At 66.4% G+C, this 51,413-nt stretch carries 44 protein-coding genes (1 of these 44 only partly in view); 21 read left to right on the top strand and 23 right to left on the bottom strand.

Annotated features, from left to right (window positions below):
* Window positions 1–361 precede the first annotated feature (361 nt).
* Genes KEG38_RS38530 through KEG38_RS38515 form a run of 4 tightly spaced genes read right to left on the bottom strand, consistent with a single transcriptional unit; the run spans window position 362 to window position 3,063 of the window.
* Window positions 362–1,813: a pyridoxal phosphate-dependent decarboxylase family protein gene (locus KEG38_RS38530; RefSeq protein WP_272425432.1), complete on the bottom strand. Its 1,452-nt coding sequence runs from the start codon at window positions 1,811–1,813 to the stop codon at window positions 362–364.
* 44 nt (window positions 1,814–1,857) lie between these two features.
* Window positions 1,858–2,142 (bottom strand): hypothetical protein, encoded by a 285-nt coding sequence (locus KEG38_RS38525; RefSeq protein WP_272425431.1) that lies wholly within the window; start codon window positions 2,140–2,142, stop codon window positions 1,858–1,860.
* Window positions 2,143–2,182: 40 nt separating this feature from the next.
* Entirely contained in the window at window positions 2,183–2,590 is a 408-nt protein-coding gene (locus KEG38_RS38520) for a VOC family protein (protein ID WP_272425430.1), read from the bottom strand.
* A complete protein-coding gene (locus KEG38_RS38515; protein WP_272425429.1) occupies window positions 2,587–3,063 on the bottom strand; it encodes a helix-turn-helix domain-containing protein in 477 nt (158 codons plus the stop codon). Before KEG38_RS38515 ends, KEG38_RS38520 begins: the two co-directional genes overlap by 4 nt.
* A 319-nt stretch (window positions 3,064–3,382) precedes the next feature.
* Here KEG38_RS38515 and KEG38_RS38510 point away from each other — a divergent pair, with 319 nt between their 5' ends.
* Window positions 3,383–3,730, top strand: coding sequence for a hypothetical protein (locus KEG38_RS38510; protein WP_272425428.1), 348 nt, complete (start codon window positions 3,383–3,385; stop codon window positions 3,728–3,730).
* 12 nt (window positions 3,731–3,742) lie between these two features.
* On the opposite strand, the gene KEG38_RS38505 is transcribed toward KEG38_RS38510, so the two are convergent.
* Window positions 3,743–4,966, bottom strand: a complete 1,224-nt coding sequence (locus KEG38_RS38505; protein ID WP_272425427.1) for a sensor histidine kinase — start codon at window positions 4,964–4,966, stop codon at window positions 3,743–3,745.
* A 62-nt stretch (window positions 4,967–5,028) separates the two neighbouring features.
* Between KEG38_RS38505 and KEG38_RS38500 the strand changes: the two genes are divergently transcribed.
* The 3 genes from KEG38_RS38500 (at window position 5,029) to KEG38_RS38490 (ending at window position 6,285) form a co-directional block, all read left to right on the top strand.
* On the top strand, window positions 5,029–5,643 hold the full coding sequence (locus KEG38_RS38500) for a response regulator transcription factor (RefSeq protein ID WP_272425426.1): 615 nt from the start codon (window positions 5,029–5,031) through the stop codon (window positions 5,641–5,643).
* A 214-nt stretch (window positions 5,644–5,857) separates the two neighbouring features.
* Entirely contained in the window at window positions 5,858–6,043 is a 186-nt protein-coding gene (locus tag KEG38_RS38495) for a hypothetical protein (protein WP_272425425.1), read from the top strand.
* A complete protein-coding gene (locus tag KEG38_RS38490) occupies window positions 6,037–6,285 on the top strand; it encodes a hypothetical protein (RefSeq protein WP_272425424.1) in 249 nt (82 codons plus the stop codon). Before KEG38_RS38495 ends, KEG38_RS38490 begins: the two co-directional genes overlap by 7 nt.
* A 60-nt stretch (window positions 6,286–6,345) precedes the next feature.
* Here the strand turns inward: KEG38_RS38490 and KEG38_RS38485 are convergent, their stop codons facing one another.
* Window positions 6,346–7,257, bottom strand: coding sequence for a hypothetical protein (locus KEG38_RS38485; RefSeq protein ID WP_272425423.1), 912 nt, complete (start codon window positions 7,255–7,257; stop codon window positions 6,346–6,348).
* A 104-nt stretch (window positions 7,258–7,361) separates the two neighbouring features.
* On the opposite strand from KEG38_RS38485, the gene KEG38_RS38480 reads away from it, so the two are divergent.
* The 5 genes from KEG38_RS38480 to KEG38_RS38460 all read left to right on the top strand — a co-directional run bounded on the left by KEG38_RS38480 (window position 7,362) and on the right by KEG38_RS38460 (window position 14,376).
* Window positions 7,362–7,526 carry a hypothetical protein gene (locus tag KEG38_RS38480; RefSeq protein ID WP_272425422.1) on the top strand — a complete coding sequence of 55 codons (165 nt, stop codon included), beginning with the start codon at window positions 7,362–7,364 and terminating at the stop codon, window positions 7,524–7,526.
* A gap of 232 nt (window positions 7,527–7,758) precedes the next feature.
* Window positions 7,759–9,015: a TolC family protein gene (locus KEG38_RS38475; RefSeq protein WP_272425421.1), complete on the top strand. Its 1,257-nt coding sequence runs from the start codon at window positions 7,759–7,761 to the stop codon at window positions 9,013–9,015.
* On the top strand, window positions 9,012–10,262 hold the full coding sequence (locus tag KEG38_RS38470; RefSeq protein WP_272425420.1) for an efflux RND transporter periplasmic adaptor subunit: 1,251 nt from the start codon (window positions 9,012–9,014) through the stop codon (window positions 10,260–10,262). The genes KEG38_RS38475 and KEG38_RS38470 overlap by 4 nt, the downstream gene beginning before the upstream one ends.
* A 4-nt stretch (window positions 10,263–10,266) precedes the next feature.
* Window positions 10,267–13,389 (top strand): efflux RND transporter permease subunit, encoded by a 3,123-nt coding sequence (locus tag KEG38_RS38465; RefSeq protein WP_272425419.1) that lies wholly within the window; start codon window positions 10,267–10,269, stop codon window positions 13,387–13,389.
* Window positions 13,390–13,449: 60 nt separating this feature from the next.
* A complete protein-coding gene (locus tag KEG38_RS38460) occupies window positions 13,450–14,376 on the top strand; it encodes a LysR family transcriptional regulator (protein ID WP_272425418.1) in 927 nt (308 codons plus the stop codon).
* Window positions 14,377–14,378: 2 nt separating this feature from the next.
* Here KEG38_RS38460 and KEG38_RS38455 read toward each other — a convergent pair whose 3' ends face one another.
* The 8 genes from KEG38_RS38455 to KEG38_RS38420 form a co-directional block, all read right to left on the bottom strand.
* The gene (locus KEG38_RS38455) at window positions 14,379–14,609 is read right to left on the bottom strand and encodes a tautomerase family protein (protein WP_272425417.1); all 231 of its coding nucleotides are present in this window, start codon (window positions 14,607–14,609) and stop codon (window positions 14,379–14,381) included.
* A gap of 24 nt (window positions 14,610–14,633) precedes the next feature.
* A complete protein-coding gene (locus tag KEG38_RS38450) occupies window positions 14,634–15,353 on the bottom strand; it encodes an SDR family NAD(P)-dependent oxidoreductase (protein ID WP_272425416.1) in 720 nt (239 codons plus the stop codon).
* A gap of 41 nt (window positions 15,354–15,394) precedes the next feature.
* Window positions 15,395–16,285, bottom strand: coding sequence for an alpha/beta fold hydrolase (locus KEG38_RS38445; protein WP_272425415.1), 891 nt, complete (start codon window positions 16,283–16,285; stop codon window positions 15,395–15,397).
* 192 nt (window positions 16,286–16,477) lie between these two features.
* The gene (locus tag KEG38_RS38440) at window positions 16,478–16,672 is read right to left on the bottom strand and encodes a hypothetical protein (protein ID WP_272425414.1); all 195 of its coding nucleotides are present in this window, start codon (window positions 16,670–16,672) and stop codon (window positions 16,478–16,480) included.
* A 124-nt stretch (window positions 16,673–16,796) separates the two neighbouring features.
* A complete protein-coding gene (locus KEG38_RS38435) occupies window positions 16,797–17,414 on the bottom strand; it encodes a protein-tyrosine phosphatase family protein (protein WP_272425413.1) in 618 nt (205 codons plus the stop codon).
* Between the two features lie 83 nt (window positions 17,415–17,497).
* Complete coding sequence (locus tag KEG38_RS38430) at window positions 17,498–18,781, bottom strand: polysaccharide lyase family 7 protein (protein WP_272425412.1); 1,284 nt, start codon at window positions 18,779–18,781, stop codon at window positions 17,498–17,500.
* Between the two features lie 230 nt (window positions 18,782–19,011).
* Entirely contained in the window at window positions 19,012–20,403 is a 1,392-nt protein-coding gene (locus KEG38_RS38425; protein WP_272425411.1) for a hypothetical protein, read from the bottom strand.
* 114 nt (window positions 20,404–20,517) lie between these two features.
* Window positions 20,518–21,216: a TetR/AcrR family transcriptional regulator gene (locus KEG38_RS38420; protein ID WP_272425410.1), complete on the bottom strand. Its 699-nt coding sequence runs from the start codon at window positions 21,214–21,216 to the stop codon at window positions 20,518–20,520.
* A 291-nt stretch (window positions 21,217–21,507) separates the two neighbouring features.
* Between KEG38_RS38420 and KEG38_RS38415 the strand changes: the two genes are divergently transcribed.
* Together KEG38_RS38415 and KEG38_RS38410 are read left to right on the top strand one after the other, a co-directional pair.
* The gene (locus tag KEG38_RS38415) at window positions 21,508–21,774 is read left to right on the top strand and encodes a hypothetical protein (protein WP_272425409.1); all 267 of its coding nucleotides are present in this window, start codon (window positions 21,508–21,510) and stop codon (window positions 21,772–21,774) included.
* 92 nt (window positions 21,775–21,866) lie between these two features.
* A complete protein-coding gene (locus KEG38_RS38410) occupies window positions 21,867–21,992 on the top strand; it encodes a hypothetical protein (RefSeq protein WP_272425408.1) in 126 nt (41 codons plus the stop codon).
* A 16-nt stretch (window positions 21,993–22,008) separates the two neighbouring features.
* Here the strand turns inward: KEG38_RS38410 and KEG38_RS38405 are convergent, their stop codons facing one another.
* Both KEG38_RS38405 and KEG38_RS38400 read right to left on the bottom strand, forming a co-directional pair.
* Window positions 22,009–22,668: a response regulator gene (locus tag KEG38_RS38405; protein ID WP_272425407.1), complete on the bottom strand. Its 660-nt coding sequence runs from the start codon at window positions 22,666–22,668 to the stop codon at window positions 22,009–22,011.
* Complete coding sequence (locus KEG38_RS38400) at window positions 22,665–25,283, bottom strand: sensor histidine kinase (protein ID WP_272425406.1); 2,619 nt, start codon at window positions 25,281–25,283, stop codon at window positions 22,665–22,667. Before KEG38_RS38400 ends, KEG38_RS38405 begins: the two co-directional genes overlap by 4 nt.
* Window positions 25,284–25,732: 449 nt before the next feature.
* Between KEG38_RS38400 and KEG38_RS38395 the strand changes: the two genes are divergently transcribed.
* The 5 genes from KEG38_RS38395 to KEG38_RS38375 all read left to right on the top strand — a co-directional run bounded on the left by KEG38_RS38395 (window position 25,733) and on the right by KEG38_RS38375 (window position 31,531).
* The gene (locus KEG38_RS38395; protein ID WP_272425405.1) at window positions 25,733–26,410 is read left to right on the top strand and encodes a hydrolase; all 678 of its coding nucleotides are present in this window, start codon (window positions 25,733–25,735) and stop codon (window positions 26,408–26,410) included.
* A 17-nt stretch (window positions 26,411–26,427) separates the two neighbouring features.
* Window positions 26,428–26,979: an antibiotic biosynthesis monooxygenase gene (locus KEG38_RS38390; protein ID WP_272425404.1), complete on the top strand. Its 552-nt coding sequence runs from the start codon at window positions 26,428–26,430 to the stop codon at window positions 26,977–26,979.
* Window positions 26,976–28,814 carry an amidohydrolase gene (locus tag KEG38_RS38385; protein WP_272425403.1) on the top strand — a complete coding sequence of 613 codons (1,839 nt, stop codon included), beginning with the start codon at window positions 26,976–26,978 and terminating at the stop codon, window positions 28,812–28,814. The genes KEG38_RS38390 and KEG38_RS38385 overlap by 4 nt, the downstream gene beginning before the upstream one ends.
* A gap of 90 nt (window positions 28,815–28,904) precedes the next feature.
* Complete coding sequence (locus KEG38_RS38380; RefSeq protein WP_272425402.1) at window positions 28,905–29,726, top strand: alpha/beta fold hydrolase; 822 nt, start codon at window positions 28,905–28,907, stop codon at window positions 29,724–29,726.
* A gap of 56 nt (window positions 29,727–29,782) precedes the next feature.
* Complete coding sequence (locus tag KEG38_RS38375; protein ID WP_272425401.1) at window positions 29,783–31,531, top strand: DUF2169 family type VI secretion system accessory protein; 1,749 nt, start codon at window positions 29,783–29,785, stop codon at window positions 31,529–31,531.
* A gap of 8 nt (window positions 31,532–31,539) precedes the next feature.
* Here the strand turns inward: KEG38_RS38375 and KEG38_RS38370 are convergent, their stop codons facing one another.
* On the bottom strand, window positions 31,540–32,148 hold the full coding sequence (locus KEG38_RS38370; protein ID WP_272425400.1) for a hypothetical protein: 609 nt from the start codon (window positions 32,146–32,148) through the stop codon (window positions 31,540–31,542).
* Between the two features lie 35 nt (window positions 32,149–32,183).
* Between KEG38_RS38370 and KEG38_RS38365 the strand changes: the two genes are divergently transcribed.
* Window positions 32,184–33,335 carry a DUF2169 domain-containing protein gene (locus tag KEG38_RS38365; RefSeq protein ID WP_272425399.1) on the top strand — a complete coding sequence of 384 codons (1,152 nt, stop codon included), beginning with the start codon at window positions 32,184–32,186 and terminating at the stop codon, window positions 33,333–33,335.
* Between the two features lie 10 nt (window positions 33,336–33,345).
* On the opposite strand, the gene KEG38_RS38360 is transcribed toward KEG38_RS38365, so the two are convergent.
* From KEG38_RS38360 to KEG38_RS38345, 4 genes are read right to left on the bottom strand one after another with little or no spacing between them, the layout of a single operon-like run.
* The gene (locus KEG38_RS38360; protein ID WP_272425398.1) at window positions 33,346–33,588 is read right to left on the bottom strand and encodes a hypothetical protein; all 243 of its coding nucleotides are present in this window, start codon (window positions 33,586–33,588) and stop codon (window positions 33,346–33,348) included.
* The gene (locus tag KEG38_RS38355; protein WP_272425397.1) at window positions 33,585–37,733 is read right to left on the bottom strand and encodes a DUF6972 family protein; all 4,149 of its coding nucleotides are present in this window, start codon (window positions 37,731–37,733) and stop codon (window positions 33,585–33,587) included. The genes KEG38_RS38360 and KEG38_RS38355 overlap by 4 nt, the downstream gene beginning before the upstream one ends.
* Before the next feature lie 6 nt (window positions 37,734–37,739).
* Complete coding sequence (locus KEG38_RS38350) at window positions 37,740–38,741, bottom strand: DUF2169 domain-containing protein (protein WP_272425396.1); 1,002 nt, start codon at window positions 38,739–38,741, stop codon at window positions 37,740–37,742.
* An 8-nt stretch (window positions 38,742–38,749) separates the two neighbouring features.
* A complete protein-coding gene (locus KEG38_RS38345; RefSeq protein WP_272425395.1) occupies window positions 38,750–41,380 on the bottom strand; it encodes a type VI secretion system Vgr family protein in 2,631 nt (876 codons plus the stop codon).
* Between the two features lie 143 nt (window positions 41,381–41,523).
* On the opposite strand from KEG38_RS38345, the gene KEG38_RS38340 reads away from it, so the two are divergent.
* On the top strand, window positions 41,524–42,744 hold the full coding sequence (locus KEG38_RS38340) for a cytochrome P450 (protein WP_272425394.1): 1,221 nt from the start codon (window positions 41,524–41,526) through the stop codon (window positions 42,742–42,744).
* Window positions 42,745–42,811: 67 nt separating this feature from the next.
* Here KEG38_RS38340 and KEG38_RS38335 read toward each other — a convergent pair whose 3' ends face one another.
* A complete protein-coding gene (locus KEG38_RS38335; RefSeq protein WP_272425393.1) occupies window positions 42,812–43,921 on the bottom strand; it encodes an FG-GAP repeat domain-containing protein in 1,110 nt (369 codons plus the stop codon).
* A gap of 352 nt (window positions 43,922–44,273) precedes the next feature.
* On the opposite strand from KEG38_RS38335, the gene KEG38_RS38330 reads away from it, so the two are divergent.
* Window positions 44,274–45,473, top strand: a complete 1,200-nt coding sequence (locus KEG38_RS38330; RefSeq protein WP_272425392.1) for an ATP synthase subunit I — start codon at window positions 44,274–44,276, stop codon at window positions 45,471–45,473.
* A 12-nt stretch (window positions 45,474–45,485) separates the two neighbouring features.
* On the opposite strand, the gene KEG38_RS38325 is transcribed toward KEG38_RS38330, so the two are convergent.
* Entirely contained in the window at window positions 45,486–46,484 is a 999-nt protein-coding gene (locus KEG38_RS38325; protein WP_272425391.1) for a type 1 glutamine amidotransferase family protein, read from the bottom strand.
* Between the two features lie 177 nt (window positions 46,485–46,661).
* Here KEG38_RS38325 and KEG38_RS38320 point away from each other — a divergent pair, with 177 nt between their 5' ends.
* Both KEG38_RS38320 and KEG38_RS38315 read left to right on the top strand, forming a co-directional pair.
* On the top strand, window positions 46,662–48,071 hold the full coding sequence (locus KEG38_RS38320; protein WP_272425390.1) for a hypothetical protein: 1,410 nt from the start codon (window positions 46,662–46,664) through the stop codon (window positions 48,069–48,071).
* Between the two features lie 671 nt (window positions 48,072–48,742).
* Window positions 48,743–51,413 carry the 5' portion of a YncE family protein gene (locus tag KEG38_RS38315; protein WP_372518219.1) on the top strand. The gene runs 161 nt beyond the window's last position, so 2,671 of the gene's 2,832 nt are visible here — the first part of the coding sequence; the start codon lies at window positions 48,743–48,745; its stop codon lies beyond the right edge, outside the window.

Here is a 51,413-nt window from a genome sequence, read left to right as displayed (position 1 = left end):
GCATCCAACATCTCACTCGGTAAATGTCGTCAGAGGGGGGGAATGTACCGATCGGAGATGGGACCAATGCTCAGAACCAGGGCAAGCCCTGGACCTTTGGTGGAAGAACTGCGCTGCGCGCAGTTCTTCCAACGGGCCGGTGGAACCGCGTTGCCAGTCGAAATGGCAGCGCAGCTGTCTCGGTTGGCAGGGCCGCTCGCCGGTCTTGCCTCGGCCTGTTCGATGAACTGCGCATCGCGCAGTTCATCGACCCCGGGTCCAGCGCTTGCGCTGGTCCGGGTCCCGGGGCGGACAGCCCCGGGTGGGGCCTGGGGCAAAGCCCCAGCGCAGCGCCTTCCCAGATGAGACCAATGCTCAGGCCTTACCCCCGCGGGTCCGCAATGGCGTCTGCGAGATCCTCGAGCAGCATGTCCATCCTGTCCGCATGGGTGCGAAAGCAAAGCACGCAGACGCGGATGACGAAGACTTCCTCTCCGAGCGCCGGATCACGCAACGTCGTGCCCGTCAACATCAGGCGCTTTCGCTGATTGACGCGGGCGAGCACGCGCCGATTGAATGCGTCGAACTCCGTGGCATTCATGCCCGGTGGCTCGACCCGGAACGCGAACAAGGACAGCTCCGGCTCGGCCACGATACGCACGCCGGGGAGGGCCCGTACACGCGCCGCCGCGTCTCGCGCGAGATCGAGCTTCTCGTCGAGCGCCTCGCGAAATGCCGACGCGCCGTGCAGCCAGACCGGCAACCAGATACGCAGACCACGGGCCGGACGGCTCAATTCGAGGCCGAGATCCGCAAAATCCCAGTGTTCTTGGTCCTCCTGCGAAGGCGGCAGATACGCGGCCGCCTCGGAAAAAGCAGCACGCAAGGTCGCGAGCTCCTTCACGAGCAGACAGCCGGTTCCATAAGGTAAAAACAGCCCCTTGTGTGGGTCGAGCGCGATGGAGTCCGCCCGCTCGATCCCTGCGAGCGCGCCCCGCCCGCGCGCGGTGAGGAGGAAAAACCCGCCGTACGCCGCGTCCACGTGGAGCCATATCCCCTCCTCGGCGCAAACGTCCGCCAATGCGGCTAGATCGTCCACCGCGCCGACCGGCGTGGAGCCGGCCTGCGCGACGACCATGAAGGGCCGCAGTCCCGCGGCCCGATCCGCGGCGACGGCCCTGGCAAGCTCGTCGCGCCGCAACCGGAACGACGCGTCCACGGGCACGACGCGCGTGTTACGCCGCGGCAAACCGGCCACGCGTGCTGCCTTGGAGATCGAGTGATGCGCTCCTTCCGAGGTATAAAGCACACCCCTGTCGATATCCTCCCCGAGCTTCGCCTCGCGGGCCGTCACGACGGCGGCGAGGTTTGCCATCGACCCACCGGAGCAAAGCCAGCCCCCCGCGGAAGGCCCATACCCCGCGAGCGTGCAGAACCAGCGAATCACGCTGATCTCGAGCTGCACGAGGCCGGGCGCAGGCATCCAGAGGCCCGTGTAACGATTGGTGATGTCGGCAATGAGATCCGCGAGCGCCGTGCTCGGCAGTCCGCCGCCGGGGATATACCCGAGATAGCCTGGCGACGCCGGATTCAAGCTGACCGGAATGGCGCGATCGAAGAGCCTCGCGAGCACGCGCCGGAAGGGCACGCCGCGCTCGGGCATGGGCTCGTCGAAGGCGCGGGCGACCTTATGGCTCCCGTCGAGGGAATGGGCCGGTTGCTCGTTCAGCCCATCCAGCCAGGGCGCGAGCCGATCCATGCAGGCAGAAACGAGGTCGCGGAGCTCGGCGCCGCCGATCTCGAGCGGCACGGGGTGTCTGAAGGGGCGAGGCATGAGCCCTTTTTCAACGCAGCAAGGAGGGATCGAGCAGCATCGTATCACTCCGTCGCGGCGTGAAGGGTCCAAATCGCTCCGAGGAGAATCGACCCGAAGGCCGCGACCCGCGCCTGACTGTGGGCGAGCCGCGTGGCGCGCGCGAGGAGCTGCGCGAGCGCCGCCATGGCCATCATGCTGCCGAACGAGAATGCGCCGAGATAAACCAGCGTGGCCGCCCGCGACGGGGCCACGATTCCGGGCAGCAGCATCATCACGGCCGCGCCGCCCGCGAGCACGAGCCAAAGGCCCACGCCCACGGCCGGGAAGGAGTTCGAGCGCGAGATCATCCGCGAGCGCTCATCGCTCCCCCCCGGCGCGACGGCTGCCTCAGCGGCGCGCCTCGATCATCTTCCACCCGTTCCCCGACGGATCGCGGAAGCCGGCGTCCACGGTGCCGTACCGCTCCACGGGCTCCTGCGTGAACTCCACTCCTCGGGCACGCATCCGGTCGTAGGCGGCGCGGCAGTCGTCCACGACCAGCACGAGCGACGGCATCGCGCCCTTGGCCACGAGCTCGCGCAGCGCCTGCGCCGTCGCCGCGTCGTGCACCGGCGGCCCCGGCGTGAACAGGCCGAGCTGGAACGACGGCTGGTCCGGGTGCTGCACCGTGAGCCAGCGATAGTCACCGTTCCTCACGTCCGTGTGGACGCGAAACCCGAGCTTCTCGACGTAGAACGCGAACGCTTCGTCCTGATCTCGCACGTACAGACCGACCACTTCGACACCCTGACTCATGGGACCTCCGTTTCTTCGGGCCCCTTCGTACCGCCCGTTTCCTGCCGTCGCTTCTCCGAAACTGCGATCGTGAGGTGGGGGCGGTGGGCGGCGCGCAGGAAGCAGACGGGCACGCTCTTCAGGTCGTGAGACGCGGCCTTCTCGCGCGCCCGGATCGCGGAAGGGCTCTCGCCGACGACGTCGCGGAAGGTGCGCCCGAACGTGCCCAAGCTCTTCCAGCCCGTCTCGAACGCGATCTCGGCGATCGGCAGGTCGGTCTCGCGGAGCAACGCCATGGCCCGCTCGATGCGCAGCGTGAGCAGGTAGCGGTGCGGCGGGACGCCGAAGGCCTCCCTGAACGACCGGGCGAAGTGTGCTTCGGAGACGCCGCTCACGCGGGCGAGCCGCCGGACGGGCCAGTCCTCATGCGAGGCGGCGTCCATCCGATCCTTCGCGCGCAGCAGGCGCCGCAACATCTCGGGGTCCTGGCTCACACGCGCCCCTATCCCGGTCGTGACGGATCGGCGCCTCGGCGGAGGATAGGCGCTTCTGCCACGGCCCGACGGTTGCACGGCGGGCGTCGGACGGCAAGCGGAACGGCCCTCCTGCGGGCACGGGCAGACGGGTGGCGTTACAGCCGGAAAAACCAACCGTCGGCAACTCCGGCGGCCGGGAGCGCCGGCGAGGTAAGCCGCGGAATGCGGCTTCCCTTCCTCCACGAGCTCCCACAACATCGGTAAGCGAGGCGCGTGTGTAAGATGAGCCTCCTACGTTCCGTTCATCATCGTCCACCGCTCGTCGAGGAGAAGCCCCATGAACAGACGCGTGCTCAGGATGTTGGGACTGTTGCTGTGGGCGCTCGCCGCGCTCGCGTGCGCCGGCGCGTCGCCGGGCGACATGGGAAACGGCCAGCCGCAAGGCGATGGGGCGAGCGCCGGCCCGGCGACTGCATGCCAATCGGACGCTGACTGCGTCGTCGTCGAGACCGCGTGCTGCGACCACTGCAACGGCGGAAAGGCCGAGGCGTTCAACAAGGCGCACGCCAACGAGCACCGCCCGCAAGGCTGCGGTGGCGGGTGTACCCGCCTCGGATGCGGCGACGCCATCGCCGTGTGCGAAAACAACACGTGTCAGGTCGAGATCCTACCGCTCGGGTCCTGAACATCCGCCCGTTTACGCCCCACCCTCCTCCCAAACCGGCAACTGGCACCGAAACGTCACCCCCTCGCCTGGATTGTTCTCTACCGACAACCTCCCCCCGTGCGCCTCCACGATGGAACGGCTGATCGCGAGCCCCACGCCGAGCCCCTCTGCCTTCGTCGTATAAAAGGCCTCGAATACCCGCTCCATGTCCGCCGGGGCGATTCCCTTGCCCGAATCCTCCACCGACAGCACCACCCGATCCTTGCCGTCGCCGCGCGTCCGTACCACGACGAGGCGCCTGTCGGGCGGCCGGTCCGCGACGGCGTCGAGCGCATTGACCACCAGATTCAGCGCCACCTGCTGGAGCTGAATGCCGTCGCCGCGCACCCGGGGTAGGCCCGGCGCGAGGTCCAGCCGCAGCGTCGCGCCCCGGAGGAGCACGTCATTGCCCACGAGCCGCGCCACCTCGCGCGCGAGCTCGTTCAGGTCCTGCCCGTCCGTGCGCGGCGCGCCCTTCTTCAGCATCGTGCGCATGCGCTGGATGATCGTCGCGGCGCGCCGGTCGTCGTCCACGATGTCGCCGAGCGCCGCGAGCGCTTCCGTGACGTCTGGCGGCGTCCTCTGGAGCAGGCGCCGCGCCGCTTGCGCGTTGCTCAGGATCGCGGCGAGCGGCTGGTTCAGCTCGTGCGCGATCGACGCCGCGAGCTCGCTCATCGCGGCCACGCGGTTCATGTGCGTGAGGCGCTGGTTCGTGGCCATGAGCTCGTCGGTCCGGCGCACCACCTCGGCTTCGAGCGTATCCCGGGCGCGCGCGAGCTCCGCGGCCGTCCGTTCGAGCTCGGCGTTTTTCTCCGCGAGTGCCCGCGCCCCGGCGCGCACGGCGATCTGCGCGCGCACCCGGGCCGCGAGCTCCGCGCGCACGAACGGTTTGGTCACGTAATCGACAGCGCCAAGCTCGAGCCCACGCACCCGGCTCGCCGTGTCCGCGAGCGAGGTCATGAAGATGATCGGAATGTCACGCGTGGACGGGTCCGCCTGCAGGCGCCGGCAGACCTCGAAGCCATCCATGCCAGGCATCACCGCGTCGAGCAGCACGAGGTCGGGCTCCTCGCGCCGGATCTGCCGCAGGGCCATGTCCCCGTCGAGCGCCACGGCGAGGGCGAAGGGCTGACCCGCGAGCGCGTCGGAGAGGAGCTTGAGGCTCTGGGGGTCGTCGTCGACGAGCAAAACCAGGGACGCTCGCATCGTTGACATGGTCGGGGATCTGGGGGAGGAATGCCAGGCATGTTGGTTCATGTTCTTGCGACCAGGCAGCGATGACACCAATGGAGCGCACCGTATTCGTGGTGGACGACGACCCCTCCGTGCTGCGCGGCCTGGAGCGGCTCTTGCGCTCGGCGGGGTATGCGGTCGAGGCGCACGCCTCTGCCCGCGCGTTCCTGGAGCGCGCGCCCGCGGATCGGCCGGGGTGCGTGGTCGTGGATCTCCGTATGCCCGAAATCGGCGGCCTCGACCTTCAGGAGGAGCTCGCGCGACGAGGCTTCCCGCTCCCCTTGATCTTCTTGACCGGCCACGGCGACGTGCCGAGCTCGGTGCGCGCCATGAAGGGGGGCGCGATCGATTTCCTCTCCAAACCCTGCGACGACACGGATCTGCTCGCGGCGGTGGAGCGGGCGCTCGCGCGAGACGCCGAGGCGCGGGCGGCGCGGGTCGAGAAGGAGGCTGTTCGAGCACGCTTCGCGGCGCTCACCCCGCGGGAGCGTGAGGTGGCTTTGCTCGTCGCGCAGGGCTTGTTGAACAAGCAGATCGCGGCGGAGCTCGGCGCGGCGGAGAAGACGATCAAGGTTCATCGGGGCCGGGTGATGGAGAAGCTCGGCGCGGAGTCGCTGGCCGATCTGGTTCGTCTCGTGGATCGAATCCGGGACACCTGAGTCTTGCCCGATCCGAAAAAATCCCGCCATGGGACCAACGTCCTATAGATCTGGCGCAAGCGGCCCGAGGACATCCGACCTCGCAGGAGGTAGCATCCACGCACGTGACCCGTCGCCTCGTTGCTGTCCTCGCCCTCGCGCTCGCTGCGACACCCGCTCGTACGTCCTCCGCGGCCGCCCTACGCCCGCGCCACGTATCGAGCCGCCTCAAGAGGTGATGGCGCGCCTCCTCGACCTCGCCGAGCGGGGACGAATTACGGATCTCTTGCATGCGCTTGCTGCAATCGAAATGGAGGACGCGCAGTTCTCCGCGTGGGCGGCCGAGGTGCGGGCGATGGCCGAGGCATTCCAGCTTCGCGAGCTCTGTGCCGCGCTCGCGCGAGTTGAGGTGCGATGTTGACCGAGTCCGAAGTACACCGGCTGCTCAACGATCTCTGCGTTCGACTCGGATTCTGCTTGCCGCCGAACAAGTGGCGGACGCTCGAGCAAAATCCGCCGAATGACGTGCGGTTGTTCACCGATGCCGTATTCTTGGCGGAGGGGCTCGATCCGGCAACGGCGGACCGACGTCTTTACAGGCAAGTTCGCGACCTGGTGGCGGCTGCGTTCGAGCGCAGCGGGTGCCGTACCCATGGCGCCTAACCAGCCGCAGCAGCCGGTAACGTCTATGAGAGAAGAGCTCGCTCGACGGGCTTGCACCCGTCATTGGATGCGAATTCCAAGCGCATACGTCGTGATGGTTGCCGGTGAGGGGACGTTGTGGTCCTTGGAAGCGGCCTCGAAGCCGTGCTGATTGCCCTGCGTGATCGGCTTGAGCCGCCACAGGAGGTTCCCGGCTCCCGACCAGTGCACGAGTGCGCCGCCACCGGTGAGAGCAAAGCCGGGCGAAATGTTGGCCGCACTCGAAGGATGAGGCGCAGTCCCGGAGGTCGCCGATGCGATTTCCACACGGACGCGCCCTACGCCCGGAATGTATTCCGCGAGGCCGATGGCATAGACCCTGAGATTGGCAGGGCTATAATGCTCGTGGTCCTTGGAACGTGCTCGCCAGTTGAACGGAGTCTCCGGATAGGACGCCGTCGCAAGATTTCCCGCGCCCATCCACTCCACCTTCATGCCACCCCCGATCATGACGTAACCACCTGGTACGCCAACGGAAACGTCGGGATGCTGGGCAAATCCGCTCGAGTTCGCGGCGACCTGGATGTAACGCATGAGCTCTTCACGCGAGAGCGGGCTGATCTTGAGCCCGATGGCATAACCACGAATCCGAACCGGATTCGCCACGCTGTGGTCCTTGGATGAGACCATCCAGGCCGACAGGTTGTCGTTGGCATACGAAGCCGTGATCAGGTTGCCGGCTGGGTAATTCGTGCCCTCGATTCCACCTCCCACGGCGACGAAATCCGGGGGAACGTCGATGGCAAAGTCCTGAAAGTGCTGTTGCTCGTTCCCGGCGATGCGTTCGAAAACCGCCACGGTGACCAGGCCGCTCGCATCCGTTTGGGTTCGCAGGAGATATGAATTCGTCGCCCATGCCGATGCTGGGCAGAGACCTGCGACAATCGCACCGATCGCGGCGCCGAGTAGCAATCGTCTCCTGTGCTTTCCCATGGTTCCCTCCCCAGATACAGGCGACTGTAACGTGACTGCACGCCCCACCTGTCGTGTGCCCGCCGCTTGCAAACGATAGACCCCGAGGAAGCGCGTCGATTCGAGTGCGCGTCGTCCTGCGCGAGAAGAACGAGAAACAGGACATCAACGGTATAGGAGGCGACACGATGCCGAACCTCGCGATGACGGGGGTCATGGTGGGACTCGCCTTCCTTGTTGGCCCCATGCTCGGTTTTCTTCCGCGACGGGTGTTGGGCAAGCGGGAATAAAACGAGGCGGCCAGGACTCGACCGCACGGGACAGCTCGAACGGGACAGGTAAGGCCCGGGACCGCGCCATCATCGTTTGGCGTCAAACAAGTTTGCCCGCGGTACAAAGATGCCTTGACCCTGCCCGAGCCGGCACTACATCAATGCGACGAACTCGTTTGCCCTCAAACTTGTTTGGGGCACCACGATGCCTATGCTTCACGCGTGTTGTCGACGTCTATCCATCCATTTCGTGGCGCTTTTGGTGATGCTCGTCGCAAGCGCGGCAATCGCCGAGGAACGCCAGATCGAGGCTCCGCCCCGAGCGGAGGCCCAACAGCCTGCCGCCGAGTCATTCCCTTCGCTCGAGCGCGCCATGGAGCTCGCGCGCGAGCGTGCTCCGGGCGTGGTGAGCGCGCGGGGGGCCGTGGGCGTCGCGGAAGCCTCGTACGCAGGCGCGCGGCTCGCCCCGCTCGACAATCCCTATCTGGAGGTCTTCGTCGACCGCGGCCTCCAGGGCGTGACGAGGGACGCGGCGGTCCAGGCGAATTTGTGGCTTCCCCTCGAGGTGTCCGGGCAACGGGCCCGCAGGGTCGACGAGGCGGATGCGCTCGTCGCCTGGCAAAAAACACTGTTCGAGGCGACGCAGCTCTCGGCGGAGGGGGAGGCCGTGCGCGCCTACGGGGCCGCGCTCGTTGCAGCCGCGCGGGTGCGCACGATCGAAGGGCTCGTGAGTGACGCGGGCGCGGAGGCGGAGGTGTACAGGCAAAGGCTCGCCGCCGGCGACGCGACGCTGCAGGAGGAGAAGCTCGCGAGTATGGAACACGCGCGATACGCGGTGATGCTCGAAGAGAGCCGCGCCGATCTCGCGCGCGCGCTCGTCGATCTCGCGCGCGCGACGGGTCGCATGTTCTCGCCGCCCGACGGCACGTCCGCCATGCCCCCCACGCCCGACGAGACATACGGCGAAGCCGGCGCCGCTCGGGTCGCGGGCGCGTCCGCCCACGTGGTCGCCTCGACGCGCGAGGCGAGCTTTTACGCGCGGGCTCGTGATCGTGCGGCGATCGAGGCCCACCCGCCGGTGAACCTCATCGTCACCGCAGGCCGCGGCGATCTGGGCGAGCCACGCTTCGGCGGCGGTTTGTCGTGGACCTTCCCGGTCGCGCGGCGCAAGCAAGCCGAGGTGGCGCGCGCCGACGCCGAGCGAGCGCGCGCGCTGGCCGAGGCCGACGTGAAGCGCCGCCTCGTCGCGCAGGGCCTCTCGGGCCTCGAGCTCGAGCGCGCCAAGGTCCGTCGCGCCCGCGAGGTGATCGACACGAACGCCCTGCCCGCGGCTCTTGCCTCGACCGATGCGGCCGTCGCGATGAAAACGGCGGGCAAGGGGGAAATGCTCCTCGTGCTCACCGCGCGCCGTGACCTCGCGCTCCTGCGCTTGCGGCGCCTGGAGCTCATCGCGCGCGAATGGGCCATCGTCGGCGACATCGTTGCATTGACCGGAGATTTGCCTTGAAAGACGAGACAAACGCGAGCGATGAGGGCTCGAACGCCCCGATGACCCCGGACGAGGGCCTCGCCGGAGACGAGACCGAGCCGCAAGCGCAGGCGCAGGAGCGACGGCCGCAATGGGCGCGCTGGGGCATCGCCACGGGCCTGTCGGCGCTCGCCGCCGCGGGTCTGTTCGTCTTGCTACGCGGAGGCGACGCGGAGACGGACGTGCCCGTGACCAAGGCCGACGTCCCGCACGTCGAGGGCAAGGCCATCGTGTTCTCGAAGGACTTCCGCGACCGCGCAGGCATCGAGACCGAGCCCGTGCGCCTCGCGCCGCTCGTGCCGCGCCTCAAGGTCGTCGGCACCGTCGATTTCGACCCGGCGCACGTGGCCGCCGTGGGCACGCGGATCCCCGGGCTGGTCCGCTCGCTCGCGAAGGTCGAGGGCGACAGCGTGAAGAGGGGCGACGTGCTCGCCGAGATCGAGAGCGCCGAGCTCGGAGAAGCGCAGGCCAGCGTGGCCGTCGCCGGCGCGCACCGCAAGGCGGCCTCGATCAACGAGAAGCGCGAGCGCGAGCTCGCCGAGCGAGGTTTGTCCACGGCGCGCGAGCACGAAGTCGCGACCGCGACGCACGAAGAGCAACGCGCGCTTTTCGAAGCCGCGCGGCAACGCGTGGTGGCCATGAGCGGCGCGCCCGGCAGCCCGTTCGGCGTGTACATGTTGCGCGCGCCGCTCGAAGGGACCGTTGTCGAGCGGCACATCTTCGCGGGACAATCCGTCGACGCCCACCTCGTCGCGTTCCGCGTCGCCAACCTCGATCATCTCTGGATTGATCTCTCGGTCTTCGAGAGCAACGTCGATGCGATCCACAAGGGTGATCCGGTGGAGATCACGCGCGTCGGAGGTGAGCCGATCCCCGGTCGTGTCGCCCACGTCGGTGAGGTCGTTGATCCCGTGACACGCACGGCGGAGGTGCGTATCGCGGTTTCGAACAAGGAACGCAAGCTCCGGCCGGGACAATCCGTGACCGCGACCATCCAGGCCTCGGGCCCTTCGCGCACGATGCTCACCGTGTCCATGACGGCCGTCACGTACATCGACGGGCGGCCGACGGTGTTCCTCGCCGAGAGCCCTGATCGCGTCGTGCCCACGACGATCGAGCTCGGCCCGAACGACGGCACGAACCAGGGCGTCATCGCGGGCCTCACCGAGGGCCAGCGCGTGGTGAGCCGCGGCGTGTTTGCCCTGAAGAGCGAGCTTTACCGGTAAAACCATGCTGTCACGAATCGTCCTTGCCTCGATCCGCCTTCGGGCGCTGATGCTCGTCCTCTTCGCGCTCCTCCTCGGCGCGGGGGCCGTGGCCGTGCGCGCGCTCCCCATCGACGCGATGCCGGACGTCTCGACGATCCAGGTCTCGGTGCTCACGAGCGCCTCGGGCCTCTCCGCCGTCGAGGTGGAGCGGACCGTGACCATTCCGATCGAGAATGCGCTCAACGGCGTCCCGGGCGGCGCCGAGCTGCGCAGCGTCTCGCGTGGTGGTTTGTCGGCCGTGACGGTGGTCTTCGCCGACGGCACGGACGTGTGGTTCGCGCGCCAGCTCGTGCTGGAGCGCCTGCGCACCGTGGAGCGCGAGCTGCCCGCCTCGGCGGGCACGCCCGAGCTCGCCCCGGTCTCCTCGGGGCTCGGCGAGATTTTTCAATTCGTCGTCCGGAGCTCGCAGCACTCGCCGATGCAGCTCCGAACGCTGCTCGACTGGGAGATCGTGCCGAAGCTCCGCAGCGTGCCCGGCGTGATCGAGGTCAACACGATGGGCGGGGAGCTCAAGCAGTTCCAGGTCGTCGTGGATCGCGCGCGCCTAAAGGCCCAGCACATGACGGTGGAAGACGTGCTCGAGGCCCTCCGCACCGCGAACGTCAACGTGGGCGGCGGCTACGTCGAGCGGCGCGAGGAGTCGTTCACCGTGCGCGGGCAAGGCATGCTGCGCGACGAGCAGGACATCGCCAACGTGGTTTTGCGGGCGGACGCCGAGGGCGCGCCGGTGCTCGTCAAGCACGTCGCCAACGTGCAGATCGGCGCGGCGCTGCGTTATGGCGTGATCACCCACGGCGGCGAACGCGAGGCGGTCACGGGCATCGTGATGATGCTGCTCGGCGGCAACAGCCGCGAGGTCGTGGCCGCCGTCGGCGAGCGGGTGAAGGAAATCGAGGCGGACCTGCCGCCGGGCGCGACCATCGAGGTGGTCTACGATCGCGCCGATTTCGTGGGCCGCACCATCGGCACCGTGCTGAAGAATCTGGCCGAGGGCGTGATTGTCGTGACGATCGTGCTCGCGCTCTTCCTCGGCACGCTCCGCGGCGCGCTGGTGGTCGTCCTCGGGATCCCCGCGGCCATGACGGTGGCCTTGTTCGGGATGCACCTCTTCGGCGTGACGGGTGATCTCATGTCGCTCGGCGCCATCGATTTCGGGTTTCTCGTGGATGGGCCGATCGTGATGCTCGAAGCGGTCATCGCGGCCGTGGCGGGCAAGAAGCTCGCGGGGAATGCGAAGGCGCGGGCGTATGCAGAGGCGGCGCAGGGCGTGGCGCGCCCGGTCGCCTTCGCCGTGGCCATCATCATGCTCGTCTACGTCCCGCTGCTTTTCCTCGAAGGCATCGAGGGCAAGATGTTCCGGCCGATGGCGCTCACCATGGCGTGTGCCCTCTTCGGCGCGTTGATCTATTCGGTCGTATTTTTCCCGGCGCTGCTCGTCACGCTCGTGCCGCCCGCAGCGGGCCACGGTCCGCGCTGGATGGAGTGGATCACCGAGCGGTACGAGCGGATCGTCGGCCGGGCCGTCGCGCTCCGGTGGCCGCTCCTCGGCGCCTCGGCGGTGTCGTTCGTCGTGACAATCTTCCTGTTTTCCCGCGCCGGCGCAGAGTTCGTCCCCCGCATCTTCGAGGGCGACGCGGTCGTGACCATCCGCCGCGCGCCGAGCATCTCCCTCGAGGAGGCGCGGCGGCTCGATTTCGAGACCGAGAAGGTGCTGCACGGTTTTCCCGAGGTGGTGAGCACGCTCGGAATGACCGGGCGCGCCGAGGTCGCCGTCGATCCGGTCGGCAACGACAACACCGACATCCTCGTGCGGCTGCGCCCGCCCGCGGAATGGAAAACGGCGCGTGATTTCGATGGGCTCTCCGAGGCGTTCAAGAATGCAATCGAGGCCCGCGTGCCAGGGACGTTCGTCTCCGTGTCGCAGCCCATCGAGGACAAGACGAACGAACTCATCAGCGGCTCGCGCGCCGACGTCTCGATCAAGGTTGTCGGGACCGACATCAACGAGCTTGCCGCGCTCGCCGACCGGATCGGTGAGCGCGTGAAGGCGATCCGGGGCGCCGGCGACGTGCGTGTCGAGCGGCTCCTCGGCCAGCCCGTCATCAGCGCCGTCGCGGATCGAGCGAAGATGGCGCGTCACGGGGTGAAGGTCGAGGACGCCTTCACCGTGATCGCCGCGGCGCGCGAGGGCGTACGCGTGGGCGACATCTACGAGGATCAACGCAAGTTCGACCTGCGCGTGGTGAACCCCCCGGCCGAGCCCTCGGCGGCGGCGCTCGGCGAGCTCTTCGTGGAGACGTCGAGCGGGCGCAGCGTCCCGCTTCGCGAGGTGGTCACGCTCGCCGAGGGCGATGGGCCGACCTCGATCCGGAGGCAGGATCGCGAACGCACGGTGCGCGTCGACGTGAACCTGCGTGGTCGCGATCTGGTCTCCTGGGTCGCGGAGGCGAAGGCCGTCGTCGAGCGCGACGTGCCGCTCCCGAGCGGCTACCAGCTCGCGTGGGGCGGGCAATTCGAGAACTTCGAGCGGGCGCAGAAGCGGCTCGCGCTGCTGGTGCCGGCCGTCGTGGTGATCATCTTCGGCATGCTGCTCTGGATGTTCCAGAACGTGCGGCTCGCCTTGGCCGTCTTCATGATGGTGCCGCTCTCGCTCGTGGGCGGCATGCTGGGTCTGCTCGCGCGCGGCCTGCCCTTCAGCCTGTCGGCGGCGGTCGGGTTCATCGCGCTGGGCGGCGTGGCGGTGCTGAACGGGGTGGTGATCGCCAGCGAGGTGCGCAATCGCCTCGCCGCGCGCGAGCCGCTCGACGAGGCGATCACGCGTGGGGCGGCGGCCGTCGTGCGCGCGGTGCTCACGACAGCGGCCGTCGCAGCGCTCGGCTTCTTGCCGATGGCGCTCGCGGACAGCGCCGGTGCCGAGGTGCAGCGACCGCTCGCGACGGTGGTCATCTTCGGCATGTTTTTCGGGACAATCACCACGCTCGCGGTCCTGCCCGGCGCGCTGCGAGCGACCCTCTCGGGCCAGCGATTCGAGGCGCGCGCCGTGGAGGAGGCGTCGATCGATACGGGCGCGCCGGTGCTCAATTGAAAGGGGCGCGTCACGGTTGCTCGGCGCGCGGGGAGCGTGCTAGGCGTGCATCGGGCGAGCATGGACCGGATCGACGCGATGCGCGTCTTCGTCGCGACGCTGGACGAGGGGAGCCTCGCGGGTGCGGCGCGCAAGCTCGGCCGCTCGCCTGCGGCGATCACGCGCGCGATCGCCTTTCTCGAGAACCATGTCGGCGTACAGCTACTCCACCGCACCACGCGTTCGATCCATCTGAGCGAGGCGGGCGAGCGTTACGCCGCGGCCTGCCGGCGTGTGCTCGTCGATCTCGAGGAAGCCGACATGCTGGCCGCGAGCGAGCGCGGTGCGCCGAGAGGTCTACTCACCGTGACCGCGCCGCTGGTGAGCGGAGCGCGGATCATGCGCCCGATCGTCGATGCGTTCCTGGCTCGAGAACCCGCGGTCAGGGCGCGGCTGCTTCTGCTGGATCGCACGGTCAGCCTCGTCGAGGAAGGCATCGACGTGGGCCTGCGAATTGCGCACTTGCCCGATTCGAACCTCATCGCGACCCGGGTCGGCGAGGTACGCAAGGTGCTTTGCGCGGCCCCCGCCTATCTTGAAGCGGCGCCGCCGCTCGAAAGCCCGGCCGACCTTGCCCGCCATCGCTGTATCCAGATGACCACCTTTGGCCAGGATAGCTGGAATTTCTCGCCCGAAAAGGCCGCGGGTGCCGTGCGGCACGTAGCGATTGAGCCGAGGCTCGTGGTGAACACCGTCGAGGCAGCGGTGGCGTCTGCGGTCGAGGGCAACGGCATCACACGCGTCTTTTCGTATCAGGTCGCCGACGAGGTGGCGGCGGGGAAATTGCGGATCGTGCTGGCCGACGCGGAACCTGCGCCCCTCCCCGTTCATTTGATCACGCCCGAGGGCCGGCTCTCGGTGCCCAAGGTGCGCGCTTTCTTCGATTTCGCGTTGCCGCGACTGAAGGAAGAATTCACGCGGCGCCAGATCGCCTGCGCCGGCAGTTGAAGTCAGCCCTTGCCACTGGCAGACGCGGATTTGCCTGTTTTCTTCCAATATTCCAGCACCGGCAGGCCGCCAGCGCCCCAATTTTCATGTTCCACCTCGTCGATGACGACGAAGGTTGCCTCGGGCGCCTTGTCGATCACGTCGCGCAGCACATTCGTCATGCCCGCGATGATCTCGGCTTTTTGCTTGGGCGTGGCGCTGCCCTTCGTGATCTTCACGTTGATGTACGGCATGATGATTCTCCGCGTTCGTGCTGATTACCAGTGGCCGGCGTGCTGGCCGCCGTCGACGTGGAGCGTCTCGCCCGTGACGAAGCCCGCATCTTCGAGATAGAGGACGGCCTGGACGATCTCGTCGATCGTGCCCATGCGACCGAGCGGGTGCAGGCCGTCGAGGGTCGCATGCGTCTCGGGCGCGTGCATCGGCGTCTTGATGATGCCCGGCGAAACCACATTCGCGCGGATGCCGCTCGCGGCATATTCGATCGCGAGGCTGCGGGTTGCCGCGTCGATCCCGCCCTTCGTCAGCGACGCGATCACCGAGGGCACGCCCTTGATCGGCTGATTGACGAGCGAGGTCGTGATGCTGACGATATGCCCGCCCTCACCCTGCTTCAAGAACTGGGTGACGGCCGCCTGGGTCACATAGAAAAAACCGGCGACGTTGACGTGGATCTTCCTCGAAAAATCCTCGGCCGTGTATTCGGTGAACGGCTTGGCGATGAAGATGCCGGCATTGTTGACGAGCGTGTCGACCCGGCCGAACGTGGCGACGGCGGCGTCCACGATCTTCTTTGCCGTCTCGGGATGGCCGACGTCGCCGTCGACGATCAGGACGTCGGGATCACCCCCGAAGGCGTCGGGCTTGATCGAGCGCGAGTTGGCGACGACGCGAAAGCCCTTCTTGCGATAGCCCTCGACGAGGCCGGCGCCGATGCCTTGTGATGCGCCCGTGATGATGACGACTTTCTTGCTCATGGATGTCTCTCCTTGGAATCGATATGTGATGGGTTTGCTGGTCACGCCGGCAAGTGGCGGGCGAGGAAGTCGCGCATCAGCGGCACGATCTCGTCGGCCTTGTCCTCGAAGGCGAAGTGGCCGCTATCGAGAAGATGGAGCTCGGCGTCGGGCAGGTCGCGCAGGAAGGCCCTGGCGCCCTCGGCCGGGAAGATGCTGTCGTTCGCGCCCCAGGCGATCAACGTCGGCGGGCGGTGCGTCCGGAAGAACGCCTGGAACGCGGGATAAAGCGCGACATTGTTACGGTAATCGTAAAAGAGGTCGAGCTGGATCTCGACATTGCCGGGGCGGTCCAGGAAGATCTGGTCGTAGAGCCAGGCGGCGGGATCGAGCCGCGAGATGTCCTTCACGCCATCGACATACTGGAACTTCGTGATCTCGGGCGTCATGAAAGGCCTGAGCGCGTCCCGATTGGCCTTCGAATGGTCGGCCCAGAGCGCTTTGATGGGATCCCAGAAGGCCTGGAGGCCATCCTCGTAGGCATTGCCGTTCTGCGTGATGAGCGCAGCCACGCGCTCGGGATGCTTGAGTGCAAGTCGAAAGCCCGTTGGCGCGCCATAGTCCATGACGTAGAGCGCGTAACGCTCGGCGCCGAGCTGCTGGAGCAGGCCGTCGACAATATCGGCGAACTTGGCGAAACTGTATTCGAATTCCTCGCGCGGTGGCATCGCGGACAGGCCGAACCCCGGCAGGTCGGGGGCGATCACGCGGTAGCGGTCGGCGAGCGCGGGAATGAGGTTGCGATACATGTGCGACGAGCTCGGGAAGCCGTGGAGCAACACGACCACCGGGGCGTCGGCAGGGCCGGCCTCGCGGTAGAAGATCGTGAGGCCCTCGACGGTCGCGGTCCGGTGATGGGTGACGGGAATCGGGGTCGAAGTGGTGGCAGACATGAGGATTCTCCCTCGCAAGCGCGTTGAGCCGGGTCGCCTTCGATGTTTCGCGGCGTCGACGTCGAGAATCTAGATCATGCCGAGCGTCGTAAGAATAGACGCAAACAAGAAGTCACTGTTTCACTTTGCGCAATAACGATGCGTAGAGCGAACGCAACGACCGGCCACGACGCCGCGTGGCGAGTTGGCTCGTCAGTCGGGGAGGACGGCCAGGTCGAGCCGGCGCAGGCGTTCGGGGTCGGCAGGCCAGCGCACGAGCTCCGGGCCGCCGAGACGGGAGAAGGTGAGCGCCTGCTTGGCCACAGCCGCCGCGCCGTGGACCTTGCGCGAGGCGAGCGCGGTCGCGGCGCCGTAGTCGGCGCGCAGGACGATGTCCGGATCGAGCACGACGGACGAAGGCGTCGACGACGTCCCGCTGGCGGGTGAGATCGGCGTCGGGAGCCGAGGCCGTCTCCTTGACGCGGTGGAGCCGCAGCCTGGCTTCCTGCACGGCGTCGTCCGCCTCACTCAGTTAGCGGACTTGTGCCCAAGCGTCGAGAAGAGCCTGCACCTGTGCACGGTTGGGACGAGCCGCTGGGCGCGCTTCACGTACCAGGGTGAGCGCGGCGTCCACAGACGTGGCGACCCCTCGCTCGAGCAGGACAGCAGATGCAACCATCGCGGTGCGACCATGCCCTTGGGCACAATGAATGTACACCGGTGCTGGCGCGGCGGATATCCGCTTCGCTACTTGTCGAAGCACATCGGGCGGCAAGGGCGCTCCATCCAGGATCGGGCACGAGAGATAGGTCGTGCCGGCCGGAATGTGCTCGTCGAGCTCCGCGGCCAGGTCAACGACGGTCCTCACAGCCGGGAACTCTCCGGGCAGCAATCGCCGACCGATCAGGATGTCCTCTCCCAGTCGTGCGAACGCAGGCTCGCGCGACAACGCCCGCACTGCGTGCCACGTCGCGTAGAGCAGGACCATGTGCGGAAGCAGAAGCAGTTTTCGATGCCAGGTGAGACGTGCGCCGCGTTTTTCGAAGATCCCGGCGCCGGGCCAAAGGTAAGCGAACCCGACGAGCGCCCACGAGAGCGCCGGCCAGCCAAAAACCAGCAGCATTCTCCAGTCGATCACACCGACGGCCATGCTGCCGCACGATAGCGTGAGGAACGCAGTTGCGTAGCCTGGCGAGCGGCCCTCGGTCCGGTCGGTGACGGGTGACTGCGTGATCACTGATGCACGATCTGCACGTCGTAGATCTCGACCTCGCCATACGCGTCGCAGGATTCACCGGGGACCTGCTTTTCGCCCTGGCAGGACGATTGCACGTAGGCGCCTGCCTTGAAATACGCCCCGGAGAAGGTTTTGGGGTAGGTGTACTTCAGCGTGCCGTTGTAATAGCACTTCACCTGGTTGGCCGAGACCTCGAACTTCACGTTGAAGCGGGTCCCCAGCACGTACGAGGACGTGAGGGTGGGCCCGTCGGTGCCGTTGAGATCGATGAACAGCTTCTGGCCTTCCAGCCTGTAGACGATGACGTCGTCCGAGTCGTCGTGGATCTGCCCGACGACGATGTGTGGCTTCACGGTGGGCAGGTGCGTGATCTTCTGATCGATGTACATCGTGTGCGTGCCGGACGAGGACGACCAGATCGCATTGTCGGCGCCGAGGTTCTTCATCTCCCGCAGCTCCGACCTGGGATAACCCGAGTTGCTCGTGGTGTATCCGCCGGCGTGGGCGCGGAATACCACCGCATCGCCCGTGGTATTCAGCAAGAAATAGGGGCTGCTTTCGTAACCCGTCAGCTCCGGCTGCTTGATCTCGTCGGGGCTGCCCGCGTGCGCCGTATCGACGGGCAAGGTGAGCTTCCAGTTCGTCAGATCCAGGACGTCGGACGGGTATTGCGCGGGAGCACCGCCCGTGCCGCCGCCGGAGCTGCTGCTGCTACTACTGCTGCTGCTGCTGCTACTGCTGCTGCTACTGCTGCTGCTACTGGTCGTGCTGCTGCTGCTCGTGTTCAGCGCGAAATCATCGAATCGTCCTGTTCCGCCGTTGTACGCGCCGTAAAGGGTCACGGACGTGGCGCTGCCGGAGTTGAACGCGACCGTGAACTGCGTCCACGTGGAGCCGCTGTTGATACTCTGGCTGCCGAGAACCGTAGAGCCGCTCTTCACGCCGACGGTGCCTTTCCCCAGCACCCACGCGGTGAGGCTGTACGCGGTATTCGCCGTGACCGTGACCGTCTGTTCGAAGCGCCCACCCGACGAGGAGATCTTGGCAGACTTCGTCCCCGAGTGTTTGTCACTCGTAGATATTTCGAAGAGGGACGGGTCCCCCCAGCTGGTCTTGTCGCTTTCGAAGCCGGGGTTTACGATGGTAACGGAGAGCTCGGAGGAGCTCGCGTACTCGTCGTCCTCCTGTACCTGATCGATCGTGCATGCGCCGATGCAGAGAGCTGCCACGAGCCAGGCGGAGCGCGACAAGCGAGAAACGACGAGACGTTGCCTTTGCATGCGACGAGGATACGGGCGTCTTCCTGTCGGTCAAAACATTACAAGAGTATCAACAAAATGTAGCAACACCACAACCGGGCGTTCCTCGCGTACGCCTGGCCCCTCGATGAGCCCCCGCCATTGACAAACGGTCCAGCGCTTGCGCAGGCCCCGGTGGGGCCTGGGGCAACGCCCCAGCGCAGCGGCTCCCAGATGAAACCACTGCTCAGGCCCCTCCGGAGCGGGTCAAGTCAATTCTTGACGAACGTGTTGAGAATGCCGACGCACATCTCGTCGAGGGTGGTCTCGCCGTAGGTCACTTCCTGGGGCGAAGTGAGATGCTGCTCGATGAGCGCTCGCTTCAAGAAGGGGTTTTCCAGCGTGTTGTCGTAGGTGCAGCGGACATCGATGATGTCCCCTCCCCGCAACGTGGGGAGATCCTCGATCGGGGCGTCGTAGGTATAGGTCTGCTGCCAGTTGAAGTCCCATTTCGTCTGGAGCAGGCATTCGTTCGCCGGGTCGCTCCCTTGCGCGGCGGCGCGGCGGACCGTGATCTTCCCGTCCACCCCGACGTAATGCATGTGGTTCATGACGCTGTAGACCTTCATCTCCGGGACCGGCTGCCCCCCGACCTCCGTGGGCAGCGTCATCCGGACCATCTCGGTGTGGGCCTTGGCCCCGGCGGGGATCCTGAATTCGATTCCATTCGCGTCGTCCGGCCCCGGCTGCAGGCCGTCCCCGCTCGGGAGCGGGACGGGGACGGCGACCGGCAGGAACTCCGCCCTGTATTCGGGCACGGCCGGGTGGAATTGCAGCTCCACCTTCGTCGAATCGGGGTCGGCGGTCGCGCCTGCCGGGTGGTAATGCATCTGGAGCACCAGCTTGGAGCCTGCGCGGACGAAGGCTCCGGCATTGGACGGGAAGACCGTCGGCTGTGCGCCCGGCACCCACGGCGTAAGGAATGCGGATTTCTTGAGGCCGATCGACCCGAAGCATTCGTAATACCCGTCTGCGTTTGCCAGGGCGAGGCTCTCCCCGTCCGGGTCGACGAAGACCACGCCGTGGTGGGCGACCTTCAGGTTTCCCGGGACAATCTTGCTGGCGCTGACGTAGACGTCTTGTGATAGCTGCGGATCGAGGACGAAGCAGATCAACTGGTCCTGCTCCCCGCTCGCGACGAAAGGCTTTTGGGGCTGCAACGTGAGGTCGACCCGGGTCAGATCGGCGCCCTTGGTCGGCTCCCCTGCCGGCGCGTCCTTGGGGTCGCCCTCGGGCGCGCCGGCGTTCGCCCAGGCCTCGAGCGTCGCGAGCTCCGCGTCCGAGAGCCGGGAATCGTGCTGCCAGCCAAACCTCGGCTCGCATTCGTCGGTGTTGATCGCGCCCCAGGGCGGCATGGTCCCATCCTGCGTCCGCATCACGATGAGCTCGGCGAGGTTCTTCACCTGCGCGTATTCGATCAGGCTGAAGGACGCGATCTGGCCAGGGGAATGGCAACTCTGGCAATGCTTCTGGAGGATCGGCGCCACGTCCTTGTGGAAGGTCGGACCGGCGGCGGTCCCTGCGTCACTCGGCTCGCTCGAGCATCCGAGCAGGGGGAGTGCGGTGGAGACGATGGCAATCGCGGTGAGCGCAATGGTTCGCATAAGCTACCTCTCTGGTTTTACACACGACGGCTGGATGGAGCTCTCCCGAGAACGCGCATGGGCGCGCCCGGTTCAGCGTTCAGGATTCCGGGCGCTGCTTCCGCCCCGGAAAAATCAGTCGGGGCGCCGCTTGCGGGCGGCGGGTTTTGCCTCCGGCGGCGAGCTCGGCGACGCCGGGGCGGCGATGCGCCGGGGCGACCGTATGAGCTGCGCGTCGAGGAGCGGGAGCAGGACCTCGTCGACCACATAGGTGACGAAGTCCGCGTCGAGCGGAGCCCGTAAGAGGAGGAGGCGGTGGGACGTCAGGGCCATGGCGACCTCGATGATCTTCGTGGGATCCTTGGGCATTGCGGGAATCTCGCCGCGGGCCACCGCCCGCTCGAGTACCCCGATGATGCTCGCTTGCTCGCGCTTCACGAACTGCTCGCGCACGAGCCGCCAGAGCTCGGGGTGCGCGTGAAACACCGACATGAGCCCGATGAGGAGATCTTTGCCGGAAGTGACCGTCGCGCAGAACGCGCTCAGCGCAAGGATGAAGTCCTCGCGCAGCGACGCGCCGACGCTCACCTCGGACGGCCTTTGGGCGCCTCGCAAGAGGCCCGCGAACACGAGGTCGGCCTTGCTCTTCCAGCGGCGGTAGATCGTCGCCTTGCTGGCGCGGGCGCGGCGGGCGATTTCGTCGATGGACGTGAGGTCGTAGCCCACCTCGGCGACGAGCTTCATGGCGGTGTCGAGGATCGCCTGCTCCTGCGCGGGGGAGAGGCGGCTGCGCATCGGCGTCGATTCCGCGCTCTGGGGCTCGCTCGTCGACATCTTCTTCCCACCAGGGTTCGAGGGCGGCATGGCGCGCCAGGATAACCCGCGCGCCGAGCAAATCACGGCCTCTGCCGCGGGGCACGGCAGCCCGCGGAACGATCGATACGAAACGGTACCGTACTCATCCGGAAGGTAGAGCAAGCCCGAGCGAAACGCAAGCGTTTCGTTAAGGCATGGGCTCCCCGGAGACGCCCCATGCGGATCCGCCGTCGCGCGAATGGCTGGATGAAGGAGTAGAAAGCAGTCTTACAAGTAACCAAAGCCTGAACGCTCCGGAGCTTCCTCACCATGAACTTCACCCCCATCCGTTCTCTCGCTCGCCGCTGCTTGTGTCTGGGCGCGCTGGCCATGGCCCTCGGCGCTTGCGCCCCGCCGCAGGGCACGACGAGCACCGGCGATCCCACCGACCCGACCCCGGACGACCCGCCGACCCCGGCGGCCGGCCCGCTGGCGAGCCTCGCGGCGCCGACCCTGGACAGGGTGACGCTGGTCCCATTTCCCGGCGGAGATGTGGCGCTGGCAGGCAGGCTGTCGCGGACGGCCATCTGGCGCTGACGTCTCCGACCACGGGACATACGCTGAGCGAGGGTGCCGTCGCGACGACCACGCTCCTCACCACCGACGTCCAGGTGGACACGAGCGCCGCCATGCTCGCCAATGGCAGCCTCGGCGTGCTCGTACAGAACACCTGGGGCGCCAAGACCCTCACGCTCGCGGAGCAGCCGACGTTCTCGCTCGACGCCGTCGATTGGATGCTGCTGACGATCCCCTGACGAGCTGGCGGGGGCGCTACAGCTTGATCAATCCGAGACGGCTCGCGGTGGCAATGGCTTCCGTCCGGCTGAGCACATCGAGCTTGCGAAAAATGCTCCTGAGGTGCGATTTCACCGTCGTCTCACCGATGCCGAGCAACGCGCTGATCTCCTTGTTGCTCTGACCGCGCGCCAGATACTCGAGCACCTCCACCTCGCGGCTCGTGAGGGCTTCGCGGCTCAAACTTGCTGCCAGCTTTTGCACCAGGGATGCAGGGAGGCACGTCTCTCCACGATGCACTCTGCGGATGCAGTCGAGGAGCTCCTCACGGCGCGAATCCTTCAAGAGATACCCCTTCGCGCCGGCTTTGACGGCGTTGAGGAGGTCGCTATCGGTGTCGAACGTGGTGAGGACGATCAAGCGGGCGGACGCGTCGTTCCTCCGGATCTCCTCGATCGCCGCGACGCCATCCAGCACGGGCATGCGGATGTCGATGAGCGCGATGTCCGGGCGATGCTCTTGCCAAAGCTCCACCACCTGCCGGCCATCGGAGGCCGCGGCCACGACCTCCATGTCGGGTTGGCGACTGATGATGGCCGAAAGGCCCTCGAGCACCGTGACGTGATCGTCGGCGATGAGCACCCGAATTTTATCCGAGCCCGAAGGGGTCGCTTGCGTTTCGGCAGGGTATTTCATAGGGTGAAGTCGTCATAGGGGTACGGAGCTGGCAAGGACGCCACGATGGCCGTCCCGCTTCCTTCCGCGCTTCGAATGGTCAACTGACCGCCCATCACTTCGACCCGCTCCTTGATCCCGATCAATCCGAGGCCTTCGTTTTGCGCCGAAGGATCAAAACCCAGGCCGTCGTCCCGCAGCTCGAATCGGAGCCTGTGTGGCTCGAACGCGAGACGAGCGTTGAAATGGCGCGCGCGCGCGTGCCGCAACGTGTTCGTCAGCACCTCTTGACCGATACGCAGCAGGTTTTCCTCCCACTCGTTGCTGAGCGGCCAGGGGCTGCCCTCCAGCGTGAACACGCCGACCACGCTGGTCCCGCTGGTCATCTTCTTGATCAGATCCCCCATCGCTTCACTGAGACTCTTCTCGGCGAGCGCCTGCGATCGAAGCGCGTGCGCGGACCGTCGCGCCTCTTGCAGGCTCCCTCGCGCGAGCTCTTGTGCGCGGACGAGGTGTTTTCCGGCCTCGGGGAGCAAGCCTCTCGACCAGGCGTCCTCCGTTGCCTCCAGTTGCACGATCACGCCGGTGAATCCTTGCGCCAGCGTGTCGTGGAGATCTCGCGCCATACGGTTGCGCTCCGCGGCGATGGCCGCCTCCCGGCTTTGTCGGGACAGCCGCATGAGCTGAATGGCGAGCATGGCCTGATGGGCCAACGCACGAGCGAGCTCCATCTCACTCGTTTGAAACAGGTTCTTGTGCCTCGACCGGATCCCGATGAAGCCGGCCAGCTTGCCGCCGATCAGCGTCGGGACCGTCAGCGTGGCCACGACGCCCATCGCTGCCAGCCGCTTGTAGATCACCGACATGTTGGGATCGTGCGGCATGTCTCCGTGCCATGGATACCAGGGCGAATTCTCACGGCTCCCGAGTCGAATGCGCGGAGGGTCGCAATCGATCTCCCCGACGACGATATCGACGCCGGTGCGGAGTGCCTCGCTCCAGACGGGATGGTCTTCCGTGAAGAGTGTGACCCTTTTGACCGAGGACAGGTCCTTCGAGGGAGCGTGCAGCCGATCGTCCTCGAACGTCGCGACCATGTCCATCTCGCTGCTTTCGCCGTTTCGTTCGTACACGCTGACACTCTGCCCATTCAGGCGTCCAGCGATCATGCGCAAGACATGCTCCAGGAGTCGTTCGGGATTCGACTCCTGGGCGAGCACATCCAGCGTGCGGGTGAGCGCCGCGAACTGACCACGGGCGAGGTGCTCCGAGGCCTGCAAGGCTTCCGCGGATCGTTTGATCGAGGTCACGTCGCGAAGCGCTCCCGCCCATTCGATGATCTGGCCCGCGTCGTCGCGCAGGGCCGTGGCGTAGACCTCCACGTATTTGATGTAGCCGTCGGGCATCACCAGGCGGTGGCCAAAATGAAGATCCTCGCCCTTGCCGGAGAACGCCTGAAGGTAGAGGGGGAGGTCCTCGGGGTGGACCCTCGAGGCGACCAGCTCGGGCGTGAGTTTCGTGTCGGGAGGAAGTTCGAAGAGTCGATAGGTCTCGTCCGACCAGAGGAGCTTTCGCGTCGAGAGGATCCAGGTCGCGCTTCCCGTTTGGGTCAGACGCTGGGTCCGGGTCAACGAGGCCTCGCTTTTCCTTCGTTCCTCGATTTCGACACGGAACGCCTGGTTGATGCGCTCCAGATCCGCCGTGCGCTCGCGGATCCGCCGCTCGAGCTCCATGTTCAGACGCGCGGAGGCTTCCTCGGCACGTTTACGCTCGGTGATATCCATCACCGTGCCGATGAAACGAATTGCTTGGCCGTCCGCGTCGAAGAAGGCCTGGCCGCGGGCCGTCACCCATTGCACCGACCCGTCTCGCGGATGAATCGTGCGGTACTCCGTGCGATATTCGCCGCCATTCGCGCCGGCGAGCGCTTGCATGACCGAGCTGTCCACGCGCGTCCGGTCGTCCGGGTGAACACACTTCAAAAACATGTCGTGTGTCACCTCTGCGTCCAGCGGTAGCCCGAAAATCTCCTTCATCCGCTGCGACCAGTCGCCCACGTTGCCCAGGTCCGTGGAGTTCCAGACCCACAAACCAATTCTTCCCGTTTCGATGGCCAGCCTCAGACGTTGCTCGCTATCGAGCAGCGTCTGGTTGATCTCCCTTAGATGCGATGCCTGCTGCAAAAGCTCCGCGTTCAATCGTTGCAGCTCTTCCGCGGCGCTTTCCCGTTCGCTGGCATCGGACCATCGTGCTTGGAGTCGCTTTTCCTCGGTGATGTCTCGACAGCTCGCGATGAGCCAATCGCGCCTCGGGCAACCAAGGCGCGAAAGCCGCACGTCCATGGTCCCGAGCTCGCCGGAGATTCGTCGATACGTGCACTGGACGGAGGCCGGCCCCGACGGCTCGACGCGACCGAGCGCTTCGAGGATCTCGTCGCGCGATGCGCTCGTCACGAAATCCCACGGGTACGTCCCGACGATATCGCTCTTCCCGCGACCGAGCATCGCGCAAGCCGCGGGATTCACCTCGACGATCCGCCCGTTCGGCTCGACGAGCGCCATGGCTTCCGCGACGTTTGCGAACAGAAGCTCGAGGAGTTCTTCCCGGTCGGATGCGCGGGCGTGCTCGGACGGCATCGGCGGAGAGCCCGACCGCGTCGGGACCTCGGGTCTGTTCGAATCATCGTGCCTGGACCGCACGCCATCGCATGTTGGCACAAGCTGGCGTGGGAGGGAAGCTCGAATGCAGACGCGCACGCGGTTCCCGTGGCTGTGCCGCCCTCCTTCGAATGGCGGAGTACGAGATCCGCCATTCGAAGGAGGCGCCCCTCCGCCGCAAGATCAATGGCGTGCACCACGTGCACGTATTGAACCTCGCCGATTGCATGTAGGCCACCTCCGAATTTCGACCGACTGTCAACCCTTCGAAAGGAGGAGAGGTCGTTCGTTCGTTTGCAGGACGGAGACGTCGGCCGCAAAATCGATGGCGTCTCCCGCCAGAAGCAGGTAGTCTTGCGCCGCCCGCTCGATCGACAGGCTTTGGCTTGGCGGCTCGAACGATAACCCACATTCCAGGTGCAACGACGATGAACAAGTATCACAAGCTCTATACGCCGGAAGACAGCGCGGTCGTTTTCATCGACCATCAGCCGCAGATGACGTTCGGCGTCGCCAACATCGATCGTGCGACGCTCATCAACAACGTGACGCTGCTCGCGAAGTGCGCGAAGGAGTTCGGCGTTCCCGCCGTCCTCACCGCGGTGGAGACGGAGTCCTTCAGCGGGTACGTCTGGCCGCAGCTCCTCGACGTGTTCCCGGGGCAACCGGTCGTCGAACGGACGTCCATGAATTCGTGGGATGACGCGGGCTTCCGCGCCGCGATCGAGGCGACGGGCAGGAAGAACATTCTCCTCACGGGCCTCTGGACCGAGGTCTGCGTGACCTGGCCCGCCATCGAAATGCTCGGCGCCGGATACAACGTCTACATCGTCGAGGACTGCTGCGGCGCGACCTCCCCGGCCGCGCATGAAGCGTCGCTGTCCCGGATGGTCCAGGCGGGCGCGGTCCGGCTGACGACGATCCCCGCGCTCCTCGAATGGCAGCGCGACTGGGCGAAGCGGGAGCACTACAACCAGCTCATGGGCCTCATCAAGCAGCACGGCGGCGCCTACGGCGTGGGCGTCGAGTATGCCTACACGATGGTCCATCACGCGCCGCAATCGGCGGTGAAGCCCCAGATCGTGCCCAAGAAGTCCGGTCACTGATCACGGACGGCAGAGCCATGGCCGAGACCATCCACATCGCCATCGTCCGGCGCGTTCGGAAGACGCACATCGAGGCCTTCGAACGCGCCCTCACCGAATTCGCCAGCCGGTCCTTGGCCGAGCCTGGAGCGAGGGGGGTGCATTGCATCTATCCGCCGCCCGGCTCCGACTCGACCGAGTATGGCATCCTGCGCAGCTTCGCCAGCGCCGCCGACCGCGACGCATTTTACGAGACGGCCCTTTACAAAGAATGGCTCGCTCGGATCGCGCCGATGGTGGAAGGTGAACCGACGTATCGACGATTGGAAGGCCTCGAGGCCTGGTTTCGCACCCCCGCGGAGGCCATGCCGCCGCGATGGAAGATGGCCTTGCTCACCTGGATCGCCGTGTGGCCGGTCAGTATGGCCGTCCCGGCGATCCTCCTGCCCTTGCTCGGCCCGAATTTCCCGCAAGTCCTCGCCTCCGGCGTCATCGCCGGAGGCATCGTTGCGGTTCTCACGTGGGGCGCCATGCCCTTGCTCGTGAAGCTCGCGCATCCATGGCTTCACCCCGGGAACAAGACCTCATGACGACCACAGCCGACCTCATCCTCCACAACGGGCGCATCACCACGCTCGATCCGAGCCATCCCGAAGCGAAGGAGGTGGTCGTCGCAGGCGGCCGGATCGCCGGAGTCGACAACGCTTCGCAATTCGAGCGCGGCCCCGAGACGAAGGTCGTCGATCTCGGCGGGCGCAGGGTCATTCCGGGGCTCTACGATTCGCACCTCCACGTCATCCGCGGCGGACTGAACTACAACATGGAGCTGCGCTGGGAAGGCGTGCCCTCCCTGGCACTGGCCCTCGAGATGCTCCGCGACCAGGCGGCCCGCACGCCCGCGCCGCAATGGGTACGCGTCGTCGGCGGATGGAGCGAGTTCCAGTTCGCCGAACGGCGGATGCCAACGCTCGACGAGATCAATGCGGCGGCGCCCGACACGCCGGTCTTCGTCCTGCACCTCTACTGCCGGGCCTTGCTCAACCGCGCGGCGCTCCGCGCGTGCGGGTACACGAAAGATACCCCCGACCCGCCCGGCGGCACGATCGTCCGCGACAAGGCGGGCAACCCCACCGGGATGCTCATCGCGAAGCCGAACGCGACCATCCTTTACGCGACGCTCGCGAAAGGTCCGAAGCTTCCCCCCGAATACCAGTACAACTCGACCCGCCACTTCATGCGAGAGCTCAACCGGCTCGGCGTGACGAGCGTATGCGACGCGGGTGGAGGCTTCCAGAATTATCCGGAGGACTACGAGATCATCCGCGAGCTCCACGCGCGCGGCGAGATGACCTTGCGCATCGCCTACAACCTGTTCACGCAAAAAGCCGGCGCCGAGCTCGAAGATTTCGTGCGCTGGTCGAAGGTCGTGAAGCCGGGCGACGGCGACGACATGCTCCGGTGCAACGGCGCGGGCGAGATGCTCGTGTTTTCCGCGGCGGATTTCGAGGACTTCCTCGAGCCACGTCCCGACCTCCCCGAGAAGCTCGAGAGCGAGCTCGAGCGCGTCGTGCGTTTCCTGGCCGAGAACCAATGGCCGTTCCGGCTTCATGCGACGTACGACGAATCGATCTCCCGGTTCCTGTCCATCTTCGAGAAGGTCCATCGAGACGTTCCGCTCGATGGGCTGCACTGGTTCTTCGACCATTGCGAGACGATCACCGATCGGAACATCGAGCGCGTCAAAGCGCTCGGCGGAGGGATCGCGGTCCAGCACCGGATGGCCTTCCAGGGCGAATACTTCGTCGACCGTTACGGCGCGAAGGCGGCCGAGCGCACGCCTCCCCTCCGGCGAATGCTGGAGCTCGGTGTACCGGTCGGCGCAGGCACGGACGCGACGCGCGTCGCGAGCTACAATCCGTTCGTCTCCCTGTACTGGATGACCACGGGAAAGACGCTCGGCGGGCTTTCGCTTTATCCGGAGAAAGCGCGACTGACGAGGGAGGAAGCGCTTCGGCTCTACACCCAGGGCAGCACCTGGATGTCACGGGAGCAAGGGACGCGCGGCGCGATCGCACCCGGGCAGCTCGCCGATCTGGCGGTGCTGACCGCCGACTACTTCAAGATTCCCGACGAGGAGATCAAAGCGCTCGAATCGGTGCTCACCATCCTCGGCGGCAAACCGGTGTACGCCGCCGAAGAATTCAAGCCGCTCGATCCGGGAGACCTGCCGGTGATGCCGGACTGGTCGCCGGTGCACCGTCATCCGGGAGCCTTTCGGCAGACCTCGCAGGCCGCGCTCCCCGCGGCGCGTCGTTGCATGCCGATGCACGCACAGCCTGGCGCCCAGGCGGCCTTCGGTCTTCCGCGATGGCTGTCGGAGCTCGGCAACCTGTTCGACGGCGCTTGCGACTGTTTCGCGTTCTGACGTGGCAGTCGACACCAACGTTCCGCGTGATACGCGCACCTTTCTCATCACGGTCGGGAAACCACGAAAGAGAATGAAGGAGGTTGTCGCATGGCAACTTTGACCGTCAAAGACGGAACGCAGATCTATTACAAGGACTGGGGCAGCGGGCAGCCCGTCGTTTTCAGCCACGGCTGGCCGCTCAACGGGGATGCCTGGGAGGACCAGATGGTCTTCCTCGCCTCGCACGGCTTCCGGTGCATCGCCCACGATCGCCGCGGTCACGGCCGATCCAGCCAACCCTGGAACGGCAATGAGATGGACACCTATGCCGATGACCTGAGCGAGCTCATCGAGCACCTCGATCTCCGAGGCGTGACGCTCGTCGGGCATTCGACCGGCGGCGGCGAAGTGACGCGCTACATCGGTCGCCACGGAACGGCGCGTGTCGCCAAGGCCGTCCTCGTCGGCGCCGTGCCGCCGCTCATGCTGAAGACCCCCGCGAATCCGGGCGGCCTGCCGATCGAGACGTTCGACGGCATTCGCGCGGGCGTCCACGCCGATCGCGCGCAGTTCTTCAAGGACCTGACGCTCCCGTTTTACGGGGCAAACCGTGCAGGCGCGAAGGTTTCCCAAGGGCTCCGAGACACCTTCTGGCTCCAGGGCATGCAGGCCGGCCTCAAGAACGCCCTCGACTGCATCAAGGCGTTCTCCGAGACGGATTTCACCGAGGATCTGAAGAAGATCGACGTGCCGACGCTCATCATCCACGGCGACGACGATCAGATCGTCCCCATCGGCGCGAGCGCGCTCGCCGCCGCCAAGCTCGTGAAGAATGCGCGGCTCGAGATCTACAAGGGCGGCTCGCACGGGCTCGCGGCGACGGAGAAGGACCGCCTCAACGCCGATCTCCTCGCGTTCCTCAAGAGCTGACGGCGCGCAGCCGCGGAAGCTTTCTGACCGGTGCCGCATCGCGGTAGGCTGCGCCCATGAATGTCGTGTCGTTCTGCGCCCTGCGCGCCTCCTTGTTCCCCTGGCAGCCGCGACAGGGCGCGCACGCAGTCACCGTGATCTGCAAGGCGACCTTCGAGCTCGCGCCCGGCGAGTCGCCGCTCGCCGCGCGACGCGAGGCAGTCTGGGACACGAAGAGCCCCGCGAGCGACATGGCCCCGTTCAAACGAAGGGCCGACGTGCTCGTGCTCGGCCACGCCCATCCGCCGAAGGCGCCCGCGGCTTCCGCGCTCGTCGCGCAGCTCGGCGTGGGGACCTTGCAGAAGGCGGTCGAGGTCCGCGCGGATCGCGGCTGGATCGCGGAGGGCTTCGGCCCCGTCGCGCCGACATCGCCTGCGCGTCTTTCGCTCCTCGGAAAACACGCGGCGAGCTGGGATGCACGCACCTGGAACACGAAGCCGCTGCCCGAAGACGTGGATGGCGCGTACTTCAACCTCGCGCCCGGCGATCAGCAGCTCGCGAACCTCGCGGGGGACGAGCCGATCGTGCTCGTGAACCTGCACCCGTCGTATCCGCGGCTCGAAACGAAGCTCGCCCGTGTCGTCCCGCGCGTGACCGTGGAACGCATGGGGGGGGCGCCGCAGGAGGTGCGGCTCCGCTGTGACACGTTGACCTTCGACACGGACCGGCAGCTCGCGATGCTGGTGTGGCGCGGCGTGGTCTTGCTCGCGCATGCCGCGGAGGTCGGGCTCGTCGCGGTCTCGATGGGGGGCGCGGCGGCGCTCGCCGGGGGCGACGTGGAGGCGACGCTGCCGGTCGTGACGTCGGGGGGGAAAAACGTCCCGGAGGCGCCCGTGCTCCCGTTTGTCCAGGGAGGGCCGGGTTTGCCGAGCATCGCGACCCGCGACGAGGCCACGCGCGCTGCGCCTCCGCCGAGGGACCAGGACGAGGGCTCGGGCCCGAGGACGTTGACCCACTTCCCTTCCCTGGCGGCCTCGAAGCCGGCCACGCCGTTCGAGCAGACGAGGCGCCCAGCGCCGGTGGAGGTGACCCCGGAGCCGCCCGATACGAAGCCGTTCGACGTCCCTGCACCGGCGAAAGAGGAACGCACGGAGGCGCGGACAAACGTGCCGCCGATGCGCTTCGACGTGCGCCCGCCGGCGCTCCTGGGCATCGTGGCGAACATCGAGGCGGAGCCGACGACGTCGCGGGTCGTGGAAAAACCCGCGATGCTCGGCCCCCTCGCGGCCTTCGACAAACCACCCGCAGAGGCCCCCGTCGCGGCCGCGGCGACCAGCATCGAGCCCGCGCCGACCACGGAGCCGGCGGGCAAGCTGAAAACGGCGCCGGAGGAGCCCGAGGCGCCGATCGAGCTCACGATCGAGCAGACCGCGGCCATCGCCGCCGAGCTTGCCGAAGGGAAGCAGGAGCGCGCGAAGGTGCTCGAGGCGCACGCGCTGCGCGAGCGCTCCTGGCGAAAGAACGAGCGACGCTGGGCCGAGGCGATCGAGGCGGAGTCGGCGCGCGGGACACACAAGCTGCGCGGGGCCTACGACGCGGCGTACGTGGCGAAGGTGGAGTCCTTCCGCGGCCCGATCACGCTGGAGGCGTTCACGCGGCTGCTCGTCGCGCTCGAACGTGGCAAGGCGAACGAGGCGCTCGACGCGTTGCGGATCCAGCGCCCCGCGCTCATGCCGATCGTGCGGCTGTGGACGCGGAAGGTGGCGACGGACATGAAGCTCGGGGACGCGGCGAACGACGCGCTCCGGGCCGCGCGGCGGGCGTGAGGCGCGCGTCAGGGCTCCGGGATGCGGAGCGGACCGAGGCCGGGGACGCCGATCTCGTGGGCCCGCTCCGCCGCCGCGGCGAGTTTTTTGGCCTGCCGCGCGTGGTGTTCTTCCCAGGTGAGGGGCATGGGCGGCTCGTCCGAGTTGAGCCGCACGCGCTCGCCGGTGATGGACACGTCGTCGTTCGCCTTGACGACCACGCCGCCGGGCGCGGCCTCGATGCTCACCTCGCGGGCGCGCTCGATGGAGGCCTTGCCGACCTCGCGGATCGCGCTCCCGCGCGTGCGTTCGTGCAAGCTCCCGCCGACGTCGAGCGTGGCGTCGCCGGAGGTCTGGATCGCGAGGGTCTCGCTCTTCAGGGCGAGGTGCTTCTGGGCGGCGATCTCCAGGGAAACCGCGGAGAGCGAGAGGACGGGCCCCTCGTCGGTGAGGCGGAGCGAGAGGACGAGGTTTCCGTCGGCGCCGCGGACCTGGATGTGTTCTTCGCGGCCCGTCTCCTCGATTTGAATCGATCGTCCGGAGGCGAGCCCGATCGTGCGCGCTGGCGCGGCGAGCGTTTCGCCTCGCGCGGACGCGAGGGCCGCGGCGGGAGCGTTTTTTTCGGCGTCGTCCTTCACAAAGCCATGATAACCGAGTTCGGGGAACGGGTGGCATGACGAGCGCACAAGCGGTCGCGAACGCGAAGAGCACGGACGGCAAGTTGTGGCTCGTGTGCGTGGCGAAACGGGCTTACTCGTTCGCCGGGGGCAAGCTGCGGCTCACGGACGAGCAGGTGCCGGTGCGCCGGGAGCCGGACCTCGAGGTGGGCGACGACGGCCGCATGCGCGGGCTGCGGGACGACATGGACCTCTTCCCGCCGAAGGTCGCGACCGACGTGATCGTGACGGGGCGGGCGTATGCGCCGGGCGGGAAGGCGCGCGAGGCGACGGTGCGGGTGGCGGTCGGGAAAAACGCGCGCGTGCTCCGGGTGCTCGGAGAGCGGCGGGCGGAGGTCTCGATCGAGGGGACGGTGCGATTCTCGGATCCGGCGCTCTTCGAGAGCGTGCCGCTCGCGTGGGATCTCGCGTATGGCGGGTACGACGCGTACGCGCACGACGAGCTTTGCCCGCCGAAGCGGCGGAACGGGCGGAGGATCGAGCCTTCGCCGCGGCAGGAGGGGGTCTTCGCGTATCCGCGGAACAAGGTGGGGCGGGCTTATTTCATCGACGTGGACCGGGATCGGGCGGACGGGGCGTTGCTCCCGCAGATCGAGGATCCGGGCGATCCGCTGACGCCGTCGCGGTTTTTCGTGCCACGCTGGAAGAAGTGGTTGGATCAGCCGATGCCTGCGGGGATCGGGTGGGTGCCGCATACGTGGTATCCGCGGATGATGCGGCTCATGGGCGGGTTTCTGGAGCACGATCCGGCGACGAAGCCGATCCGGGAGATGCAATTCGCGGACGGGGAAGATCTCGCGGGTCCGTTCCGGAAAAACGACGTACTTCCGCGCGGGCTGCAGGGGGCGGCGCCGGGGATGGCGGTGGAGCGGCTCCGGGGGGACGAGGTGGTGATTCTGCAGGGGCTCGTCGAAGGGAGCGGGGAGACGAGGTTTCAATTGCCGGGGGAGAGGCCGCGAATCGAGGTGACGCCGCCGGGGAGCCCGAAGGTGTTCACGCCGGAAGCGGTGCTGCAGACGGTGCGGGTGGACGCGGAGGCGAGGCGGGTGGTGATGACGTGGGCGGGGGTGGTGCGATTGATGAGCCCGATCGCGGCGGACGTCCTGGAGAACACGGGGTTACGATTGAAGTGGAGCTCTGGGACCTGAGGCATCGCGCTCAATCGAAGGTGACCCCGCCATCCTCGTCGAGGACACCGCGCCCCTCGATCTGATCGTACTCGTCTTCGCGGAGCCAGTGTACGGCGTCCTCGTAATTGTCGAACTCATGGATGACCTTGTTGTCCTCGGCCGGGTCGACGATTTCGATCTTTCCACTCAGTCGCTCGCGCACCAGCAGTACGTAATGGCGGTCGCTCGAAAAATCGACCCAAGCTTCGAGCCATTTGTATTTCGATCTCATTGCGCAACCCTCGTCCTCGGCACCATGTGGTATACCCACGAATCGCCTTCGAGTTTGCCCTTGATCTCTATGACATAAAGAGGGACGTCGGATCTCCCGTTCTGAGTCCTCACACCGATCGGCGTGTCCGATGTATACGTGAACCGATCGAAGCCGCGGACGTTTCCTTGCGCCTCGCCGTGCTTCCAGACCAGATCCTCCAGGGCCTCGAGGTCTGCGTCATCGTTGAATATGTGCGCTTCTTTGCCCTTTCCGAGGTCCTTCTGAACGATCCTACCATCACGCGTGTGTCTGTTTATCGTATAATTCGCGTCGTGGACTGCGTTTTCGGGCTTCTGGCAGGCCAAGCCGAGCGGATCGACGTTGTTGATGGCGTCTCTGCCGAACGCGAAGAGGTCGAGCCCGCCCATGATGCCGAGCGGATCCGGGCTGCACCACCTTCCTGCCGACGCGTCGAAGTACCGGAACCTCGTACAACAAAGCCCCGTCTCCTCGTCCGCATACTGCCCCAGGAGCCGGAAGGGCGACTCCACGGCGCGACCGGTCCGCCCCGGCGCCGCGTACGTCTCCGTGACGCGCCCCCACGCCGAATGCGCCGCCGACCACGCGACCCGCCCTTCCCGGTCGATCAGCTCCTTCGGCACCCCCACCTGATCGACGACGTAACAGAACACCTCGCCCCGCTCCGCCTGGAGCAGCGGCAAGAACGTGCCCGGTGCATGGACGAAGCAACGTTTGCCGTGCCGGCTATCGATGTCCTGCGCCAGGACATCCCCATCCCAGACGAAATCGACAGCGTATCGCCTATCCCCGTATTCGTCCTGAATCTCCTTCCGCAGCCGCCGGCCGAACGCGTCATAGGTGAAGAACACTCGCTCGCCCGACGGCAGAGTGACCTCGCGCAGCCGGTCCCGCGCATCCCAGCGATAGGTGGTCCGCTGCCCCGCTTCCTCCTTCGATACCCGACGCCCCCGCCGATCGTACGAATACTTCGCGCGATCCGTGCGGAGCAGCAAGTTCCCCTTGCCGATCTCCCACGGCTCGGCCTCGTCCGCCTTCGCCGGGCCCGTCTCCAGCCCGTCGAGCATCTTCTGGATCGACCCCGCCGGATCGTATGCAAACACCTCGTGGTGGCTGCCCCGCTGCGCCTCCACGAGCTGCCCGACCGGATCATATCGATACGCCGTCGAGCCCCACCGCCGATCCTCGACGAGCTTCACCCGTCCGAGTGCATCGTATTGCCAAAGCCGCTGGACCACCGCCTGCGGCACCCCGCCGCCCGGACTCCGCGCCTCGACGCGCTGCTCGATGATCCGATCCATCGAGTCGTACTCGCTCCGGATCGAATACCGCCCCGAGGCGTCCCGCCGCGCCGTCTCCCGCCCGAACACGTCGCGCTCGAACATGATTTCGTGGCCATCGTGCGAGAGCCCGACGAGATCGCCGAGCATATCGTATCGATACCGGGTGGCCGCGCCGTCCGGCATGACGCGCACCGTCCTGCGCCCACGCGAATCGAGCTCGTACCGAAGCCGCCGCCCGTCCTGCACCTCGGCCACGACGCGCCCCAGCCGGTCCCGCTCGAACATCGTGACGACCCGCTGGCCGTCCTGCTCGAGGACAGCGCCGAGCAGCCTGCCCATGCGATCTCGCTCGAACGTGATCGGGCCATCCGTCGTATCCTCGCGCAGCACGTTGCCGAGCGGATCATGCGCGAACGCACGATAACTGCGATCCGGATAATCGATTCGCCCGAGCCTACCCGATTTCGAGTACCGGTACTTCAGCACCCGCCCGTCGAACGTGCTCTCCTCGACCACCTTCCCCGCGGCGTCGTAAACGAATTCGTATTTCTCGTTCCGCGGATTCTCGATGCAGCGGAGCTTCTCCTGTGCCGAATACTTGAACCGCCAGACCCGCCCGTCCGGCTGCATGAGCTTCGTGAGCACGCCCGTCCCGCCGTACTCCATCTGCGTGACCTGCCCCGACGCGTCAACCACGCGGATCGGGTTGCCCAGCGGATCGTACGCCGATTGCGTGCTCGTGCCGTCCGGCCTCCGCACGGACAGGGGTTGCCCCAGGCGATCGTACTCCACCGCCGTGAAGCGCCCGAGGGCATCGGTTCGTCGCACGGGCCGGCCCACGAGGTCGTGTTCGTACGTCGTCCGGGCGCTGCGCGCGTCGAGCTCGGCCACGATGTTGTGCTGGGCGTCGTACGCGACCTCGACGAGCATCCCCTCGTCCCCGCTCACGCAGGTGAGGCGCCCCTTTTTGTCGTACGCGAACGAGTACCGGACGCCCGAGGGATACTCCACCCTCTGCAGCGCGCCGAACGCGTCCCGCGAGAGCCGCGTCGTCAATGCTTCGGGGCCCACCTGCAACACAGCAAGATCGTCGTCGTACTCCCACCGGGTCACGTTCCCCGCAGGATCGACCTCCTCGACCTTGTTCCCCCTCTTATCGTACCGATACCGCGTCGCCTCGCCGGCCCCATTCGCTTGGCCAACCAGATAATTGTCCGCGTCGTATTCCCACGTGCCGATCAGGATCCCATCCGTCGTCTCCTCCCGGACCACGAGCCCCGACTCGTTCCAGTGAAGGACCCGCGGCTCCTCATTCCCCTCGACCTTCGTAACGCGTTTTTCCAGGTCGTACGTGAGGACCAGCGTGTGCAGCCCCTCGTCCCCCCACGTCTTCTTGCACCGCCCCGTCTCCGGATCGTACGCATAATGAAAACTCACGCCGTTCTTCAGCGTGGTCTTCACCATCCGATGATCCTCGTCGTACTCGTACCGCTCCGTTTGTCCGAGCGCATCCGTCACGCTCGCGAGCTCCCCCATCTTCGCGTACGTGTAATCGACCCACTGCTCGAAGGAATCGCCGACCCAGACCTCGAGCCGCGCGATACGCCCGCCGTGCGTCGTCTTCACGCGCACCTCGCGGCCGGCCGTATCGATCACCCGGCGGAGGCGGCCATTCGTGTATTCGAGCTCGATGGAGTTTCCGTACGCGTCCCGGATCGATCGGAGAAGCGCCTTCTCGCCCGGTTCCTCCGGGGCGAAATGCCGCACGAGCCGCGTCTTGTGGCTCGTCACCTCGAACGCCCCGCCTTCGAGCGCCCGGAGCGTCAGCCGATCCATCCGATGGAACGCGCTCTCCCCCACGCGGAGCGCGCGGAAAAACACGTCGCGGCCCTCCTCGCTGCGGAGCGAGAGCAGCCCGTCGTCCGTGCGCTCGATCCATTGCTCGAAATTGTGCGCCCACCCGCCACGGCCGAGCGAGGTCCGCGCGAGCGCGCGTTTCGACGAGTAATGCCTCTTCCACTCGAACGGAATGGCCCCGGGCAAGACCAGATCGACCTTTCGATCGACCACGTCCCCGCTCGTCAGATCGACCGGATGCCCGCCCTCGCACCGCACCTCGTCACAAAGATCCGAGGCTTTCCCGTCCGCGCCTTTCGCCGCGCTCTCCGCCGCTTCCCCGGCCACCTCGTCGCTTTGCTTGGCCGCGGATTCGAGCCCCTCGCCGAGCACCTCGTCCGCGTTCTTCGCCGCCCCCTCCACCACCTCGTCCGCCTTCTTGAAGAACGGGGCAATGAGTTTATCGCCGAACTTCTTGAGCGCCACGCCGCCGACGTTCATGACGACCTCGAACGCGAGATCGATCACGAGGTCGACCGCGAGCGAGACCGCGCCCATGAGGAAATCCATCACGGTCGGCGTGGTCTGCACCGTGCCCGGATCCTCCACGAGCGACGTCGGCCATTTGCCGTATTCCCAGCAATCGGCGTTCAGCGACATGGCTCCGCCGATCACGCAACATGTCGACGTCTCCCCGCAGATCTCCACCGCCCCCCGCGGCAGCCAGCATTTGTGCGAGCCGAACAGGATGTGCAGCGGCGTCATCAGGTCGAGCGGGCTCGGGAAGATGCCGATGTGCGGCCACAATTTCGAGGGCTCGTGCCCGTGCGTCACCGACGGCACGCCATTGAACATCACCGTCGGCTTCTGCTTGTCGCCCATCGAGAGCGGGTGCAAGAGGTTCAGCTTGAAGAACCACGTCGGCACGAACGGCCAATGGATCCCGTTGTGCCCATCGATCCCGACGAGCAGCCATCCCGCATCGGTGTGGAAGTTGTTCGCCATGGCCGCTCACCCCTTCGGGAAAAACTCGCTCGGCGAGAGCACCGCCCGCCGCTCCTCGAATTGCACGAGGCCGTACGTCGCCTTCGCCCGGAACACGAATCGCGCTTCACATGCCTCGGCGTCGATGTCGACGGCGTCGAGCCGCGGCACGATCGTCTCGCGCATACCCCCGACCGACATCGCGACCACGACCGGCGAGCGCGGCACCACGAACGAAAGAACGGAGCCTCCGGGCCGCATCCCCGCGAGCACGATCTCGGTCCCCGCGCCGATCGTGTCGAACGTCGTCCGCGGCGCCGCGCGGCTGCCGAGCTTGCGGACGCCCGTCATGTCGAGCTCTTGCCCCTTCACCACGTGTTTCGCCCGCATGCCGCCCCAAAGCGGGTATGGCGCAAAGCAGACGGGCTCGGGGTGATCGTCCCAAGCGCGCACGAGCGCCGCGGGATCTTCGATCTGCGGGAGTGGCTGATTCTCCGCGCGCGCCTCGTCCGTATAAAACCCCTTGCCGTCCAAGTTCAGCGGATACCCCGACTCGTGTTCCGGGACAAACGCCTCCTCCCCGTCCATCTCCACCACCGCCGCGGGCGCCTTCGTCACGCCGCCGTACGCATTCTCCCAGCTCATCGCCACCCGCTCGAACGGGACCGGCGAGCTCGGCGTGAGCCCCCCGAGCGCCCCCCGCTGCCAGACCCGCGTACCGAACACCTGAATGTGCATGTCGGACGAACCCACGCGCAGCGACGCCGTGGCCTCCCGCGCGCGGTCGCCCCGGCGCGGATACACGAAGCCCGTCGCGCACACGGAGGTGGCCTCCTTCGAGAACATGATGTCATTCGGGACCTTCGACCGCGCGTCGAGCAAAAGCGGCCGTTGCCCGGGGACGAGCTCTAGCCCGCCCGACGCGATCCGGAGCGTGATCGCGCAGAGGAACAGCGCCGTGATCCGATCGTCCTCCTCGCCGTTCGGAATCATCGCCGCCGGCAGCGGGGTCTCATTGACGAATTTCATGCGCGCGCTCAGTTCAGCTTGATCAGCCCGGCCGTCACGTTCACCGCGCCGCCGCCGTCGATGTCGACCGGCGATCCCTTCACGGTCACCGTGCCGCCGTTGATGCTGATCGCGCCGCCGGTGATCGTGATCGTCCCCGCCGTGATGACCAGGCTCGCCGTGTTGATCTGCGTGAACGCGGCCCCATTCAGGGTCAGCATCGTGGTCTCGACCGTCGCCATCGCCGCGGCGTTCACTGTGAGGACCGTCGATTTCAACGCCTGCGTGCCGTCCGCCTTCATCTCCTGCGCCGGCGCCTCGATCTTCTGGCTCGCCCCCGATTTGAGCGCCTGCGGCCCCGCCACTTCGATCGTCTGCTCGCCGCCGATCTGCGCCTTTTGGTTCCCGACGACCGTGATGTCCTGTGTCGCGCCGTAGTTCTCCGTTTGCGCGCCCGTCACGTGGACGTCCTGCGTGCCCGTCACCGTGAGTTTGTCGTTGCTCGAAATGGTCGATTCGCGATTGCCCGTGACCGACTCCGTGTGGTTGCCCGCCACGGTGACCGTCTGGTTCGCCCCGACGTCGACCGATCGGTTCGACCCGACGCTGACCGATTGGTTCGCGCCGACGTTCATGTTCTGGTTCGCGCCAACCGTGACCGACTCGTTGCCCCCCACCACCTCGGCGTTGTTCCCGCCCGCCATCGTGGTCCGGTTCGAGCCCGTCATCTCGTTGCGATCCACGCCTGCGGTCGACGCGCTGTTGTTCCCCACCTTCTCGGTCCGATCATTGCCGGCGTCCGAGTTCCAGTTGAACGGCGTGTGCATCTTGATCTGCTCATTGCCCGCCGTATCGTCGAACGTGAGCTCATTGAAGGCCCCCGAGGACGGGCTCGACATCGTCTTGAACGTGCTCACCGTGGGAGCTCCGCCCGGCGGCCGGTTCTTCCCGTTGTAGACGCGCCCCACGATGATCGGCCGATCCGGATCTCCCTCCTCGAAATCGACGATCGCCTCCACCCCGACACGCGGATGGAACACCGCGCCCTCGCCGACCCCCGCGAATACCTGGTTCACGCGCACCCAGCACGACGTCGGCTCCTTCGCGTGCCGCGCCGTGTCCGTGTCCCAGTGAAACTTCAGGCGGACGCAGCCGATCTCGGCGCCCGGCGGCCCTCCCACGTGGATCTCCGCCCCCTTCGTGCTCGGCTCCGCCGTGACGAATGCCGTCTGCGATCCATGAATCCGCGGCTTCGGCGTCACGCGCGCCGGGCGGAACCGCGACTCCGCCACGGAACCATTTTTCCCGCGCCGCGCACATTCGAACGTCACGGCATACGGCACGCCGGAGAGTGGCATCGCCGTCGCCACGCTCGGCGGCAGGACGCCCGCCTGCTCGGCGCGGACCTCGATCTTCGTGATCAGGTATTCGCCCTCGTAGCGTGATTGCGGGTGTTCCAGCGCGAAGATGCTCCCCGCCGCGATCGTGCGGCACGTGCTCTCACCGACTGCGTAACTCGCCTCCACCTCCAGCCTTTCGAGCGTCGCCGCCGCGAGCGGCTTGCCCATGGCGGGCGTCTCCGTGTAGCGCCCCGGATATTCGTGGTACACGAGGTCCGCGCTCGCCGGCCGCGCCGGCTCGGCGACGGCCATGTCGAGCGTGGGTTGTTTCCAGTTGTAATCGAGGAGCGAGACCTTGCGCGGGCGCAAGCGCGCTCCGAGCTTCATCGATTGCACCGCGCGGCCCACGATGCCGGGGCCCAGCGGCTCGAACGGGTCGAGACGCGTGCGGCCCGCGTCGTTGTCCGAGAGGACGAGCAGGCACACCCCGTCGCCGTTCTCGTAATGGAACGAGATCCCCTCCTCCTCGAGGAGCCTACACACGAAGGCGAAATCGCTTTCGTTGTACTGGACGCAATACCCGCGCGTGGCCACGTCGTCGATCCGCGAGGCGTCCGCGATACGCCATGTGTACCGCTCCATCGCAGGCGAGAAGCTCAGCTCGTCCCCGCCGTCGGGCGGCGCGTTCGCCCCGACCGCGAGCGAGAGCTCGGGATCGCCCTGCAGAACCGCGTCGATGATCTGCCGCGTGGTCTTCTCCAGGAAGATGCGGCAACGCATGCGGTGCATCGCGCGCGTGAGCGGGGGCGCGAGCACGAGGCGATAGAGCATGCCTCCCGGCACGGGCCCGAGCTCCTCGGTCTCGACGACGATGCCGTGCACGACGCGAAACGAAGGCTGCGTCGTCGTGGCAATCCGCAGCGTCGCGCGGGCTTCTATGAGCTCGTCCGGATCGAGCTCGGGCGCGGGCTCGCGGGCGAGGGCCGTGATTTCGTAACGATACAGGCTCGAGACGGCCTCGGTCCCGCGCACGGACACGACACGCAAGTGGCTCCACGGCCCCTGCGGCCCGGCCGCGTTTTCCCAGGCGAACGTGAGGTCGGTGCCGCCCATCGCGCCGCCGCTCTCGCCCAGGCCCGCCGCGCCCGCGCGGCTCGCGAGCTCCTCGAACGCCGCGCCGCCCTTCGCCTGGAATGCGTTCACGGCCTTCTCGGCCACGCGTGACGTGATCGCCTTCTCCTCGAAGATCGGCAGCTCCGGCTCGCGCAGGCCGCCTGCGATCTGCGTGGGATCCCCTCCCGGGCGTTTGACGAACGACATCCTCTTTTCTCCCGCGTCCCCCGGGTCCACACAAAGCTACCCGGACGTGCGGCCGCATCCTAAACTCCTCACGTGCACAAAGGAAGAGGTTGCTTGCGACGGGGTCTTGCCGCCCGAGCAACGGCCACCCGAGGAGGACGAGCATGAGCCAGCGCGCCCCGTACGACATTCAGAGCCAGGCGTTCTTCGACGATCCCTATCCCACGCTCCACCGCATCCGCGAGGAGGATCCGGTCCACTGGTTCGAGCCGCTCGGAATTTGGCTCGTCACGCGCTACGACCACGCCGACATGATGGTCCGCGACGATCGCCGCTTCCTCAATCACCGCGCCCGCGAGCTCATCCGCGTGATGATGCCGACGCTCGCGGGCGAGGAGCTTACCGCTATGGCGCAGATGTGGTCCGAGCTCGTCTGGTTCCGCGATCCGCCAGACCACGCGCGGCTCCGGCAATTCATGAACAAGGGCTTCACGCCCCAGGCCATCGAGGGCCTGCGCCCCGCGGTGCGGGCGATCGCGCGCGAGGCGCTCGCGGCCGCGCGCGAAAAGGGCGAGGAAATCGATATCGTCGAGGATCTCGCCGATCCCATCGCCCTCCGCACCATCACCTCCCTCTTCGGCGTCCCCCCCGACGATCGACCGACCTTCCGCGGCTGGATCACGACCTTGTTCAAGGGCGCGGGCGGCGCGGCCATAGCCGAGGACGTCACGAATCGAATCAAGGAGCATACGAGCGCCATGCTCAACTACATTGCCGCCCTCGCGGAGCGCCGCCGTGCGGACCGGGGCGACGATGTGATCAGCCGCTTCTGGGCCGACGAGGGCGCACCGAGCCGCGAGGACATCGTCCTGCAGAGCTACCAGGTGATCGTCGCCGGCTACCGGACCAGCATGAACCAGATTGCGAACACCATCTGGACCCTGCTCCGGCACCCCGCCGAGCTCGAGCGCCTGCGCGACGACCCCCGCCGCATGAAGGGCGCCATCGAGGAGGCACTGCGCTACGAGCCATCGGTCGTCGTGACAAACCGCCTCGCTGCGGAGGACGTGGAGATCGGCGGCAAGCGAATCAAAAAGGGCGAGCTCGTTTTCCCCATCCTCCCCGCCGCGATTTGTGATCCCCTCGCGTTCCCCGATCCCGACCGCTTCGACATCACGCGCACAGGCCCCCGGCACCTGTCCTTCAGCATGGGCCACCATTATTGTATCGGCGCCCCGCTCGTCCGCGTGGAGGTCGAGGAGGCGCTCGCGGCGCTGCTCGAAATCCCCCGCTGGGAGCCCGGCTCCGGCCCTTGCCTCCTCGGCGATTACAACCTCTCGGATCGCGGCCCGAAGACACTCCCCATGCGCCTCCTCGCCTCCTGAGGACCTACGGAACATACCCACGTGTTGCCGGCGGCGTGGTCGCTCTGCGCCGCGTCGTCCGGTTCGATCAGGGTTCGCGGAATCCGACGACCGTGATCCGCCCCGTTTCGCCCGCGCTCACGATTTCCAGCCCCGCGTCCCCATCCATGTTTCCGAGCGCCACGGCCGCAGGCTGATCCCCGAGCGGGAGCTCCCAGCGCTTGGGCGTGCTGCCGGGGGCACTCAGGAGAAGGACGGTGATCGTTTTGTCCTCTTCGTTGGCCGTGACCAGATCGGGAAAGCCGTCCCGATCGACGTCGCCGACGGCCAGAGAAACCGGGCCACGACCGGTCGCATGACGGGTGACTTCGCCAAACTTGCCGTCGCCTGCGCCGCGCAACACGGCGACCCCGTTTTCGTATGGCTCGATCAGGGCCACGTCCAGGCGCCCGTCGCGATTGGCGTCGAGCAGCGCGAGGTCCTTCCAGTATCTCCAGGGGACTCGATGCCGGAGCGGCACGGCGAACTTCCCGGTGCCGTCATTGAGAAAAACGGCCACGCTCCACGCCGTGACGCCCTCGTCCGTGTCCTCGTACATTTCGGCCACGATATCGACCGCGCCGTCTCCGTTCATGTCGCCCGTGGCGAGATTTCTGAGGGAATATTCGCCCTCGTACTCGACGGGCGCAAACGTGCCATCCCCGCGACCGAACAGGAGCACGAGCGGAGCGTCCCCCTCGACGGAGCCACTCCCCACGACGATGTCTCGATGCCCATCCGCGTTGAAATCCCCCACTTCGATCCCGTTCACTTTTTCGTTGGGTGCGACGAGTTCCGGCGCCCCAAAGCCCTCGTCTCCCTGACCGAGCAGCACGTCGAGCGATCGCATTCCATCCGCGCCGAGGGTCATCACGACGACGTCGAGGCGCTGATCTTCGTTGAAATCAGCGAGCCGCAGGCCCGTGCCGCCGTTGTCGGAGAGCCGATACGACCGTGGCTGCGACACGGAGCTCGAGCCTCGGTTCAGCAGCACGCTGACCCCGTACAGCAGCGGGTCCCCACTGTGGGCGAGCACGACGTCGAGCTCGCCGTCTCCATCGATGTCTCCGAGCTGCATTCCCTGAACCGACAGGGGCCGGGGTGAAATCGTGTAGATGGGAACGAGGGCAAACGCGAGCGCGAACAGGGCGGTATACATGGTCGAATCCTTTCCGTTCACGAGCCCGCGACGAACGTGAACAAGTGGAAAACATACCGCATGCTCCCTGTCCCCCCCGTGCCCACGTCCACGCCAGCACGAGAGTCGTGCAAGGCGTGCGCCCGCGCCACGCGACGGAGCACTGTCATACGCGTGTGACAGTGTCACGAGCGCAGTACAACCGACTCCATGACACCTCGGCAGGGAACCGCGCTTGGTCGTGCGCCACAGCACCGTTTTTCGCTCCCTTTGAGAAAACGCTCACCTCCCAGGAAACCACCGAGGCTGGCACGGGCCTTGCGACTCGTGGAAAACGAGGGATTGTCGAATGCATCATGGAGGGAGTGAACGCATGAAGAAATGGGTGGGGTGGCTTGTCCTCGGCGCTGTCGTCGGTGGTTGCGCGGCGCCGCCTCCGCCGCAGGCGCCTTCCGATTTCGAATACCAGCTCCCGCACCGGTCGACCGGGGAGCCTCTGCGGATCGAGACCAAGGATTCCACGCGCACGGTCATGAAGAAGGTTCCCGTGGGCGAGCGCGAGGTCTATAGCGCGCGCGGCCGCTACGTGGGCAAGGAGGTGATCTACGAAGCGCAGCCGGCCGAGGTGCCGGTGCACGAATGGCACGTCTATCAGGGAGACACGGAAATCGACGCCCTCAGCGCCCTGCACATCGCGCGGTATGCCGCGTTCGAGAGTGCCTACGAGGAGGAGCGCGACCGCGTCCAAAAGGACCACGCCCGCGCCCTCGAGATGTACGAAACGGAGGTGAAGGGCGCGCAGACCACGAAAAACGTCGGCCTCGGCCTGGGGATTTCCGGGCTCGCCGGAATGGCCGGGTTCGGCGGGCTGTTCCTCGCCACGAGAAACGATGAGACGCCACCCGTTCCGACGACCGTGACGGGGGCCGTGTCCCTGGGCTTCATGGCCTTGGCGATTGGCGGGTTTTATCTGCGCGCAAAGGCGTCTCGGGAGCAGGCCGCGGCCCTGATGGCCGCCGAGCGGCTCGCCGCTTCACGCATGGAGAACAAGTTCCAGCGATTCAAGACCGAGGAGCACGTGCGGAACGCCGTGAAGAGTTCAAAGCCGAAAGGAGGATCGGAGGCCGCCGAGGCTCCGGCGCCCACCGTTCACCTTTCAACGACGCTCGACCCCTCCCTCGTGACGGGGATCCCGAACAACGAGAAGCTCGGCCCCGCGCTGGTGGCGATCTGGACGCCGGAGGCGTACGGGATGGACCACGCAAAGGCGCACGCGAACTTCGAGCGAGAACTCCTGCGATCCGTCCTGTATTTCAACAATGCCCGAGGCACGATGCCCAGGCACGAGGGAAACCTCGTCTTTTATACGGACGAGGCCTCCCTCCGCGCCGTTGACGGCGCCGACGCCAAACCCGAGGGAATGCCCGCGATGAAGGTGCTCGCGCTCGCCCTCGCGACGCAGGTCGGGATCTACGTGCACCACGAAGGGAAGGCTTCCGTGTTCACGGTCCTCGACGAGGACAGGATCAAAAAGCTGCTCCTGCAAGCGACGGAAAAGGAGCCCGGTCGCTGACCCCTCGATCCGTCATTTCGGCACCGTGACCTGACAGCTATCCTGAGGTCCGAGCCAAGCGATCATGTTGACCCAGAGCTGCTCGATCTCGGGCAGCGATTGCCATTCGCTGTCGTACTCGATCCACTCGTCACCCCACACCACGGCCCGGCCCTTGCCCCGCTCGTGCGCGAACGCCACGGGCCCCGCCTGGATGCTCCCAATCGCCGCGCTCGTGCCGCCGCTCCCGCCGAGGTCCTCGACCAGGTATCCGCCGAGGAACGTCACCGACGAGAGCCCGGCCGTCACCGGGTGCGCCGCGAACATCGTCACTGGCTCGGAGTGCAGACCGGGCTGGTATGCGAGCCCGAACGGGGCGAGCAGCGTGTTCACGTAGAAATCAGGGTCCGCATCGGCATATCCCGTCATCGAGACGAACCCGCCCCGCGTCTCCACCCACGCCGCGAGCGCATTCGCCTCCTCGGCCGTGTACGTCCGAGCCAGCCGATCGAAGATGATGACGTCGTATTTGTCGAGGAGCGCCGCGTCGAAGACCTCCGCGGGCGTCTGATGCGTCCGCTCCACGCTCGTGCCTCGCGCCGCGAGCCAGGCCTGGAAGTTCGAGGAGGGATTGCTCCCCGGGCTGCCGACGATCCCGAGCCGCAAGCAATCGCAGATCCCGTCCTTGCCCACGTCCACGTCGTCGACGCGGCCATTACAATCGTCGTCCTTGCCGTCGCACACCGTCTCGACCGCGCCCGCCGGCGTGCATGACCCGCCCCCGCCCCCCGAGCCGCTCGGGAAGAGGACGCCTCCTTCGCCTCCTGCGCCGCCGCCGCCCGCATTCATGCCTCCGCTTTCGCCAGCGCTCGAGCTCGAGCCCCCCGCACCGCCCCCTTGTCCCCCGGGGCTGGTCGTCGCCCCGTTTTCGCCCGCCGAGCAGTGGACGAGCCCCCCGATGAACAGCCCCATGCAAAAGATACGCTTGATCATCCCACGATCGTCGGTGGCATCGACCAGCATGTCAATCATGAAGCGCCCACTGCCCCGCACTCGGTTAGAGTCTTTCTGCGTGGGCGCGGGTATCCTTCGCGCCTTTGGATCGTCGTCCCTCGAAGCCCCGAAAGCGACCCCCCCTCCATGAATGCGAACAATCTTTTCCATGCACGTCCCCTCACAACCACATGTCTCCTCCTCTCCCTGCCCCTCGTGTTCGCCATCTCCTGCGGCGGCGAAAACGGCTCCGGGGATCCGAGCAGCGGCAGCGCCGGAAATGGCGCCGGCGCTGGGGGAAGCTCGAGCAACTCGAGCACAGGTCCCGGGGCCTCTTCGGGCTCCGGCGGAGGCACAACCGGAAACCCAACGCAAGGCACGTGCAGCAACCCGACGCTGACCATCACCGAGGTCGAGCTCCCCATCGCCGTCGACCAGAACGAAGACGAGGTAAATCTTCGCCCTCTCGCGATTTCCCCCAACCCCTCCGGCGGCTCCCGCCTCGCCTTCATGGGGACCGACAACAAGGTCCACGTCGCCGAGCTCGACGTGAGCGACAAGCTCGTCGGTGACCTCGTCGATATCAACGCCCACGATTTCGGCGACCTCTACGCCGATGACAAAGGCGGCGTCCTCCTCCTCACGCGCGACGCCCAAGGCGGCGGGACGCTCAACTGCGGCGAGCCGACGAACCTCTGCGGCACCCCGCCAAACCCCCCCGTGGCATGTCACGACATGTACATGGTGCGCTTCGACGGCCAAAGCGAGTCCTGGGCGACGAAGCTCACGAGCTCGAGCGCGGCCCTTCCCCCCTATTCGACCGGCAAGACCGGCCCCGATGTCTTCATGATCTGGTGGTACGCGCATCACGGCCGCATCGCCTCGGACGGCACGAACTTCGCCGGTTATTTCGGCGCGGCGATCAGCGTCTCGCAAGGCGGCTGCATCAACATTCACCAGGGCGATCGCATGAAGGTCGTCTCCCCGGCCGGAGAGCTGCTCTCGGGCGGGTTCGATTGGGGTTGTAGCCATAGCGGCTACGAGCGCATCACCTGGGATCCGGGCGCGAACAAATACGTCACCATCTGCAAAACCGACAACAACAACCGCATCGCTCATGCCCCGGAAATCTCCACGATCAAGTCGATCGACCTCGCCTATTCGAATTTGAGCGACGTCGCCCTCGATCACGAGGGCGGTTATTGGGCCCTGACGAGCGACCGTCAAAATGGTGAGCCCGTCCTCGCGAACGGCCTCGCCGAGGTCCACCTCCTGCATTTCAACAGCGGGACGGCCGACAAGGACATCGTGATCGCCGGGAAGACCGGGGAAAACGCGCGCGCGCCCTACCTCGCGAATTACGGCGACAAATACCTCCTCGCCGGCTGGGAGACCTCGACCGCTCCGGGTGATCTCACGCCCTTCGACGGGAATCGCAAGATGCTCGTCCAAGTCCTCCACGCAACGACCGGCGAAGCCGTGAGCGCCGTGCTCGACGCCGGCGTGCTCGGCAATCGCTACCAAGCCTTCCGCGCTTACCCCGATGGCAGCGTCGCCTTCGCTGCGAAGGGCACGAAGAACAACACTGTCCGTATCCTCCGCGCGATGCCCTGCGCCGCGGAATGAGCACCCCCCGCGCCCCGCGGCGCGGCGCGACACGCGGCCTTCACACTCGCCCGGTGCGAAGGAGCACGTGCACCACGCAGTGACCACCCTTCACCGGTGGCACCTGCTCAACGAGCACCGACCACGTTCCTGAAAGCGACCCCCGCGTCATGCGTTCAACCTTGCGCGCGACACGTTCGTTGGGTGCGTCCGCGTACACGACGTCCGACGAAAGCCCGAGTCACGTCGGGGTATGCCACCGTGCTCGCGCCGGGCACCGTCGCGTCTTCGCCCCCTCGCAGCAAGCGCTCTGACCTGGAAACGACCTGCGGGGGCTTCGGGCGCGAGCCCCCTGCTTGCGCGCGGTGATCCAGCGGTCTGCGACTGTCGAAGAGGCGGTTTGTTCTTCCTAAGCGCTCCGCGACCACGCAAGCGCCGTGAAAGACTTGTGCCAAGGATGACGTCGAATCTTCGTCGTTGCTCCCCATTGCACTGCGCCTAGCCCACAAAAGTCTTGAAAATTGACGCGGTTCGGGTAGTTTATACTGGCGCACGAAGGCCCCGACCGACCGGCGGGAGGAAGAGAGCGATGGTCAGTTCATGTTGACCCGTCGATAGCCTCCAGCCCGTCGGTCACGCAGAAATCCACTCGTCCGAATTTGGGCGATTGCTTCATCGCCGAAAGGGGAGGTATGTCTACCCATCTCCACGCGCGGGAGCTCCATGGCTCCGGGCTCGATCACGCCATCATCACGCCGGCGCGACGTCGCCGCAGCAAAGCCTGGCTTGCCTTCGCAGCGGCCCTTTCAGGCGCGATGTTGCAAGTGAGCTCTGCCAGCGCTGGCTCCTACACACTCTTTGAAAGCGGCCAAGTCCGGCCTCTCGCGCTCTCGCAAAACGGCCAGCGGCTGTATGCCGTGAACACCCCCGACAACCGGCTTGAGGTGTTCCATGTCACGTCCTCGGGGCTGCTGCATATCGGGTCTGTAACGGTGGGACTCGAGCCTGTCGCTGTCGCAGCTCGGAACAGCGACGAGGTGTGGGTGGTCAATCATCTTTCCGACAGCGTGAGCGTGGTGGACGTCTCGGCCCCCTTCGCGCCGCGCGTCGTCCGTACGCTGCTCGTCGGCGACGAGCCTCGCGACATTGTGTTCGGCGGCCCCAACCGCGGCCGGGCGTTCATTACCACGGCCCACCGCGGCCAGAACGCTCCATTTGATCCTCAGCTCACAACGCCCGGCATCGGGCGCGCCGATGTTTGGGTATTTGACGCGACGCACCTGGAATCGAGCTCGCTTGGGGGTGTCCCCCTCAACATCATCAGCCTATTTACGGACACGCCACGGGCGCTCGCGGTGAGCCCGGACGGGCAACGTGTCTACGCGGCCGGCTTCCACACGGGCAATCGCACCACGAGCATTCATAGGAATCTCGTACTCAAATACAATAACTTCGTGATGCCGCCGCCGCACACCAATGCTGCCGGCGAACCCCAGCCTCCGACCGCGCTGATCGTGAAATACGACGGCCATCACTGGGTGGACGAGAGCGGGAAATCCTGGGATGCAGCCGTCAAGCTTTCCCTCCCCGACAAGGACGTCTTCGTCATCGACGCCATGGCGAACCCTCCCGCGCAGCTCGCAGGTGCCTCGGGCTATTATACAGGCGTGGGTACGGTCCTCTACGACATGATCGTCAACCCCGCGAACGGGAAGGTGTACGTCACGAACACCGATGCGAACAACCTCCAGCGGTTCGAGGGTCCGGGGACATTCACCGGCTCGACGGTCCGGGGTCACCTGCACGAAGCCCGTATCTCCGTGCTGTCGAATGGCACGGTCGCGCCGCGCCACCTCAACAAACACATCAATTACGACTCGTGCTGCGCGCCGTTGCCCAACACCGTCAATGACAAGAGCCTGGCGACGCCTGTAGGGATGGCCATCACGAGCAATGGTTCGAAGCTCTACGTCGCGGCGCTCGGCTCCAGCAAGATCGGCGTGTTCGATACGGCTGCGCTCGAGAACGATACATTCACCCCGAATGCTGCGAACCACATCGTCCTCGACGACGGCGACGAGCCTGTCGGTCCGACGGGCCTCGTCCTCAACGAGTCCCAACAGCGACTCTACGTGCTCACGCGGTTCGACAATTCGATCACGATCGTCAACACGACGACGAAAGCCGTCATCGGCCGCGTCCCGCTCTACAATCCCGAGCCTCCGAGCGTCGTCGCGGGCCGACAACATCTGTACGACGCCCGATTCAGCTCCGCCAACGGGGAGGCGTCCTGCGCGAGTTGCCACGTCTTCGGCGACCTGGATAGCCTTGCCTGGAATCTCGGCAACCCAGATAGCATGGACGCCGACCTGCCGGGACCGATCGCCAGTCCGTTCCCGAAGTTCATCACGACGTTCGATGGTTTCTCCGCGCTCAAGGGGCCGATGACGACGCAGAGCCTCCGCGGAACGGCGAACCATGGCCCGATGCATTGGCGAGGAGATCGCACCGGGGGCAACGCCGAGCCGAGCGCTCAGCCGGACGATGGGACGTTCGATGAACATGAGGCGTTCAGGCAATTCCAGGCCGCGTATGTCGATTTGCTCGGTCGCAGCGAGCCGATTCCCGAGGACGACATGGAGGCCTTCGCGGATTTCGCGCTCCAGATCATGTACCCCCCGAACCCGATTCGGAATCTCGACAACTCGCTCACGCCGGACCAGCAAGCGGGGCGCGATCATTTCTTCCTGGTGGAGGGGGCGCTTTCCGGCACCTGCGAGACGTGCCACAGGCTCGACCCGACCGCAAACGCCGAGTTCGGCGAGGCCATTCCGGGATTCTTTGGCACCGGGGGCGGGTACGTCGTCAACGAGCAGCCGCAAAGCCTGAAAGTTCCGCATCTCCGCAATCTGTACCAGAAGGTCGGTATGTTCGGCATGGACCAGGTGCCGAATATTTTCGCCAAGGACAACGACCCCATGGGTGACCAGGTGCGCGGATTCGGCTTCACGAACGACGGGTCCGAAGACACGATCTTCCGCTTCATGAACTCACGCGGGTTCGATAATCAGACATCGTTTCCCAACAGCCCTCCCGTTTCCCCCAATGGCTTCGACGAGAGCCCTCCGGGGGCAGGCGACCCGGTGCGCAGGCAGGTCGAGCAATTTCTCTTGGCCTTCGACAGCAATCTAGCGCCGATCGTCGGGCAGCAGGTCACCGTCACGAACCAGAACAGCACCGCCGCGCGCGTACGCCTCGACCTCCTCGTATCACGCGCCGAGGTCGGCGAATGTGATCTCGTCGGAAAGACCCGCTTCGGGCTGCAGGAGATCGGCTTCCTGTACGTGGGCGCGAATGAGTTCA

The sequence above is a fragment of the Polyangium jinanense genome (genome assembly GCF_028435265.1).
Lineage (GTDB): Bacteria > Myxococcota_A > Polyangia > Polyangiales > Polyangiaceae > Polyangium > Polyangium jinanense.
This window is presented reverse-complemented; position numbering and strand designations above follow the sequence as displayed.

Excerpts from the sequence above, each read along its gene's own strand:
- KEG38_RS38530 (WP_272425432.1), bottom strand. The coding sequence starts at position 1,813 with ATGCCTCGCCCCTTCAGACACCCCGTGCCGCTCGAGATCGGCGGCGCC.
- KEG38_RS38525 (WP_272425431.1), bottom strand. The coding sequence starts at position 2,142 with ATGATCTCGCGCTCGAACTCCTTCCCGGCCGTGGGCGTGGGCCTTTGG.
- KEG38_RS38520 (WP_272425430.1), bottom strand. The coding sequence starts at position 2,590 with ATGAGTCAGGGTGTCGAAGTGGTCGGTCTGTACGTGCGAGATCAGGAC.
- KEG38_RS38510 (WP_272425428.1), top strand. The coding sequence starts at position 3,383 with ATGAACAGACGCGTGCTCAGGATGTTGGGACTGTTGCTGTGGGCGCTC.
- KEG38_RS38505 (WP_272425427.1), bottom strand. The coding sequence starts at position 4,966 with ATGTCAACGATGCGAGCGTCCCTGGTTTTGCTCGTCGACGACGACCCC.
- KEG38_RS38500 (WP_272425426.1), top strand. The coding sequence starts at position 5,029 with ATGACACCAATGGAGCGCACCGTATTCGTGGTGGACGACGACCCCTCC.
- KEG38_RS38490 (WP_272425424.1), top strand. The coding sequence starts at position 6,037 with ATGTTGACCGAGTCCGAAGTACACCGGCTGCTCAACGATCTCTGCGTT.
- KEG38_RS38485 (WP_272425423.1), bottom strand. The coding sequence starts at position 7,257 with ATGGGAAAGCACAGGAGACGATTGCTACTCGGCGCCGCGATCGGTGCG.
- KEG38_RS38465 (WP_272425419.1), top strand. The coding sequence starts at position 10,267 with ATGCTGTCACGAATCGTCCTTGCCTCGATCCGCCTTCGGGCGCTGATG.
- KEG38_RS38460 (WP_272425418.1), top strand. The coding sequence starts at position 13,450 with ATGGACCGGATCGACGCGATGCGCGTCTTCGTCGCGACGCTGGACGAG.
- KEG38_RS38455 (WP_272425417.1), bottom strand. The coding sequence starts at position 14,609 with ATGCCGTACATCAACGTGAAGATCACGAAGGGCAGCGCCACGCCCAAG.
- KEG38_RS38450 (WP_272425416.1), bottom strand. The coding sequence starts at position 15,353 with ATGAGCAAGAAAGTCGTCATCATCACGGGCGCATCACAAGGCATCGGC.
- KEG38_RS38445 (WP_272425415.1), bottom strand. The coding sequence starts at position 16,285 with ATGTCTGCCACCACTTCGACCCCGATTCCCGTCACCCATCACCGGACC.
- KEG38_RS38435 (WP_272425413.1), bottom strand. The coding sequence starts at position 17,414 with ATGGCCGTCGGTGTGATCGACTGGAGAATGCTGCTGGTTTTTGGCTGG.
- KEG38_RS38430 (WP_272425412.1), bottom strand. The coding sequence starts at position 18,781 with ATGCAAAGGCAACGTCTCGTCGTTTCTCGCTTGTCGCGCTCCGCCTGG.
- KEG38_RS38425 (WP_272425411.1), bottom strand. The coding sequence starts at position 20,403 with ATGCGAACCATTGCGCTCACCGCGATTGCCATCGTCTCCACCGCACTC.
- KEG38_RS38420 (WP_272425410.1), bottom strand. The coding sequence starts at position 21,216 with ATGTCGACGAGCGAGCCCCAGAGCGCGGAATCGACGCCGATGCGCAGC.
- KEG38_RS38415 (WP_272425409.1), top strand. The coding sequence starts at position 21,508 with ATGAACTTCACCCCCATCCGTTCTCTCGCTCGCCGCTGCTTGTGTCTG.
- KEG38_RS38410 (WP_272425408.1), top strand. The coding sequence starts at position 21,867 with ATGCTCGCCAATGGCAGCCTCGGCGTGCTCGTACAGAACACCTGGGGC.
- KEG38_RS38405 (WP_272425407.1), bottom strand. The coding sequence starts at position 22,668 with ATGAAATACCCTGCCGAAACGCAAGCGACCCCTTCGGGCTCGGATAAA.
- KEG38_RS38400 (WP_272425406.1), bottom strand. The coding sequence starts at position 25,283 with ATGCCGTCCGAGCACGCCCGCGCATCCGACCGGGAAGAACTCCTCGAG.
- KEG38_RS38395 (WP_272425405.1), top strand. The coding sequence starts at position 25,733 with ATGAACAAGTATCACAAGCTCTATACGCCGGAAGACAGCGCGGTCGTT.
- KEG38_RS38390 (WP_272425404.1), top strand. The coding sequence starts at position 26,428 with ATGGCCGAGACCATCCACATCGCCATCGTCCGGCGCGTTCGGAAGACG.
- KEG38_RS38385 (WP_272425403.1), top strand. The coding sequence starts at position 26,976 with ATGACGACCACAGCCGACCTCATCCTCCACAACGGGCGCATCACCACG.
- KEG38_RS38380 (WP_272425402.1), top strand. The coding sequence starts at position 28,905 with ATGGCAACTTTGACCGTCAAAGACGGAACGCAGATCTATTACAAGGAC.
- KEG38_RS38375 (WP_272425401.1), top strand. The coding sequence starts at position 29,783 with ATGAATGTCGTGTCGTTCTGCGCCCTGCGCGCCTCCTTGTTCCCCTGG.
- KEG38_RS38365 (WP_272425399.1), top strand. The coding sequence starts at position 32,184 with ATGACGAGCGCACAAGCGGTCGCGAACGCGAAGAGCACGGACGGCAAG.
- KEG38_RS38360 (WP_272425398.1), bottom strand. The coding sequence starts at position 33,588 with ATGAGATCGAAATACAAATGGCTCGAAGCTTGGGTCGATTTTTCGAGC.
- KEG38_RS38355 (WP_272425397.1), bottom strand. The coding sequence starts at position 37,733 with ATGGCGAACAACTTCCACACCGATGCGGGATGGCTGCTCGTCGGGATC.
- KEG38_RS38350 (WP_272425396.1), bottom strand. The coding sequence starts at position 38,741 with ATGAAATTCGTCAATGAGACCCCGCTGCCGGCGGCGATGATTCCGAAC.
- KEG38_RS38345 (WP_272425395.1), bottom strand. The coding sequence starts at position 41,380 with ATGTCGTTCGTCAAACGCCCGGGAGGGGATCCCACGCAGATCGCAGGC.
- KEG38_RS38340 (WP_272425394.1), top strand. The coding sequence starts at position 41,524 with ATGAGCCAGCGCGCCCCGTACGACATTCAGAGCCAGGCGTTCTTCGAC.
- KEG38_RS38335 (WP_272425393.1), bottom strand. The coding sequence starts at position 43,921 with ATGTATACCGCCCTGTTCGCGCTCGCGTTTGCCCTCGTTCCCATCTAC.
- KEG38_RS38330 (WP_272425392.1), top strand. The coding sequence starts at position 44,274 with ATGAAGAAATGGGTGGGGTGGCTTGTCCTCGGCGCTGTCGTCGGTGGT.
- KEG38_RS38325 (WP_272425391.1), bottom strand. The coding sequence starts at position 46,484 with ATGATTGACATGCTGGTCGATGCCACCGACGATCGTGGGATGATCAAG.